This window comes from Streptomyces sp. NPDC127595 (assembly GCF_042671685.1).
GTDB lineage: Bacteria > Actinomycetota > Actinomycetes > Streptomycetales > Streptomycetaceae > Streptomyces.
Genome location: NZ_JBHXWK010000008.1, coordinates 35,828 through 92,595, shown reverse-complemented (window position 1 = coordinate 92,595; position 56,768 = coordinate 35,828). Strand labels below are relative to the sequence as shown.

Annotated in this window: 47 protein-coding genes, 1 tRNA gene and 1 pseudogene (1 of these 49 cut by a window edge); 27 read left to right on the top strand and 22 right to left on the bottom strand. The window is 70.4% G+C overall.

The features are described from left to right. Both ACFVKT_RS25320 and ACFVKT_RS25315 read left to right on the top strand, forming a co-directional pair. A protein-coding gene (locus ACFVKT_RS25320; protein ID WP_385735695.1) for an MFS transporter crosses the window boundary here: on the top strand, window positions 1-1,474 show its 3' portion. Its footprint begins 176 nt before the window's first position; only the last 1,474 of its 1,650 coding nucleotides appear in the window; the start codon falls outside the window, past its left edge; the stop codon is at window positions 1,472-1,474. After that, entirely contained in the window at window positions 1,471-2,112 is a 642-nt protein-coding gene (locus ACFVKT_RS25315; protein ID WP_385735196.1) for an isochorismatase family protein, read from the top strand. Before ACFVKT_RS25320 ends, ACFVKT_RS25315 begins: the two co-directional genes overlap by 4 nt. Before the next feature lie 183 nt (window positions 2,113-2,295). Here ACFVKT_RS25315 and ACFVKT_RS25310 read toward each other — a convergent pair whose 3' ends face one another. Further along, a complete protein-coding gene (locus ACFVKT_RS25310) occupies window positions 2,296-2,943 on the bottom strand; it encodes a hypothetical protein (RefSeq protein ID WP_385735194.1) in 648 nt (215 codons plus the stop codon). A 1,006-nt stretch (window positions 2,944-3,949) separates the two neighbouring features. Here ACFVKT_RS25310 and ACFVKT_RS25305 point away from each other — a divergent pair. Further along, a complete protein-coding gene (locus ACFVKT_RS25305; RefSeq protein ID WP_385735192.1) occupies window positions 3,950-4,723 on the top strand; it encodes a carbonic anhydrase in 774 nt (257 codons plus the stop codon). A 473-nt stretch (window positions 4,724-5,196) separates the two neighbouring features. After that, window positions 5,197-6,357 carry a ribosome small subunit-dependent GTPase A gene (gene rsgA / locus ACFVKT_RS25300; protein WP_385735190.1) on the top strand — a complete coding sequence of 387 codons (1,161 nt, stop codon included), beginning with the start codon at window positions 5,197-5,199 and terminating at the stop codon, window positions 6,355-6,357. A 413-nt stretch (window positions 6,358-6,770) separates the two neighbouring features. On the opposite strand, the gene ACFVKT_RS25295 is transcribed toward rsgA, so the two are convergent. After that, complete coding sequence (locus ACFVKT_RS25295) at window positions 6,771-7,139, bottom strand: PPOX class F420-dependent oxidoreductase (protein WP_385735188.1); 369 nt, start codon at window positions 7,137-7,139, stop codon at window positions 6,771-6,773. 151 nt (window positions 7,140-7,290) lie between these two features. Between ACFVKT_RS25295 and ACFVKT_RS25290 the strand changes: the two genes are divergently transcribed. Next, a complete protein-coding gene (locus ACFVKT_RS25290) occupies window positions 7,291-8,541 on the top strand; it encodes an SGNH/GDSL hydrolase family protein (protein WP_385735186.1) in 1,251 nt (416 codons plus the stop codon). Between the two features lie 22 nt (window positions 8,542-8,563). Here the strand turns inward: ACFVKT_RS25290 and ACFVKT_RS25285 are convergent, their stop codons facing one another. Together ACFVKT_RS25285 and ACFVKT_RS25280 are read right to left on the bottom strand one after the other, a co-directional pair. Beyond that, the gene (locus ACFVKT_RS25285) at window positions 8,564-9,046 is read right to left on the bottom strand and encodes a DUF456 domain-containing protein (protein WP_385735184.1); all 483 of its coding nucleotides are present in this window, start codon (window positions 9,044-9,046) and stop codon (window positions 8,564-8,566) included. A gap of 36 nt (window positions 9,047-9,082) precedes the next feature. Further along, window positions 9,083-10,063, bottom strand: coding sequence for a helix-turn-helix domain-containing protein (locus tag ACFVKT_RS25280; protein WP_385735183.1), 981 nt, complete (start codon window positions 10,061-10,063; stop codon window positions 9,083-9,085). Between the two features lie 509 nt (window positions 10,064-10,572). On the opposite strand from ACFVKT_RS25280, the gene ACFVKT_RS25275 reads away from it, so the two are divergent. The 3 genes from ACFVKT_RS25275 (at window position 10,573) to ACFVKT_RS25265 (ending at window position 15,089) form a co-directional block, all read left to right on the top strand. Further along, window positions 10,573-12,171, top strand: coding sequence for a PP2C family serine/threonine-protein phosphatase (locus ACFVKT_RS25275; protein ID WP_385735182.1), 1,599 nt, complete (start codon window positions 10,573-10,575; stop codon window positions 12,169-12,171). Between the two features lie 64 nt (window positions 12,172-12,235). After that, the gene (locus ACFVKT_RS25270; RefSeq protein WP_385735180.1) at window positions 12,236-13,978 is read left to right on the top strand and encodes a pyruvate dehydrogenase; all 1,743 of its coding nucleotides are present in this window, start codon (window positions 12,236-12,238) and stop codon (window positions 13,976-13,978) included. A gap of 658 nt (window positions 13,979-14,636) precedes the next feature. Further along, a complete protein-coding gene (locus ACFVKT_RS25265) occupies window positions 14,637-15,089 on the top strand; it encodes an ATP-binding protein (protein WP_385735178.1) in 453 nt (150 codons plus the stop codon). 109 nt (window positions 15,090-15,198) lie between these two features. Here ACFVKT_RS25265 and ACFVKT_RS25260 read toward each other — a convergent pair whose 3' ends face one another. Further along, the gene (locus ACFVKT_RS25260) at window positions 15,199-16,272 is read right to left on the bottom strand and encodes a DUF2637 domain-containing protein (protein WP_385735176.1); all 1,074 of its coding nucleotides are present in this window, start codon (window positions 16,270-16,272) and stop codon (window positions 15,199-15,201) included. 316 nt (window positions 16,273-16,588) lie between these two features. After that, a complete protein-coding gene (locus ACFVKT_RS25255) occupies window positions 16,589-17,467 on the bottom strand; it encodes a (2Fe-2S)-binding protein (RefSeq protein ID WP_385735174.1) in 879 nt (292 codons plus the stop codon). A gap of 156 nt (window positions 17,468-17,623) precedes the next feature. On the opposite strand from ACFVKT_RS25255, the gene ACFVKT_RS25250 reads away from it, so the two are divergent. Both ACFVKT_RS25250 and ACFVKT_RS25245 read left to right on the top strand, forming a co-directional pair. Next, window positions 17,624-18,535 carry a GntR family transcriptional regulator gene (locus tag ACFVKT_RS25250; RefSeq protein WP_385735172.1) on the top strand — a complete coding sequence of 304 codons (912 nt, stop codon included), beginning with the start codon at window positions 17,624-17,626 and terminating at the stop codon, window positions 18,533-18,535. A gap of 158 nt (window positions 18,536-18,693) precedes the next feature. After that, a complete protein-coding gene (locus ACFVKT_RS25245) occupies window positions 18,694-18,942 on the top strand; it encodes a hypothetical protein (protein WP_385735170.1) in 249 nt (82 codons plus the stop codon). Between the two features lie 162 nt (window positions 18,943-19,104). On the opposite strand, the gene ACFVKT_RS25240 is transcribed toward ACFVKT_RS25245, so the two are convergent. After that, window positions 19,105-19,878, bottom strand: coding sequence for a hypothetical protein (locus tag ACFVKT_RS25240; RefSeq protein ID WP_385735169.1), 774 nt, complete (start codon window positions 19,876-19,878; stop codon window positions 19,105-19,107). 135 nt (window positions 19,879-20,013) lie between these two features. Then, entirely contained in the window at window positions 20,014-21,687 is a 1,674-nt protein-coding gene (locus ACFVKT_RS25235; protein WP_385735167.1) for a PucR family transcriptional regulator, read from the bottom strand. Between the two features lie 363 nt (window positions 21,688-22,050). Here ACFVKT_RS25235 and ACFVKT_RS25230 point away from each other — a divergent pair, with 363 nt between their 5' ends. The 6 genes from ACFVKT_RS25230 (at window position 22,051) to ACFVKT_RS25205 (ending at window position 30,254) form a co-directional block, all read left to right on the top strand. Then, on the top strand, window positions 22,051-22,941 hold the full coding sequence (locus ACFVKT_RS25230; protein WP_385735165.1) for an FAD binding domain-containing protein: 891 nt from the start codon (window positions 22,051-22,053) through the stop codon (window positions 22,939-22,941). Beyond that, window positions 22,941-23,540 (top strand): (2Fe-2S)-binding protein, encoded by a 600-nt coding sequence (locus ACFVKT_RS25225; RefSeq protein ID WP_385735163.1) that lies wholly within the window; start codon window positions 22,941-22,943, stop codon window positions 23,538-23,540. Before ACFVKT_RS25230 ends, ACFVKT_RS25225 begins: the two co-directional genes overlap by 1 nt. A gap of 2 nt (window positions 23,541-23,542) precedes the next feature. After that, window positions 23,543-25,930, top strand: coding sequence for a xanthine dehydrogenase family protein molybdopterin-binding subunit (locus ACFVKT_RS25220; RefSeq protein WP_385735161.1), 2,388 nt, complete (start codon window positions 23,543-23,545; stop codon window positions 25,928-25,930). Window positions 25,931-26,175: 245 nt separating this feature from the next. After that, a complete protein-coding gene (locus ACFVKT_RS25215; RefSeq protein ID WP_385735160.1) occupies window positions 26,176-27,633 on the top strand; it encodes an NCS2 family permease in 1,458 nt (485 codons plus the stop codon). Between the two features lie 57 nt (window positions 27,634-27,690). Beyond that, entirely contained in the window at window positions 27,691-28,857 is a 1,167-nt protein-coding gene (locus ACFVKT_RS25210; protein WP_385735158.1) for an XdhC family protein, read from the top strand. Window positions 28,858-29,081: 224 nt separating this feature from the next. Further along, window positions 29,082-30,254 carry a glycoside hydrolase family 6 protein gene (locus ACFVKT_RS25205; protein WP_385735156.1) on the top strand — a complete coding sequence of 391 codons (1,173 nt, stop codon included), beginning with the start codon at window positions 29,082-29,084 and terminating at the stop codon, window positions 30,252-30,254. 3 nt (window positions 30,255-30,257) lie between these two features. Here ACFVKT_RS25205 and ACFVKT_RS25200 read toward each other — a convergent pair whose 3' ends face one another. Beyond that, window positions 30,258-30,794: a hypothetical protein gene (locus ACFVKT_RS25200; RefSeq protein WP_385735154.1), complete on the bottom strand. Its 537-nt coding sequence runs from the start codon at window positions 30,792-30,794 to the stop codon at window positions 30,258-30,260. 329 nt (window positions 30,795-31,123) lie between these two features. On the opposite strand from ACFVKT_RS25200, the gene ACFVKT_RS25195 reads away from it, so the two are divergent. Continuing rightward, window positions 31,124-31,198 (top strand) — tRNA-Leu (locus ACFVKT_RS25195). A 120-nt stretch (window positions 31,199-31,318) separates the two neighbouring features. Here ACFVKT_RS25195 and ACFVKT_RS25190 read toward each other — a convergent pair. Then, on the bottom strand, window positions 31,319-31,759 hold the full coding sequence (locus ACFVKT_RS25190) for an SRPBCC family protein (protein ID WP_385735152.1): 441 nt from the start codon (window positions 31,757-31,759) through the stop codon (window positions 31,319-31,321). A 146-nt stretch (window positions 31,760-31,905) separates the two neighbouring features. Here ACFVKT_RS25190 and ACFVKT_RS25185 point away from each other — a divergent pair, with 146 nt between their 5' ends. Next, entirely contained in the window at window positions 31,906-32,922 is a 1,017-nt protein-coding gene (locus ACFVKT_RS25185) for a DUF2278 family protein (RefSeq protein WP_385735150.1), read from the top strand. 69 nt (window positions 32,923-32,991) lie between these two features. After that, window positions 32,992-33,618 carry a GNAT family N-acetyltransferase gene (locus ACFVKT_RS25180; protein WP_385735148.1) on the top strand — a complete coding sequence of 209 codons (627 nt, stop codon included), beginning with the start codon at window positions 32,992-32,994 and terminating at the stop codon, window positions 33,616-33,618. Window positions 33,619-33,820: 202 nt separating this feature from the next. On the opposite strand, the gene ACFVKT_RS25175 is transcribed toward ACFVKT_RS25180, so the two are convergent. After that, window positions 33,821-34,465, bottom strand: a complete 645-nt coding sequence (locus ACFVKT_RS25175) for an HAD family hydrolase (RefSeq protein WP_385735146.1) — start codon at window positions 34,463-34,465, stop codon at window positions 33,821-33,823. Window positions 34,466-34,497: 32 nt separating this feature from the next. Next, on the bottom strand, window positions 34,498-35,763 hold the full coding sequence (locus ACFVKT_RS25170) for an MFS transporter (protein ID WP_385735145.1): 1,266 nt from the start codon (window positions 35,761-35,763) through the stop codon (window positions 34,498-34,500). Window positions 35,764-35,852: 89 nt separating this feature from the next. On the opposite strand from ACFVKT_RS25170, the gene ACFVKT_RS25165 reads away from it, so the two are divergent. After that, window positions 35,853-36,614 carry a DeoR/GlpR family DNA-binding transcription regulator gene (locus ACFVKT_RS25165; protein ID WP_385735143.1) on the top strand — a complete coding sequence of 254 codons (762 nt, stop codon included), beginning with the start codon at window positions 35,853-35,855 and terminating at the stop codon, window positions 36,612-36,614. Between the two features lie 438 nt (window positions 36,615-37,052). On the opposite strand, the gene ACFVKT_RS25160 is transcribed toward ACFVKT_RS25165, so the two are convergent. Genes ACFVKT_RS25160 through ACFVKT_RS25150 form a run of 3 tightly spaced genes read right to left on the bottom strand, consistent with a single transcriptional unit; the run spans window position 37,053 to window position 39,581 of the window. Next, complete coding sequence (locus tag ACFVKT_RS25160) at window positions 37,053-37,754, bottom strand: FAD:protein FMN transferase (protein WP_385735141.1); 702 nt, start codon at window positions 37,752-37,754, stop codon at window positions 37,053-37,055. 22 nt (window positions 37,755-37,776) lie between these two features. Continuing rightward, entirely contained in the window at window positions 37,777-38,232 is a 456-nt protein-coding gene (locus ACFVKT_RS25155; RefSeq protein ID WP_385735693.1) for an FMN-binding protein, read from the bottom strand. A gap of 11 nt (window positions 38,233-38,243) precedes the next feature. Continuing rightward, the gene (locus tag ACFVKT_RS25150) at window positions 38,244-39,581 is read right to left on the bottom strand and encodes a ferric reductase-like transmembrane domain-containing protein (protein ID WP_385735139.1); all 1,338 of its coding nucleotides are present in this window, start codon (window positions 39,579-39,581) and stop codon (window positions 38,244-38,246) included. A gap of 151 nt (window positions 39,582-39,732) precedes the next feature. On the opposite strand from ACFVKT_RS25150, the gene ACFVKT_RS25145 reads away from it, so the two are divergent. The 3 genes from ACFVKT_RS25145 (at window position 39,733) to ACFVKT_RS25135 (ending at window position 43,708) form a co-directional block, all read left to right on the top strand. Next, window positions 39,733-40,431 (top strand): response regulator transcription factor, encoded by a 699-nt coding sequence (locus tag ACFVKT_RS25145; RefSeq protein WP_385735137.1) that lies wholly within the window; start codon window positions 39,733-39,735, stop codon window positions 40,429-40,431. Between the two features lie 29 nt (window positions 40,432-40,460). Then, the gene (locus ACFVKT_RS25140; protein ID WP_385735136.1) at window positions 40,461-41,852 is read left to right on the top strand and encodes an ATP-binding protein; all 1,392 of its coding nucleotides are present in this window, start codon (window positions 40,461-40,463) and stop codon (window positions 41,850-41,852) included. Between the two features lie 245 nt (window positions 41,853-42,097). Continuing rightward, window positions 42,098-43,708, top strand: coding sequence for a purple acid phosphatase family protein (locus tag ACFVKT_RS25135; RefSeq protein WP_385735134.1), 1,611 nt, complete (start codon window positions 42,098-42,100; stop codon window positions 43,706-43,708). Window positions 43,709-43,718: 10 nt separating this feature from the next. On the opposite strand, the gene ACFVKT_RS25130 is transcribed toward ACFVKT_RS25135, so the two are convergent. Further along, on the bottom strand, window positions 43,719-44,894 hold the full coding sequence (locus ACFVKT_RS25130) for a PucR family transcriptional regulator (RefSeq protein WP_385735132.1): 1,176 nt from the start codon (window positions 44,892-44,894) through the stop codon (window positions 43,719-43,721). Window positions 44,895-45,078: 184 nt separating this feature from the next. On the opposite strand from ACFVKT_RS25130, the gene ACFVKT_RS25125 reads away from it, so the two are divergent. Beyond that, complete coding sequence (locus ACFVKT_RS25125) at window positions 45,079-46,866, top strand: FAD-binding dehydrogenase (RefSeq protein ID WP_385735130.1); 1,788 nt, start codon at window positions 45,079-45,081, stop codon at window positions 46,864-46,866. Between the two features lie 110 nt (window positions 46,867-46,976). On the opposite strand, the gene ACFVKT_RS25120 is transcribed toward ACFVKT_RS25125, so the two are convergent. The 3 genes and pseudogenes from ACFVKT_RS25120 to ACFVKT_RS25110 all read right to left on the bottom strand — a co-directional run. Further along, entirely contained in the window at window positions 46,977-47,465 is a 489-nt protein-coding gene (locus ACFVKT_RS25120) for a flavin reductase family protein (RefSeq protein WP_385735128.1), read from the bottom strand. A 193-nt stretch (window positions 47,466-47,658) separates the two neighbouring features. Beyond that, on the bottom strand, window positions 47,659-49,647 hold the full coding sequence (locus ACFVKT_RS25115) for a hypothetical protein (RefSeq protein ID WP_385735126.1): 1,989 nt from the start codon (window positions 49,645-49,647) through the stop codon (window positions 47,659-47,661). A gap of 207 nt (window positions 49,648-49,854) precedes the next feature. Then, window positions 49,855-50,955: pseudogene (locus ACFVKT_RS25110) on the bottom strand (CTP synthase); the annotation flags it as partial. Between ACFVKT_RS25110 and ACFVKT_RS25105 the strand changes: the two are divergent. After that, complete coding sequence (locus ACFVKT_RS25105) at window positions 50,891-51,358, top strand: hypothetical protein (protein ID WP_385735721.1); 468 nt, start codon at window positions 50,891-50,893, stop codon at window positions 51,356-51,358. The pseudogene ACFVKT_RS25110 and the gene ACFVKT_RS25105 sit on opposite strands and share 65 nt — an antisense overlap. Here ACFVKT_RS25105 and ACFVKT_RS25100 read toward each other — a convergent pair. After that, the gene (locus ACFVKT_RS25100; RefSeq protein ID WP_385735124.1) at window positions 51,297-51,638 is read right to left on the bottom strand and encodes a winged helix-turn-helix transcriptional regulator; all 342 of its coding nucleotides are present in this window, start codon (window positions 51,636-51,638) and stop codon (window positions 51,297-51,299) included. The genes ACFVKT_RS25105 and ACFVKT_RS25100 overlap by 62 nt on opposite strands. A 104-nt stretch (window positions 51,639-51,742) precedes the next feature. Between ACFVKT_RS25100 and ACFVKT_RS25095 the strand changes: the two genes are divergently transcribed. Next, window positions 51,743-53,275, top strand: a complete 1,533-nt coding sequence (locus ACFVKT_RS25095; protein WP_385735122.1) for an MFS transporter — start codon at window positions 51,743-51,745, stop codon at window positions 53,273-53,275. Window positions 53,276-53,358: 83 nt separating this feature from the next. Here the strand turns inward: ACFVKT_RS25095 and ACFVKT_RS25090 are convergent, their stop codons facing one another. After that, window positions 53,359-54,519: a magnesium and cobalt transport protein CorA gene (locus tag ACFVKT_RS25090; RefSeq protein ID WP_385735120.1), complete on the bottom strand. Its 1,161-nt coding sequence runs from the start codon at window positions 54,517-54,519 to the stop codon at window positions 53,359-53,361. A gap of 202 nt (window positions 54,520-54,721) precedes the next feature. Here ACFVKT_RS25090 and ACFVKT_RS25085 point away from each other — a divergent pair, with 202 nt between their 5' ends. Beyond that, on the top strand, window positions 54,722-55,828 hold the full coding sequence (locus tag ACFVKT_RS25085) for a winged helix DNA-binding domain-containing protein (protein ID WP_385735118.1): 1,107 nt from the start codon (window positions 54,722-54,724) through the stop codon (window positions 55,826-55,828). 55 nt (window positions 55,829-55,883) lie between these two features. Here the strand turns inward: ACFVKT_RS25085 and ACFVKT_RS25080 are convergent, their stop codons facing one another. Then, window positions 55,884-56,528, bottom strand: coding sequence for a LysE family translocator (locus tag ACFVKT_RS25080; protein ID WP_385735117.1), 645 nt, complete (start codon window positions 56,526-56,528; stop codon window positions 55,884-55,886). Window positions 56,529-56,768 lie beyond the last annotated feature (240 nt).

Sequence of the window (56,768 nt, the reverse complement as noted above, 5' to 3'; positions counted from 1 at the left end):
GGTCACCACCGCGCTGATCCTCGTCTTCGGCCGGATCGCCGACATCGTCGGCCGCCGCAGGCTGTATCTGGCCGGGCTCGTCGTCTTCACCGTGGCGACCGGGCTCGCGGCGGTGTCCCCGTCGGCTGAGTTCCTGATCGCGGCACGGGTCGTGCAGGCGGTCGGCGCCGCCGCCGTGATCACCAACAACACCGCCCTGCTCGCCGACGTGTTTCCCGCGCGGACCCTGGGCCGGGCACTGGGCTGGAACGTGGCGGTGGCCTCGGTGGCCCAGGTCGCCGGGCCGCTCGTGGGCGGCGCCGCCACCGAACTGCTCGGATGGCGTGGGCTGTTCGTCGTCTGCGTGCCGATCGGACTGATCGCGATTGCCGCCTCGGCGCTGGCCGTCCCGCCGAGCGGTGCCGGTGGCACCCGGCGGTCCGGTGGTGTCCGGCGGCTCGGTGAGGTCCGGTGGTCCGGTGGTGCTTGGCGGTCCGTTGGTGTCCGGCGGTTCGGTGAGGTCCGGCGGTCCGGTGGTGCTTGGCGGTCCGGCGCGGGCCGTGAACCGTTCGACCTACGGGGCGCGTTGCTGTCCATGGCGATGCTGACCGCTCTGGTCCTCGCCCTCACCCCCAGCGCCACGGCCACTGTCGCCGGATGGCTGCCGTGGATCTGCGGCGGCGCTGCCGTCGCCCTGTTCACGGTGTTCGTCGTCGTCCAGACACGGCGGAAGCACCCCCTGGTCGACGTTGCGTTGCTGCGTACCCGCGCGATCTCCCTGGTGTTCGCCGCGGTGCTCGCCCACGCGGTCAGCACGTACGCCGTCGTACTTCTGGCGTCGCTGTACGAGCAGGCGGCCGGCGGAGCCAGTCCCCTGAAGGCGGGGGTGCTCGTGACACCGGTCGCGGTCGGCACGCTGATCACCTCGGCGGTCGCCGGATCGCTGACCGGCCGTTTCACGCCACGGGCGCTGACGACCGCCGGCCTGACGATGACGGCGTGCGGGCTGCTGGGCTTCTCACTGAGCCTGTCGACGACGGCTGTGCCGTTCCGGGCGGTGGCACCGTTCCTCTTCCTCATCGGGGCCGGCACCGGGCTGTTCATGACGCCCAGTACCAGCGCGCTGATGCTCGGCGTCCCGGCGGACCGGCGCGGGATAGCCAACGGCCTGCGCTCCACCACCCAGAGCGTGGGCTATCTGCTCAGTACGGCGATCGCGCTCGCGTTCACCACGACCGGACTGAGCGAACCGGCCCGGCAGGCCGCGTACGAGGGCACGCTCAACGTGCTCGCATCGGGCGAACTGAGCCGGTTCGTGGCCAACATCCGCGTCACCGGGCTCGTCCTCACGGGCATCGCCGTGGCGGGGGCGGCGATCTGCCTGGCGTTTCCCAAGTCGCTGCGGACACCCCGTACCGCTGATGCCGCCGACGCGGCCGAGCGCACCACGGACGCCGGCCCGCAACCCGCCACCCCACGAAGGACGATGCCATGACCGGTTCCCAGCAGGAGGACTACGAGCGCGCCGGGTTCGGCGGCCGGCTCACCCCCGGCACTTCCCCGGCCCTGCTCCTGGTGGACCCGGCCCGCGCCTACGTCGACCCGGACTGTCCGCTCTACGCCAGTGTCGAACCGGCGGTCGAGGCGATGCAGGTCCTGCTGGCCGACGCACGCCGGGCCGGGATTCCGGTGGTCGTCACCCGGATGCGGCTGCGCGCGGACGGCAGTGACGGTGGCCTCTTCTTCCGCAAGGTCCCGACACTCCGCGTGTTCGTCGAGGGCAGCCCGTACGGCGACTTCATCGACGGACTGGCCCCGAGGGCCACCGAACTGACGGTCACGAAGCAGTACCCGAGCGCCTTCTTCGGCACCGCGCTGGCCGCCTACCTGACCTCGACCGGCATCGACACCCTGCTCATCGCCGGCCTGTCGACGAGCGGCTGCGTCCGTGCCACCGCGCTCGACGCCATGCAGCACGGATTCATCCCGGTCGTGGTCGAGGAGGCCGTGGGCGACCGTGATCCGGACGTCCACGCGGCGAACCTCTTCGACATCAAGCACAAGATCGGCGAGGTGTGGCCGCTGGGGCGCGTTCAGGACCACCTCGCGGAGAGGGTCCCGAAGGCGCCGTAATTCGATGGCGTCCCGGGCCCGCGCACCTCTCCGTACGACGCCGGGACCGCGCGCCTCTCCGTACGACGCCGGGCCCGCGCACCTCTCCGTACGACGCCGGGCCTGCGCGCCGTGTCCGCGGGCACCGGGGCCGCCCCGACGCCACCGTCTGCCGGGACGCGCGGAACCGGGTCACCCGGCGATCTACGCCGGGACAAGGACGGTGAGCCACTCCGCCTCACGTGGCCGGAACCCGTAGCGGTCCCACAGCCCCGACACGATCGCCGGGACGTGGCCGGCTCCGTAGACGACGGCCACCCGGATCGGCTCGTCGCCGCGCTCCGTGTGGATCTCGCCGAGCGCGTCGAGCAACCGTTGATCGCGCCGACCGGTCAGCGCACGCTCCACAGAATCGTCGGCCATCTCCGCCCGCAGGGTGGACGGCAGATCCTCGACCACCAGGTCTTCATCGAGGAAGGCGCGCGGACCACGCAGCGCGAACACCAGACCCATCACCGGGGCCGCGACCATGAGCAGCATGTACGTCCACCGAGGCAGTGTCTTCAGGTCCGCGATCGCCTCCGCGGCGGTCACATCCGGATTGATGACCGGCACGTCTTCGGGAAGCAGCAGTTCATCGCGCTGCTCCTGCAGACCGTTGCGCCGCCGGCGTGGGGCGAACCGGTAAGCAAGGGTGAGGGCACTCACTCCGGCCGACTTCCCGCGGATCCCCTCGATGACTATGACGTCGCATTCCCTGAGTCTGATGCGGACCTGGGAGTAGAACGTCGGCGAAGCCACATGCAGCATCGGGAAGATCACGAATTCGAAGGGCGTCCCTGTCCGCCTCATGGTTATCACAGCAGATCGAACGGCATACCCGGTCACCTCGATGATCTGCATGATTCCCCCCGCCGGTCTCGCTGGTTTCCCCTCGCACCCGTACCAGGACACGAGCCCGCCCAGGGCCGCGGTTCCCAGGCTGTCCCAGGCCATGCGGTTCCCGCCTCCACCGGTTGGGGCGCGGCCAGGAAGTCCAGGGGATGGTTCAACAGGGCCCAGGCGTGGCCGACGAGGGGCAGTGCTGAGGGCGCGGTGCCGGTCGGGAACGTTGGGGGCATGGTGACTTGGCCTCCGGCAGAGGGTTCGGCAGAGGGTAAACGCCACCTCTGTCAAAGCCGTCCGTACCTCTGCGGTGATATCCATGTCCTGGAGTATCGCGATGGCGCGCTTCCGGCATTCGTCGGCCATCGCCTCTTTGGCCTCCTTGGCACCGGTTTCCTGGATGACGGTGCGCAGTTCGGCGGCTCCGTTCTCGTCGATCTGCAGGTCTCCGTGGTAGCGCTCGAAGACCTGGAGCTGGACCGGGGCTGCTGTGAGGCAGGGCGACAATGCATTCCAATTCGGTCACCATTATCTCCCATGGATGCGCATAAAAAATGCCTCGTTCAATGTGCATTGAACGCGCGCTTTCACGTCTCGGTTCCGCGGTTGCCAACCTTTTACTGGTCTTTACGCCGCGCTTGACGATCCGGTCGCGTTCGGCATATCGGGTGTACAGGGACTCGAACCCGCAAACTGTTGTGCCCGTGACGGCGAGATATTTGACTGGACACAAGGAACAGACAGAAATGACACAGTGGACGTACGGGGGAATTTCATGTGCGGCGAACTCGTCACACGATCATGATTCGGGCTTGCTGGGGCGTCGCCTTGGCGGATGAGACTGTATGCCAGAGATGCGAATCGGTAGGGATAGTGGCTGCCGCTCCGTCCGCTGATTCAAGACCGTGCAAAGAGGTGTTATGGATCTCGCAACGCACCAACTGTGCACAGGTCGCAGTTCTATGGTCCGAGCGTGACAGCCAACGCCGAACCCCCCAGAACGTCCGGCCGCATGCCGGCCGCACGCACAAGCAGCGCAACTCACCCGCGGCGCAAGGTTCTTCGAGCCGCACTGGCCGGGACAGCCGCAGTCGGCGCAGGGATGACGCTCGGCGCCTCCGCCGCCGCGGCCAGCCCCCTGAGCACAACGGACGCCACGCGGCCCACCACCGCTCAAGGCGCCCTGCGTGAACTGGCCGCCGGCAACGAACGCTGGCGCACCTTGCACGAGGAGCACCCCGACGAGACGTACACCGTCCGGCAGGAACTGATTGCCGGGCAGCATCCCTTCGCCATCATCCTCGGGTGCATCGACTCCCGGGTGTCGCCGGAACTGGTCTTCGACCAGGGACTCGGCGACCTGCTCACCGTGCGCTCAGCGGGCGAGGTCCTGGACGAGGCGGTCCTCGGCAGCATCGCCTACGGTGTCCTCGAACTTGGCATCCCCCTGGTCATGGTGCTCGGTCACCAGTCATGCGGCGCAGTCTCCGCGGCCGTCCAGGCGGACATCAGCGGCGCGCAGCTCCCGGACCACATTGAGTACCTGGCGGAGCAGATACGCCCCGCGATAGACCACTCGGTCGAGGGCGACGCACGTATCGACGCGACCATCACCGCCAACGTCCGCCTCGTCCGCTCCCGGCTCGCGGCCGAACCCGACCTCGCCGCCAGGGTTTCAGCGGGGCAACTGGCCATCGTGGGCGCCAGGTACGAACTCACCACCCAGCGCGTCCACCGCATCAGCTGACCCTGCCGTCCACGACCTGACCCACGAATGTCGCGAGTGAGCCCGCTCGCAACCAGGGCGGGCCGGCCGATCGCTGCCGTCCTCCGCAGGGCCGGCCCCAGGCACTCCTCGCCTGGGGCCGGCCGGTCCGTACCCAAGTCCGGATCTTCCTGCGGCAGGCATGCCTCACCTCGTAAGGAGGGAAGGGCAGCGTCTGCCTCGCGGCTTGAGGCGTTGCCGGGCTCCTTGCCGGAAAACGGGTGGCGTTCCGTGGGAGTCGGAGGTTAGTTTTCTGTTCGTACCCTTGGTGGCCGGTCGGCCGCCCGTGTCGGCCGAGTGAGTTTGGGAGGTGTGACCGATGGCTGTCGTTGAGATGGGCGCTGCCCGCATCCGGAAGTTCATCAAGTCCACCTCCGTGGCCTCCGGCTGACCTCTCCAACTTCTTCCGCGCCTGTGAGCGCGGTGCCGGGGCCACCCTTGTGAAGGGTCACCCCTTGTCTTTCTCTTCTCTCCCGGATTTGTCCTCGTTTCCCTCGCATCCCCTCGTGCCGTACGGCTGGGATGCGGACTGGGAGGCCGAGTTCGCTCCGTATGCCGAGCAGGGTCTGCTGCCCGGCCGTGTCGTGCGGGTCGACCGTGGCCTGTGTGACGTCGTCACCCCGGTCGGCACCGTGCGTGCCGACACCGAGTTCGTCGTCCCTCGTGACCCGATGAAGGTCGTGTGCACCGGGGACTGGGTCGCCGTCGACCCCGTTGGCAGCGATCCGCGATATGTGCGGACGCTGCTGCCGCGCCGTACCGCCTTCGTGCGCTCGACGTCGTCGAAGCGTTCCGAGGGTCAGGTGCTGGCCACCAACATCGATTACGTCGTCATCTGCGTGTCGCTCGCGGTCGAACTGGAGCTTGGGCGGATAGAGCGGTTCCTGGCGTTGGCCATGTCCAGTTCGAGCGGTGAGGCACTGCTGCATACGTCGGCATCCCCCTGGGAGAGCGGCGCGCAGCCGGTGGTCGTCCTTACCAAGGCCGACCTCGTGCCGGACCCGGCGACGGTCGGACACCTGGTGGAGGACGCCGAGACGACGGCTCCGGGGGTGCCGGTGCTGCCCGTGAGCGCAAGCACCGGGCAGGGTCTGGACGTACTGGAGGCCGTCCTCTCCGGCGGTACGACCGTGCTCCTCGGACAGTCCGGCGCGGGCAAGTCGACCCTCGCCAACGCCCTGCTCGGCGAGAACGTCATGGAGGTACAGGCCACGCGCGACGTCGACGGCAAGGGCCGGCACACCACGACGACCCGCAACCTGCTCGTCCTCCCCGGCGGCGGCGTCCTCATCGACACACCCGGCCTGCGCGGCGTGGGCCTCTGGGACGCCGAGACCGGCGTCGGCCAGGTCTTCTCCGAGATCGAACAACTCGCCACCCACTGCCGCTTCCACGACTGCGCCCACACAGCCGAACCCGGCTGCGCCGTCCTCGCCGCCGTCGACTCCGGCACCCTCCCCGAACGCCGCCTCGACAGCTACCGCAAACTCCTCCGCGAAAACCAGCGCATCGTCGCCAAAACCGACGCCAGACTCCGAGCAGAAATCCGCAAGGACTGGAAACGAAAGGGCGCGGAGGGCCGCGCGGCGATGGAGGCGAAGAGGGGGCGCTGGTAGGCCTTGCTGCCGGTCGGGTGCTTGAGGGCGGGCGGTGCAGTCCCGATCCCCCCGGGACCCGTGGGGGCGGCGCTCGTCAGCCCCGGGCCGGGGAGATCTTGCCGCTGGTCCGGCGGTTGAGAGCGAGGCGCTGCCGTCCCGATCGCCCCACCCGCGGGGGCGGTGCTGCTCAGTTCCGGCCGGGGGAGATGTTTCAGCGGTCCGGTGTTTGAGGGCGAGGTGGTGCCGTCCCGATCCCCCGCCCACCCGTGGGGGCGGGACTCTTCAGCTCCGGGTAGGGCCTTTCAGCCCGTCCGGCGTTTGAGGACGAGCGCGTTCAGCGCGACGGCGGGGGTCTGGGGGCGGCAGCCCCCAGGAGCAAGGGACGGGCAGGGGCGGAGGGGGCGAAAAAGCCCCTCCACCCCAACCCCGCCTCAGTCCTCCAACCCCCAACTATGAATCCGCCGAGGATGCACGCGGATCAGTTCCTCGCTGAAGTGGGGGCCCAAGTCGTGCGGACCGGTGAGGAGTTCGGCCTCGCCTCGGATGTCGATGCCTCTGACCTTCCACGGGTGGAGGCTGACGACGTCGTCGACGACGAGGGCGACCTTCGGGTTCTTCTGGAGGTTGCGCCACTTCTTGGTGGAGCCCATCGAGTAGCCGCCGACCAGGATCGTCCCGTCGTCCTGGGGGAAGTAGCCGACGGGGTTCGCCTGTGGCTGCCCGTGGGCGTCGACGGTGGCCAACCGCCCCAGCCGCTGCGACTTGAGGTACACACGCTCGGCCTCGCTGAATTCGGTCATGGCAGCAGCCAAACACGCTTGTGCGCGGCGGCGCATCGGGTCCTGGGCGTAGGACCACGGTTGTAGTACGGGTGTACGGCCGTGCGCCCAATGGCGTGCAATGGGGCGAGAGTGCGTTGGTGGGACCGACCGCTCGGGAATCCTTGGGCGCATGACCCCCGCGATCAAGGTCCGGCATGTCCTCGCGGTCCTGGTGACGACCCTCGCCCTCGCCCCACCGTCCGCGAGAGCCGACGCGGGGCCCGCCCTCGGCCCGTTCGCCCTCGCCCCCACACCGACATGGACCGGAACGTGGGAAGGCGCCGCCTCCGGCACCGTCCCCGCGCTGCCAGGCGCCACCGTCCGCAACGTCGTGCACACCAGCGTCGGCGGCAGCGCGGCCCGTATCCGGATCTCCAACCGGCTCGGCACCCAGCCGCTCCAACTCGGCGCCGTCACCGTCGCCTTGCAGGAACCGGGCGCGCCAAGAAGCCCGAAGGCCGTCGCCGGTTCGATGCGCACCGCCACCTTCGGGGGCGCCGGGAAGGTGACGATCCCGGCGGGCAAGGACCTGGTGACCGACCCCGTCCACCTCCCGATCCCCGCCGACGCCAACCTCCTGGTCTCCGTGCACACCCCCGCCGACTCGGGCCCGGCGACCTATCACCGCTCCGCCATCCAGGCCAACTTCGTCGCACCCGAGGGCAATCGGGCCGCCGAGGAGACCGGCACCGCGTACACGGTCGACATCGGCAACTGGTACTACGTGACCGGCGTCGACGTACTCGGCACCTCCGCCGCCGGCAGCGTGGTCGCGCTCGGCGACTCCATCACCGACGGCACCGGATCCGGGTTCAGCGCCAACAACCGATGGCCCGACCGGCTCGCCGACCGTCTGAAGGCCCTCCCGCCGAACCGCCGGCTCGGTGTCCTCAACGCGGGGATCTCCGGAAACCGCCTCCTGCTCGAAGGCAACGGACCCAGCGCGCTGGCCCGCTTCGACGCCGACGTCCTCTCCCGTACCGGCGTCCGCGTGGTGATCGTGATGGAGGGCATCAACGACATCAAGGGAACCCCGGCGCAGAAGGACCCCGCCGTCATCGAGGACGCCTACCGCCGCCTGGTGAGCCGTGCGCACGCCCGCGGAATCCGTGTCATCGGGGCGACTCTCACGCCGTACGGCGGCCACAGCGCCCACACGCCGGCCCGCGAGGCCGTACGCCAGAAGGTCAACACCGTGATCCGCACCCGCGGTCTCTTCGACGCGGTCGTCGACTTCGACGCCGTGGTCCGCGACCCGGCCCTCCCGAGCCGCATCCTCCCCGCGTACGACCCAGGCGACCACCTGCACTTCAACGACACGGGCATGAAGGCGATGGCCGACTCGATCGACCTGGCCAAGCTGACGACCTCGGCCCCCTGACCGAAAGGGGGACCGAAGCGGCTCAGCCCCACACCACGGCCCCCAGCCACGCCCCCATGATCAGCAGGCACGCGAACAGCTCCGTCAGCACACTCCACCCACCCGCTCGCATTCCCGTCCGCACCGACGCCATCGCCTGTCCGTGCCCGCCCAGCCGCAGCCGTTCGCAGAGGTAGAGCCCGCAGAGGAAGCCGGGTATCGCGCCCGCCACCGGCACCAGAAAGAAGCCGAGGAACGCCCCGGCCCCGGCGTATACCGCCATTCGAGGGGTTGCCCCGCTCTCCCGCAGTCGTCGAGGCGGCAGCATCCACCGGACCGCCTGGGACAGCAGCAGGACCCCGGTCGCGCTCACGAGCACGACCCAGGCGAGCGCCCGGGTGTCGTCCAGTGCCCACCACAGGACCGCGGCCCATACGAGCCACGACCCCGGTACGCCGGGCACCAGTACTCCGGCCAGGCCGAGCAGTATCACCACGCCGACCAGCAGGAGTTCCCACGCTCCCATCTGCCCAGCGTGCCTGAGCCGACGGGAAACCGCAGGTCAGTCCCGTGCCACCCAGCTCTTCTCGTACGCGTGCCAGCCGAGCTGGAGCCGGGTCGTCACGCCCGTCAGCTCCATCAGCCGCTTCACCCGGCGCTGCACGGTCCGCAGCCCCAGATCGAGCTGCTTGGCGACGCTCGCGTCGGTCAGTCCGGCGAGGAGCAGGGAAAGGATCTCCAGATCGGTGCCGTCGGGTCCGTCCGCCTCCTGCTCCGCGACGCCCGCACCGCCGAGCCGCAGCGGCAGAGCGTCACGCCACACCGACTCGAACAGCCCGGAGAGCAGTTCGAGCAGCCCGCTCTCGTGGACGACCAGCGCGGCGGGCTCCGAGGTGCGCGAGGTGAGCGGCACCAACGCGAGCGCCCGGTCGGCGATCACCAGCTTGGTCGGCACCTGGTCCACGACCCGTACCTGCTCGTCCCGGCCGAGCGCCGCGGACAGCTCGGCGATCCCGTCCGGAAGATCGAGGACCGCCCGCTCGACGACCACGCGGTAGCGGACCCCCCGGCCCGCGGCCTGCTCCTCCGCCTCGTTCTCCACGCCGGAGACGACGACCGGGTTCCCGGTGACCAGCGCGCACACCTCCTCGGCCGCGCCGAGCTGGAGCTGCAGGAACCGCTGCGAAACCGCCGCGGCCCCGATCACCACCTCGACCAGGTCGTGCACGGCGGGCTCCGTGGCCTGCCCGCGGTACTCCTCGGCGAGCAGCGCGGCCGCCAGCTCCGCCTTCTCCAGCTCGTGCCGCTGCTGGGTGAGCAGCGCGCCAAGGGCCACCCCGGGCGGGGCGGCGACCCAGCGCCCCGGCCGCGCCGACGACTGTGCCGCGAGTCCGTGCCGCTCAAGGCGGCGCAGGGCACGCTCCGTGTCGTACTCGCCGAGCGTGAGCCGCCGGGCGAGATCGGGCACGTCGGCGGCGCCCACGGACACCAGCGCCCGGTAAGCCGTCTCGTGCGTCTCGTCCAGACCTATCGCTGCGAGCATGCGGCGATGTCCCTCCCCCGGAATCGTTTCAGCAGGTCGGTGGTGCCAATGGCGGAAAGCAGCCACGGCGCAAACCCGCCTCCGCACATCATCGCCACACCCCCCGCCTCTCTGACAAGCTCACGCCACCGCAGTGACAAACACCGCCCGTAGTGCCCTGCTTAGGAACACTATGGGTGAGTGGAGTGTGGCCGTGAATCACAGCGGAGCTTCAGGAAAGCAAGTCACACTCGGCCTAACAGACCGACAGCACAACAATTCGGTCACCAGACTGTGACCCGTGCCTACGGCGTGCGCGTGCGCCGGGCCCCGGTCACTCCGGCGCCGCCGGGCGGTTCTCCCGTGGGGGGTGGGACCGCCCGGCGGTATGTTTCCGGGCTCGTGGGCGCCGGTTTCCCTCGTATCGCCGTTCGACGGTTCATCCGACACGCCGTTCGAGGACCAGTCCCTTGGCCGGTTTTTCCGGATGCCCCGTTTTCATCCGGCTCCCGCGGTGGACAATTAGGGGCATGAGCCAGCAGGGGGAGAAGCCCACCGGTCATGAGGACGACTGGTGGGGGCAGTTGTACGACGACTCCACCGAGGACACGGGGCCCGCGGCCGTGGCCGATTCCCTCGACGACCGGTTCGCGTCGGCCGCGGGGACGGTGGGCCTGGAGCCCGGGCCCGCTCCACGACCGGGGCGGACGCCCGACTCCGATGTCCCGCCCCAGCCGGCGCGGCCCCCCGCCGTGCCCGAGCAGCGCCCCGGCCGCTGGGAGCGCGGCGACGCCCCCCAGCCGAGCCCCGGCCTCAGACGGAGCCCCGACCCGGGCCCCTGGCAGGCACTGCCTGACGCTCCGCCTGTCGCTCCACCCCCGGGTCCGCCTGCCGCTCCGCCCACCCGGCCGGCCGTCGACCCGTCCGTTCCCGCCATCTTCCCGCCGGGGCCGACCCCGCCGGGATTCCGCCCGCAGGAGCCCCCGAGCCGCACGTCCACGGAGTCGGCGGACACAGCCGTACCCACGTCGAACGCTCCCGTCTCGAACGCCCCCGAGCCCGAGGACGCCCCGCCGCCCTCCGCCCTCCGGGATGCCCTTCAGGACGGCCTCCGGGACCCCCTCCAGGACCACGAGTCCACCCTCTCCGTCCTCCAGCAGCCCCCCGCCGTCGACTACGTCGGCTCGGGCCCGCCCACCTACGACGCCGAGCCCACCACCCTCCCGCTCGCCGACCCCGACGAACTCGACGACCTGGTCGCCGACACGGTGCTGGACGGCGCGCGCTACGGCACCAGCACGCTGCGGGCGGCCTCCGTGCGCGGGGACTCCGCGCGCTACCGGGGCGAGCCGCGCCGGGACTCGCTGCTCACCGCCCGGTTCGGGACGGGGGAGCAGGCGCTGGTGCTCGTCGCGATGGCGACCGGGGCCCGGGCCACGCCCGGCGCGCACCTGGCCGCGGCCGAGGCCTGCCAGTGGATCGGGCGGGCAGTGGGGCGCAGTCACGCACGGCTCTCCGAGGACATCAGGGCGGCCCGGCGCGGTGACCTGAAGTCGGGGCTGCACCGGCTCACCGACCGCAGCCTCGGCAAACTGCGGGCGAGCGCCGCCGAGCAGGGCATCGAACCCGAGGAGTACACCGCGAGCCTGCGGTGCCTGCTGCTGCCCGCCGACCCCGAGTGCCGTACGCGCGTCTTCTTCGGCGTCGGGGTAGGCGGCCTGTTCCGGCTGCGGGACGGCGAGTGGCAGGACATCGAGCCGCGGGTCGCCGAGGCCACCGGCGAGGCCGTCGTCGGCTTCGGATCGCTGCCCCACGAGACCCCGGAGGGCGACCGGCTCACCATGGACCTGGGGATCACGACACCCCCGAGCCCGTACGAGGCGATCGCCGAGCCGCCGCGTGCCCCGTTCCGCTTCCGTGCCTCCGTCGCCCGCCCGGGTGACACGCTCCTGCTGTGCACCGGCGGCCTCGCGGAGCCCCTGCGCGGCGAACCCGAGCTCGCGGAGCATCTGACGGCGCGATGGTCGGCGCCGGAACCGCCCGGTCTTGCCGCGTTCCTCGCGGACACCCAAGTGCGGGTCAAGGGGTACGCCGACGATCGAACAGCCGCGGCCGTTTGGGAGGCGTAACGCTTGGCCTTGTGAATTCATGGAACCCAGAGGGATCTCCGGATACCGAAGGGCACGTGAAGTCATGGCCAAGCAGAACGTCGCCGAACAGTTCATCGACATCCTCGTCCGCGCGGGAGTGAAGCGTCTGTACGGGGTGGTCGGCGACAGCCTCAACCCGGTCGTGGACGCGATCCGGCGCAACTCCGCCATCGACTGGATCCATGTCCGGCACGAGGAGACCGCCGCCTTCGCCGCGGGCGCCGAGGCCCAGGTCACCGGCAAACTCGCCGCCTGCGCGGGCTCCTGCGGCCCCGGAAACCTGCACCTGATCAACGGCCTGTACGACGCCCACCGCTCGATGGCCCCGGTGCTCGCCCTCGCCTCGCACATCCCCTCCAGCGAGATCGGCCTCGGCTACTTCCAGGAGACGCACCCCGAGCGGCTGTTCAACGAGTGCAGTCACTACAACGAGATGATCTCCAACCCGAAGCAGATGCCGAGGCTGCTCCAGACCGCCATCCAGCACGCGGTGGGCCAGTCCGGCGTCAGCGTCGTCTCGCTCCCCGGCGACATCGCGTCCGAGCCCGCCCCCGACAAGACCCTGGAGACCGCCCTCGTCACCTCCCGGCCCAGCGTCCGCCCGGGTGACGCCGAGATCGACAAGCTCGTCGCGATGATCGACGAGGCGGACAAGGTCACCCTCTTCTGCGGCAGCGGCACCGCCGGCGCGCATGCCGAGGTCATGGAGTTCGCGGAGAAGATCAAGTCCCCGGTCGGGCACGCGCTGCGGGGCAAGGAGTGGATCCAGTACGACAACCCGTACGACGTCGGCATGAGCGGTCTGCTCGGCTACGGCGCCGCTTATGAGGCGACCCACGAGTGCGATCTCCTCATCCTGCTCGGCACCGACTTCCCGTACAACGCCTTCCTCCCCGACGACGTCAAGATCGCCCAGGTCGACGTCCGCCCCGAGCGCCTGGGCCGCCGCTCCAAGCTGGAACTGGCCGTGTGGGGCGATGTGAAGGAGACGCTGCGCTGTCTGACCCCGCGGGTGAAGCCCAAACAGAACCGGCGTTTCCTCGACAAGATGCTGAAGAAGCACGCCGACGCGCTCGAAGGAGTCATCAAGGCGTACACGAGGAAGGTGGAGAAGCACGTTCCGATCCACCCCGAGTACGTCGCCTCCCTGGTCGACGAACTCGCCGCCGAGGACGCGGTGTTCACCGTCGACACGGGGATGTGCAACGTGTGGGCGGCCCGCTACATCACGCCCAACGGCCGCCGCCGTGTGATCGGTTCGTTCTCGCACGGCTCGATGGCGAACGCGCTGCCGATGGCCATCGGCGCCCAGTTCACTGACCGGAAGCGGCAGGTCGTGTCGATGTCGGGGGACGGCGGGTTCTCCATGCTGATGGGTGACTTCCTCACCCTCGTCCAGTACGACCTGCCGGTGAAGATCGTCCTCTTCAACAACTCCTCTCTCGGCATGGTCGAGTTGGAGATGCTGGTCGCCGGGATGCCCTCGTACGGGACCACGAACAAGAACCCCGACTTCGCCGCCGTGGCCCGGGCGTGCGGTGCCTACGGCGTGCGCGTCGAGAAGCCCAAGGAACTCGCCGGCGCTCTCAAGGACGCCTTCAGGCACAAGGGCCCCGCCCTCGTCGACGTCGTCACCGACCCCAACGCCCTGTCCATTCCGCCGAAGATCAGCGCGGAGATGGTGACCGGCTTTGCGCTGTCGGCGTCGAAGGTCGTGCTGGACGGGGGCGTGGGGCGGATGGTGCAGATGGCGCGCTCCAACCTTCGGAACATGCCGCGTCCCTAGGGGAGTTGGCTCTCCCGTATCGGCCGGCCTTTTTCGCCCCCTCCGCCCCTACCCGTCCCGTACCTGGGGGCTGCCGCCCCCAGACCCCCGCTTCGGCCTGCGGCCTCGTCCTCAAACGCCGGACGGGCTGAAACGCCCCAACGGTCCCGTCGTCAAGCGCGGGACGGGCTGAAACGCCCCAACGGTCCCGTCCTCAAATGCCGGACGGGCTGAAACGCCCCAACGGTCCCGTCCTCAAATGCCGGACGGGCTGAAACGCCCCAACGGTCCCGTCGTCAAGAGCCGGACGGGCTGAAACGACCCGACGGTCCCGTCCCGAGTCGCCGGACGGAATGTATACGGCCGGATCGGCAGCGTCGCATGGGTAGTTGGGCCCATTGCCCCTGGTCGGCGTGTCCCGATGGAGGTCGGTCGGTAGGCGTGTGGGGCCACTTGGCCGAGCGCCGGCTCGAACGGCAGGCGCAACCGCCTCCACCAGAGTCTCCTTCCACCAGGGCCGTCCCCCCATGCACCGCCGCACGAACGGTTGTTGACCATTCGACATGACTGTCGCGTTGCTGACGGGGCATGGATCCCGTGAACGTGTTCGAGCGGGAGGGAAACCGACATCGGCGCGCAGGCGGGGGTCATGAAGAGGCAGGCACGAGGAGGTGGTCCGATGGCCATCGGGGCCTCCTCCGGGAAAGCGGTGGAGGAAACGGCCGACAGCGCGATGGACCAGCCGGGCGGAGCGCAGCTCAGGCGCAGGCTGGGCAGGGCGGACCTGCGGGCGGTGCCCGAAGTCCGCAAGGCGCTGCGCGAACTGTTACGGCACTGGGGGAGGCCGGGAAGGTCCGAAGTCGCCGAGCTGCTGACCAGCGAGCTCGTCACCAACGCACTCATCCACACCGACCACGACGCGGTCCTGACCGCCACCGTCGGTCCGCGTGGACTCCGGGTGGAAGTAAGGGACTTCGTAGGACGCAGACCCACGCTGCGGGTACCGAACGCCGACGACGGTACGCACGGCAGGGGCCTCATCCTCGTCCAGTCCCTCGCGGACGCGTGGGGGGTGCGGACGCACGGCGTGGGCAAGGCGGTGTGGTTCGAACTGGACGGCGGCGCGGTGTAGAGCTACCGCGCCGCCGTTCCGGTGTTCGCGGCCTTGGCCGAACGGCCGCGTTCTCTCCCGGCCCGGTCTCAGTCCTGATGCGGGCCTGATTCCGGGCTGGGTGTCAGTCCTAGCCGAACTGCTGCTCGAGATCCTTGAGCTTGCGCTCCAGGGAGTCGAGCCGCGGCAGGGCCATCGTGTCGTCCTCCGCGGTGAGATCGACGGTGAACGGCTCGGCGCTGCTCTTGCGGACGGGCTGAAGCGAGGGCCGCGAGCGGACGGGCAGCTGCTCCGGAGCCGATATGGCAGGCTCCGCGGAGGCCTGGGCGGAGGTCCGCTCCAGAGTCGCGGTCTCGAGCTCCCGTCCGCCGCCGCCGCCACCGCCACCACCTGGGCCGCGGCCGGGCAGGCCCTTGTGACCACGGCTGAGCGCCTTGAGGTGCGCTCGCTCGACGCGCTCCTCATTGCGGCGGCGCAGCCGGGTCTGCTCCTTCTGGCGCTTGTCCTCACGCACCTCGTCCACGGCTTCGTCAAGGGTGCGCACGTTCTCCAGGAGCATCAACGACCAGGCGCTGTACGTCTCGCGGGGCGCGCGCAGCCAGCGGACGATCCGGATCTGGGGCAGTGGACGCGGGACCAGGCCCTGCTCACGGAGCGCGGCACGGCGGGTCTGCTTCAGCGCGCGGTCGAACAGCACCGCGGCCGACAGGGACATGCCGGCGAAGAACTGCGGGGCGCCCTCGTGGGCGATGCCCCGGGGCGCGTGCATCCAGTTGAACCAGGCGGCGGCACCGGCGAACGTCCATACGAGTATCCGCGAGCCGAGTGCCGCGTCACCGTGGCTGGCCTCGCGCACCGCGAGCACGGAGCAGAACATGGCCGCGCCGTCCAGACCGAACGGGACCAGGTACTCCCAGCCGCCGGAGAGGCCGAGGTTCTCCTCGCCGAAGCCGACCAGTCCCTTGAAGGAGAGCGCGGCCGCGACCGCGGCGCAGATGAAGAGCAGCAGGTAGGAGGCGGTGCCGTACAGGGCTTCCTTGCGCCTGCGGCGCTCCTCGCTGCGCTCCCACGAGTCTTCCGTGCTCGCCGCCGCTTTCTCCCCGGACCGCTTGCCGCGCGCGAGCACCGCCACCGCCGCCAGCAGGCCCAGGAGCAGAACGGCGCCCGGAAGCAGCCAGTTCAGCGATATGTCGGTCAGTCTCATCTGGGGTCCCTTGCATTGGGATAGGGCGTAACGCCCGTCATAGTGGCCCAATCCCATCGGCCCTCAGGGGTTTTCGGGGCAAGAGGCCGCCAACGGAGTGCAAGGGGATGCGCAGGGCGACATTCTGCTCGAACTGCCGCGCGAGGGACGGGAGTTGAGTGCGATTAACACTACCCGTACGGGTGGTTCAACGGAAAGTGCCTGCGGCGTGTGAGGAAATTGTGAAACGCCCGTAATCCGCGGGGCGCTCCCATGGGGAGTCCCGCGAGAGTTGATCTTAAGGCATGCGAGGCGGTGGCTTGTTCTCGACGGAGCCTCAACTGGCCTCGGCGTCCATCAACTTGGCGACACGGGCGGGGTCGCAGGTGCGCGGACAGGTGGCGCAGGTGTCCTCGGGGCGCAGTGTGTAGAAGAGGCAGCAGCTCACCCGGTCGCGGGTGGGCAGCGGCTCCCCGTTCGGGCCGGTCAGTTCACGGAACGCGGCGGAACCGGCGTAGGGCCGGGTGGCCCCCGGCAGCAGCAGCTCCAGCTCGCTCATCGCGCGCTGCTCCTCGCCGAGGAGGCCGGCGACGTACCAGAGGCCCTCGACGATCTCGTCGGTCGCCATCCCCCACAGGGCACGGCCGCGCCGCCGCATGCGCGGTCCGAAGCCGCCGAGCACCGGCTCCAGGTGTTCGGCCACCGCGGCCCGCACCTCGGCCCGCAAGGCCTCTTCGTCCGGTACGACGCGGGCGCCGGGCAGGTGCGCCGCGGGGTCGTCGGGCAGGCAGGCGAACTCACGGGTCCGCACCGCCATGCGGCCGAGGGTGCGCTGGAATGTGACGTGCTCCACAGGGAAGCGGGGGACGCGGCGCTCCAGGAACCACGGCAGGGTGATCAGCAGGCAGGCCGGCCAGGCGTACCGGTGGAACCCGAAGCCGGCCACCACGTCGGGGCGCGCCCGCTGTCCGTAGTCCTGGATCACCTGCGCCTCGTCCCAGGCCAGGAACGCGTCGAGGTCGGCGCCGCCCTCCGCGAGCCCGGCGACCGCGACCCAGCCCGCTCCCCGGGGAGCCGCTTCTCCGGGCCCGAGTTCCGTGACACTCAGGTCGGGGAAGGCCTCGGACAGCCGGGCGTATGTGTCCGCGACGACCGAGCGGGCCGGATGTGCGCCGGCCAGGGCCGAGGCGCCTGCGGTCGGGGCGGGAGCGCGCATGCGGAGACCATCATTTCGCGATCGTCGACAGGTTAGCCTTACCTTACCCGCGACGGTCGAGGTTTGAACTGACGGCGACTGGGCCTATCGTGCTTGACGGACGAGTAACAACCACCGCATTGCCCCCAAGTGCCGACAAGCCCGGAGGAGGTTCCCGTGGAGCAGGCAGGCCCGCGCAGCGCGTACGGCTCCACCGGAGTGGGAATCCCGGACCTGCGTACCGGAGCCGTGCGGGTGCCCGCGCAGCCGGGGGCCGCGGACGTGGACCGGGAGCGGGGTGTCGCCACCCCCGCCCCTTCCGGGGCGCCCGTCACCCCAGAACCCGCCGAAGCCCCCGCGGCCGGTACCGAGGTCCGTGGCGAGCACACGCACAGCGAGGCGCCCATCCCGCGCCCCCGCGCCGAGAGTGCGCGCCCGGTCGTGCCACGTGCCGAGAGTGCGCGTCCCGTCGTACAGCGTGCCTCCGTACGCGGGCAGATCCTCGACGCCCTGCGCACCGCGCTCGTCGCGGGCGAACTCGCGCCCGGGGAGGTCTACTCGGCGCCCGTGCTCGGTGAGCGCTTCGGGGTGTCCGCGACACCCGTGCGTGAGGCGATGCAGCAGCTCGTGCTCGAAGGTGCCGTCGAGGTCGTGCCCAACCGCGGGTTCCGTGTCGTCGAACGCGGCACCCGCGAGCTGGCCGAGCTCGCCGAGATCCGCGCCCTGATCGAGGTCCCGGTGATGCTGCGCTTGGCCCGCACGGTGCCTTCCGCGCGCTGGGCCGAGCTGCGCCCGCTCGCCGACGCGACGGTCCGCGCCGCGACCCTGGGCTGCCGCGCGACCTACGCCGAGTCCGACCGCGTCTTCCACCGCGCGGTCCTCGCCCTCGCCGGCAACAGCCAGCTCGTGCGGATCGCCGACGACCTGCACCGCCGCGCCCAGTGGCCCCTGGTCGGCGGCCCCGCCACCCGCGGCCGCGCCGACCTCGTCGCCGACGCCGCCGAACACACCGCCCTCCTGGAGGCGCTCGTCGCCCAGGACCTGCCGGCCGTGCAGTCGCTCGTACGGGAGCACTTCGCGGGCGCGTGACCTCCGCGCGCGTCGCCGGTACGTCCCCTTCGAAGCGCCCGTGTCACGGACGTGTGGGTTCCGCGCAACAAGTCCCGTACAGGGGCAACCCGGTGGCCGGCCGGTGGCGTGCTCCCCCGCACAGGCACGACCACTCCTACCCTCGGGGGCGACCGGCGATGTATCCCGATCCAGGCTGGCAGGCGCAGCAGCGGTTCGACCAGTCACGGCGATTCCAGCGGATGAACGACGACATGGACGTCCAGCGCCGCCGCCGAGCCCGCGGCGGCTCCGGCTCCGGTCTCGGCGGGCTGCTGAAGCTGGCCCTCCTCGTGGGCGTCGTCGTCCTCCTCGTCCAGAACCCCGAACTGCGGGACGAGGCCTGGACGTTCGTCACGAACCTGTGGGCCGACGTCCAGAACAGCTAGTGCCCCAACAGGCAACGTTCGCCCCGTCGCGACGCCCGGCACGCACTCTCGCCGCACCGGGGCACAAACCCAAGTACGTCCAGTACGAGGACTTGCGCCCGGCACGCCGAGAGCACGCACCGGACGCCGCTCCTTGACGGGCAAACGTTGCCCGCCGGGGCACTAGGCAGTCGCCGCCGGCGGGTCCAACTGCTGGGCAAGCCAGGTCGGTACGCCGCCCAGGAGCCGGAACAGCCGTGCCGCCTCGGCCCGTAGCCGGGACGCCTCCGGCTCGGTCTCGGCGTCCGCGAGCGAGGCGAGGGCGGGGACCGTACCGACGAGGAAGCCCAACTCCTCGCGGATACGCAGGGATTCGGCGAAGCCGTGCCGGGCCTCCGCCAACTCGCCCTCCTGCAGCGCGAGTCCGGCGAGGTGGCGCCAGGTGAAGGAGAGCAGCAGCGAGTCGCCCTGCGCGGTGGCGCCCGCGTGGGCGCGGCGGTAGGCGGCGCGGGCGGACTCCGGTGAGTGCGCGAGGTTCTGGGCGAGCAGCCCGCGCCGGAAGTCCAGGAGGGCCCGCGCCGGCGCCCCGGGTGTGATCAGCGCGGCGGCCCGGCTCAGCGCGGCCCGCGCCTCGTCCGCCCGGTCCCGTACGCCGAGCAGGGTGGCCGCGTACGCGAGCTGCCCGCGCTCACAGGCCGCCGCGCCCCGCTCGTCGTCGCTCCGGGCCACCGCCTCCGCCGTCCGCAGCGCGTCCTCCGCCTCGGCCAAGCCCTGCTCGGTGTACAGGCATCCCTCGACGAGAAGCGAGGCTCTCTGGAGCGCCGGTTGCGCGGTGCCCGGATCGAGCAGCGCCGCCGCGTCGGCCCAGCAGGCGCGCGAGCGCAGCCGCCATACCGCGGTCTGGAGTGGATCGTCACCTGCGGTCGTTCCGGAACCAGACATGGCGGAATGCGCCACGTTGCCCTCCCCGAGCACACCATTGAGCTGTTGAGTGGTGGCATCTCAGCACGGATCACGGGGCTCGGCCAAGGGGGTGGGTGAAGGATTTCACAAAGTCATGGCTGTCACTCGGCGCATCCGAGGAGCCAGAAATCAGCTCATTCGCAGTGCCAGGAAGAAGTCCAGCTTGTCCTCCAGGCGTGAAAGATCACGACTCGTCAACTGCTCGATACGCCCCACGCGATAGCGCAGCGTGTTGACGTGCAGGTGGAGACGGGTGGCGCAGCGCGTCCAGGAGCCGTCGCAGTCGAGGAACGCCTCCAAGGTGGGAATCAGCTCGGCGCGATGGCGACGGTCGTACTCCCGCAGTGGATCGAGCAGCCGGGCCGTGAACGCCCGGCGCACGTCGTCCGGCACGAAGGGCAGCAGCAGCACGTGCGAGGCCAGCTCCTGATGCCCGGCCGCGCACACCCGCCCGGGGCGCGCCGCGGCCACCCGGCGCGCGTGCCGGGCCTCCTCCAGCGCCCCGCGCAGCCCCTCCGCCGAGTGCACGGCGGCGCTGACGCCGAGCGTGAGCCGCCCGTCGTCATTCAGTCCGGCGGTCAGCGGGTCCCGTACGGCCTGGAGAAGCGTCTCGGCGAGCAGCCCGGTCTCCGAGCCGTCGTGCTCCGAGGACACCGCGGGGAGCGCGAGCAGGGCGATGGCCTCCTCGCCGGTGTGGGCGACGGCGATGCGGTCGGAGTGCTCGGCGCCCGTCGACAACGGATTGACGAGGATCTCCTCAAGGAGCGACTGGGCGACCGGGCCGCCCTCGATGTCGCCGCCGTCCCACTCGACGCGGGCCACGACCACCTGCCAGTGCGGGGCCGCCCCGAGCCCGGGCAGCAGCACCGGAGCGGCCACTCGCAGCCGCGCCGCGATCTCGGCGGGCGCGGCGCCCGTCTGCACCAGCTCAAGGACCTCCTGCGCGAGCCGCCGCCGTACCGTACGGGCCGCGTCACGCCGTTCCCGCTCGACCGAGATCAGCTGGGTGACGCCCTGGAGCAGGTCGAGCCGCTCCTCGGGCCAGTCCCCGGCGTCCGCCTCGACCGCGAGCAGCCAGTCGGAGAGCACCGTCTCGCGCACATCCCGGGAAGCGCCCGTGGAGCGGCCCGAGGAGGGGACCGGGAAGAGCGAGTACGTCGTCGTGCCGACCGTGACCCGGTGCGGCCCCCGGCGCCCGGTGCGCGCCGCCGCCAGATGCTCGGCGGCCAGCCTGGCGCAGACATCCGGCGGCAGCGCGGCCCCCGCGAGCTTCGAGCCCGCGATGGGCCGGCCGGTGGGGGAGAGCACCCAGGCCCGCAGATCCAGGTCGGAGCCGAGCAGGTCCAGGACGACATCGGGGCCGCCGCCCGCGGGTCCTGACGTCATCATCCGTCTGTGCCGGTCCACCACGGCCGCCAGGTCCCCGGCCCGCTCGCCCGAGACCTGCCGTACGACATGCTCGGTGATCGTCGCGAAGGCCACCGACTCGTTCACCCCGAACAGCGGCAGCCGGTGCCGTGCGCAGGCCCGGATCAGATCGTCCGGGACATCGCCCAGCTCCGCCTCACCCGCGGCGAGGGCCGCGACCCCGGCGCCCGCGAGGATCCGGGCGAAGGGCTCGGAGTCGGCCGCGTCGTGCCGCCAGGCGAGACCGGTGAGGACCAGCTCACCGCCCGAGAGATAGCGGCTGGGGTCCTTGAGGTCCGTGGTCATCACACCGCGTACGGTGCGGTCCAGCTCGTCCTCGCCGCCGAGCAGCCGCAGGCCCAGCGCGTCGGTGTCCAGCAGTGCGCGCAGCCGCATTCTCGTCGCCGCCGATCTTTGTCTCGAAATCTACGATGGATCTGAATGGCTCGGCGCCACTCCCCGCGCTGGGGACCGTGTGAGCGGGTCCGCCCGCCTGAGCCTGTGTCCTGGGCTTTCGAGAGCTGTGCTCACTGTTTCCAGGGAAAAACAGAGAGGTTACTGACGACCTCCGTTCATACGAATCTACAAGATGCGCACCCTGGCCAGCCAACTCCTTCATGGTTTCAGTGACTGACCCTCATGGAGGACAGCGCTGTGTACTGGCCCCACTCCGCGTAAACAACTCATGAACGAGCCGGGCCCGCCGCACCCGATCTGGCTTGATCAGAACCACCACGATACGAATGAAGAGAGCCACTCATGGACTTCCTTCGCCCCGCCAGCTGGGAGGAGGCGCTCGCCGCCAAGGCTGAGCACCCCACCGCTGTGCCGATTGCGGGTGGCACCGATGTGATGGTCGAGATCAACTTCGACCACCGCAGGCCCGAGTACCTCCTCGATCTGAACCGCATCGGCGAGCTGAGCGACTGGGAGGTCGGCGAGGAGAGCGTGCGCCTGGGCGCCTCCGTGCCCTACACCAAGATCATGGAGCAGCTTCGCGGCGAACTGCCCGGCCTGGCCCTCGCCTCTCACACGGTGGCCTCCCCGCAGATCCGCAACCGCGGCGGCGTCGGCGGCAACCTCGGCACAGCCTCCCCGGCCGGCGACGCCCACCCCGCCCTCCTCGCGGCGGGCGCCGAGGTCGAGGCCGAGTCCGTCCGGGGCACCCGCCTGATCCCCATCGACGCCTTCTACACGGGCGTGAAGCGCAACGCGCTCGCTCCCGACGAGCTCATCAGGGCCGTACACATCAAGAAGGCCGACGGCCCGCAGCAGTACTCCAAGGTCGGCACCCGCAACGCCATGGTCATCGCGGTCTGCGCCTTCGGCCTTGCGCTGCACCCGTCCTCGCGCACGGTCCGCACCGGCATCGGCTCCGCCGCGCCCACACCCGTCCGCGCCAAGACCGCCGAGGAGTTCCTGAACGCGGCGCTCGAAGAGGGCGGCTTCTGGGACAACGGCAGGATCATCACCCCCTCGGTCGCCAAGCAGTTCGCGGACCTCTGCTCCGCCGCCTGCAACCCGATCGACGACGTCCGCGGCACCGCGAGCTACCGCCGCCACGCGGTCGGCATCATGGCCCGCCGCACGCTCACCTGGACCTGGGAGTCGTACCGCGGCGCCGCCGCCCACACGGAGGGAGTCGCGTAATGCGCGTCAATTTCACGGTCAACGGCCGTCAGCAGGAAGCCGACGACGTGTGGGAGGGCGAGTCCCTGCTGTACGTGTTGCGCGAGCGGATGGGACTGCCGGGCTCCAAGAACGCCTGCGAGCAGGGCGAATGCGGCTCCTGCACGGTCCGCCTCGACGGCGTACCGGTGTGTTCCTGTCTCGTCGCCGCCGGACAGGTCGAGGGGCGCGAGGTCGTCACGGTGGAGGGGCTCGCGGAGTACGCGAAGCAGCGCGAGTGTGGAACGGGCGCCTGCGGTACGTCACTTCAGGACGCCCAGCAGTGGAACGCGCAGGGGTCCAATAGTGGGCTCCGCCCACGGGCCCAGGACTCCCACACCGGCGAAGGCGGCGAACTCGCTCCCATCCAGCAGGCGTTCATCGACGCCGGCGCCGTCCAGTGCGGCTTCTGCACCCCCGGTCTGCTGGTCGCGGCCGACGAGATGCTGGAGCACAACCCGACCCCGACCGACGCGGACATCCGCGAGGCGCTCTCGGGCAATCTGTGCCGCTGCACCGGCTACGAGAAGATCATGGACGCGGTCCGCCTCGCGGCCGCCCGGCAGTCCGAGGCGGTCTGACCATGGGAACGACAGGCACACCCACCAACATCACCCAGGGCTCCAAGACCAAGGGCGGCATCGGCGAATCGACGCTGCGCCCGGACGGCACGCTCAAGGTCACCGGCGAGTTCGCGTACTCCTCCGACATGTGGCACGAGGACATGCTCTGGGGCCAGATCCTGCGCTCCACCGTCGCCCACGCCGAGATCGTGTCGATCGACACGGTCGAGGCGCTGACGACGCCGGGCGTCTATGCCGTCCTGACGTACGACGACCTGCCGACCGCCGTGAAGAACTACGGCCTGGAGATCCAGGACACCCCGGTCCTCGCGCACGGCAAGGTCCGCCACCACGGCGAGCCGGTCGCGATCGTCGCCGCCGACCACCCGGAGACCGCGCGCCGCGCCGCAGCCAAGATCAAGGTCGAGTACCGCGAACTGCCGGTCATCACGGACGAGGCGTCCGCGACCGCGCCGGACGCGATCCTCATCCACGAGGGCCGCGACGACCACCACATCGGTCATGTGCCGCACCCGAACATCGTGCACCGGCAGCCGATCATCCGCGGAGACGTGACATCCGCTCGGGAACGCGCCGACTTCATCGTCGAGGGCGAGTACACCTTCGGCATGCAGGACCAGGCCTTCCTCGGCCCCGAGTCCGGCCTCGCCGTGCCGTCCGAGGACGGCGGCGTCGAGCTCTACATCGCCACCCAGTGGCTGCACTCCGACCTCAAGCAGATCGCCCCTGTGCTCGGCCTGCCCGAGGACAAGGTCCGGATGACGCTCTCCGGCGTCGGCGGCGCGTTCGGCGGCCGCGAGGACCTGTCGATGCAGATCCACGCCTGCCTGCTGGCCCTGCGCACCGGCAAACCGGTCAAGATCGTCTACAACCGCTTCGAGTCCTTCTTCGGGCACGTCCACCGCCACCCCGCCAAGCTCCACTACGAGCACGGGGCGACCAAGGACGGCAAACTCACGCACCTGAAGGCCCGGATCGTCCTGGACGGCGGCGCGTACGCCTCCGCGTCCCCGGCCGTCGTCGGCAACGCCGCCTCGCTGGGCGCGGGCCCGTACGTCATCGAGGACGTCGACATCGAGGCCATCGCGCTCTACACCAACAACCCGCCCTGCGGCGCCATGCGCGGCTTCGGCGCGGTCCAGGCGTGCTTCGCCTACGAGGCCCAGATGGACAAGCTCGCCGACAAGGTGGGCATGGACCGGGTCGCGTTCCGCCAGCTCAACGCGATGGAGCAGGGGACGGTCATGCCGACCGGGCAGCCGGTCGACTCCCCGGCGCCGGTCGCCGAACTCCTGCGCCGCGTCAAGGCGATGCCGATGCCGCCGGAGCAGCAGTGGCTCGCGGCCGGCGAGGCCGCCGACGTACGCCAGCTCCCTGGCGGCCTCTCCAACACCACGCACGGCGAAGCCGTCGTACGCGGCGTCGGCTACGCGGTCGGCATCAAGAACGTCGGCTTCTCCGAGGGCTTCGACGACTACTCGACCGCCCGCGTGCGGATGGAGGTCGTCGGCGGGGAGCCGGTCGCCACCGTGCACACGGCCATGGCGGAGGTCGGCCAGGGCGGCGTCACCGTCCACGCGCAGATCGCCCGCACCGAACTGGGCGTCACCCAGGTGACCATCGCCCCGGCCGACACCCAGGTGGGCAGCGCCGGTTCGACCTCCGCCTCGCGCCAGACGTACGTCACCGGTGGCGCCGTCAAGAACTCCTGCGAGCTCGTCCGTGAGAAGGTCCTGGAGCTCGGCCGCCGCAAGTTCGGTACGTACCACCCGGCTTGGGCCACCGCCGAACTCCTGCTGGAGGGCGGCAAGGTCGTCACCGACGGCGGCGAGGTCCTCGCCGACCTGATCGACGTACTGGAGGACCAGGCCGTCGAGGTCGAGGCCGAGTGGCGGCACCGCCCGACCGTGGCCTTCGACCTGCGCACCGGGCAGGGCTTCGGCCATGTCCAGTACACCTTCGCCGCGCACCGCGCCGTCGTCGAGGTCGACACCGAACTCGGCCTGGTCAAGGTCATCGAACTGGCCTGCGCCCAGGACGTCGGCAAGGCGCTCAACCCGCTGTCCGTCATCGGCCAGATCCAGGGCGGCACCGTCCAGGGCCTGGGCGTGGCGGTCATGGAGGAGATCATCGTCGACCCGGTCACCGCGAAGGTGCGCAACCCCTCCTTCACGGACTACCTGATCCCCACCATCCTCGACACCCCGACCATCCCGGTCGACGTGCTCGAACTCGCCGACGAGCACGCCCCGTACGGGCTCCGTGGCATCGGCGAGGCACCGACCCTCTCGTCCACCCCGGCCGTCCTCGCGGCGATCAGGAACGCGACGGGCCTGGAGCTCAACCGGACGCCGGTAAGGCCCGAACACCTCACCGGCACCGCATAGAACTCTCCGGGCGGCGCAGGGAACGTCACACTTCGCCGTGCCGCCCGGAGTAGTCAAGTACCGCACCGCTCGCGGGACTTGACGCACCATCACATGTCAAACGTGTCAACGAAACGTTCGTCTCGGGCCGTCCCCCGGGTCGTGCGGCCGAAGCACCTTCCCAAATCCCGCAGCCACCCAAGTGGTTGAGCGGCCGTCAGGGCGGCTCGCGCGGGTGTCCCTTTGAACCTTGGGAGCAGGCCCACATGACCCAGCAGTCACTGGAGCCGAAGACCGTCGCGGAGGACGCGGGCGCGGGTAGCCGCGTCCCGGCCGGACGGTCCTGGCTCGACCGGTACTTCCACATATCCCAGCGGGGAAGCTCCGTCGCGCGTGAGGTGCGCGGCGGCACCACCACCTTCATGGCGATGGCGTACATCCTGCTGCTCAACCCGCTGATCCTGTCCGGCAAGGACGTTGCCGGGAACACGCTCGGCCAGCAGGCACTGATCACCGCGACCGCCTTCGCGGCCGCCTTCAGCACGCTCCTGATGGGCTTCTTCGGCAAGGTGCCGCTCGCCCTGGCCGCCGGACTCTCCGTCTCCGGGGTGCTCTCCTCGCAGGTCGCCCCGCAGATGACCTGGCCGCAGGCCATGGGCATGTGCGTGATGTACGGCGTCGTCATCATGCTTCTGGTCGTCACCGGCCTCCGCGAGATGATCATGAACGCCATCCCGCTGGCCCTGAAGCACGCGATCACCATGGGCATCGGCCTGTTCGTCGCGCTGATCGGCCTGGTGAAGGCGGGCTTCGTCCACCAGGGCGAGGCGACTCCGGTCTCCCTCGGCCCGGCCGGTGAACTCGCCGGCTGGCCCGTGCTGCTCTTCGCTGCGACGCTGCTCCTGATCTTCATGCTGCAGGCCCGCGCCATCCCCGGCGCGATCCTGATCGGCATCGTCGCGGGCACGGTTGTGGCGGTTGTGCTGAATTCTGTGGGGGTCATCGACCCCAAGCAGTGGGCGAGCGGCGCCCCCGAACTGCACGGCAGCGCCGTCTCGATGCCGGACTTCTCGCTCTTCGGCGACGTCGAGTTCGGTGGCTGGGGCCAGGTCGGCGCGATGACGGTCGGCATGATCGTCTTCACGCTTGTGCTCGCCGGCTTCTTCGACGCGATGGCCACGATCATCGGCGTCGGCACCGAGGCCAAGCTGGCCGACGCGCAGGGCCGGATGCCGGGTCTGTCCAAGGCGCTGTTCATCGACGGCGCGGGCGGAGCGGTCGGCGGAGTTGCCGGCGCCTCGGGCCAGACGGTGTTCGTCGAGTCGGCGACGGGCGTCGGGGAGGGCGCCCGTACGGGCCTGTCCTCCGTGATCACCGGTCTGTTCTTCGCGGCCTGCCTGTTCTTCACACCGCTCACCGCGATCGTCCCCGGTGAGGTCGCGGCCGCCGCGCTCGTCGTCATCGGCGCCATGATGATGATGAACGCCCGGCACGTCGACTGGGCCGACCGCGCCACCGCGATCCCGGTCTTCCTGACCGTCGTGATCATGCCGTTCACGTACTCCATCACCGCGGGCGTCGCGGCCGGAGTCATCAGCTACGTCGCCATCAAGATCGCCCAGGGCAAGGCCCGGGAGATCGGGGCGTTCATGTGGGGCCTGACGGTGATCTTCGTCGTCTTCTTCGCCCTCAACCCGATCGAAAGCTGGATGGGCGTGCACTGACACGCCCTGCCGGATCAACCGCTGTTCCGGATCAACCGCAGTTAAGGAGACCGAGACATGCTGGACATCGCCGAAGAGCTGCACCGGTGGGTCGAGCAGGGGCGCGACTTCGCCGTGGCCACCGTGGTGGCGGTCGGCGGCAGCGCACCCCGCCAGCCCGGAGCGGCGCTCGCCGTCGACTCCCACGGCGCGGCGATCGGCTCGGTCTCCGGCGGCTGCGTGGAGGGCGCGGTCTACGAACTGTGCCAACAGGCGTTGGAGGACGGGGAGTCGGTCCTCGAACGCTTCGGCTACAGCGACGACGACGCGTTCGCGGTGGGGCTGACGTGCGGCGGCGTCATCGACATCCTGGTGACGCCGGTCCGCTCCGGCGATCGGGCCCGGCCGGTGCTCGCCGCCGCGCTGGCCGCCGCGGCGGGCGGGGAGGCGGCCGCGGTCGCGCGGATCGTGAGCGGGCCTGCCGAGCTGCTCGGGCGCGCTGTTGTCGTGCGCCCCGACGGTTCGTACGAGGGGGGCTTCGGCGCCCATCCCGAGCTGGACCGCACCGTGGTGGGCGACGCGGTCGCCTTCCTGGACGCGGGCCGCACCGGCACGCTGGAGATCGGAGAGCATGGCTCTCGTTGTGGAGCGCCGCTCACGGTTCTGGTGGAGTCGTCGGTTCCGCCGCCCCGCATGATCGTCTTCGGCGCGATCGACTTCGCCTCGGCGCTGGTACGCATCGGCAGGTTCCTGGGCTACCGCGTGACGGTGTGCGACGCCCGCCCGGTCTTCGCGACAGCCGCCCGCTTCCCCGACGCCGACGAGATCGTCGTCGACTGGCCGCACAGGTACCTGGCGCGTACGGAGGTGGACTCCCGGACGGTGCTGTGCGTGCTCACCCACGACGCCAAGTTCGACGTCCCGCTCCTGCAGCTCGCGCTGCGGCTTCCGGTCGCGTACGTCGGGGCGATGGGGTCGCGACGGACCCACCTCGACCGGAACGAGCGCTTGCGGGAAGTCGGCGTGACCGAGCTGGAGTTGGCACGGCTCCGGTCGCCGATCGGGCTGGATCTGGGGGCCCGTACGCCCGAGGAGACGGCCCTGTCCATCGCGTCGGAGATCGTGGCCAACCGGCGCGGGGGGAGTGGGGTCGCGCTGACCGGGGCGCATACGCCGATTCATCATGACGGGGCTTCGGATTCGGCGTCGTCGGCGGCGGTGGGGCGGATCGGGTCGGTCGCCTAGTCAGTACGTACGGCTGGGGGCCCGCCGCGCCGCATGCCACGCGGCGGGCCCCAGCCGCATGCCACGCGGTGGGCCCCCAGGCATGCCACGCGGCGGGCCCCAGCCGTACCCGCCCACGCAATCTCCTGCGCCGCATATTGACGCGAGCATGCCCCTCGGCCACGCTGCTGTGGGAGCGCTCCCGCAAGTCCTTGGCGACCGTTGCGATTCAGGAGTGAACCCAGATGAGACGTGCCTCAACGTTCCTTGCCGCCGCCCTGTCACTCGGACTGGCGGCCTTCGCCCTCGCACCCTCCGAAGCGCAGGCCGCGGACTCCCTCGACCGCGGCCCCTCCCTCTACGTCCCCGACGCCAACCCGGCGGCGTACCGGCAGGCGTTGGACCTGGCCCGCGCGGGCCGGCTCCTCGACGCCGCGGGCATCGTGGCCATGGTGAACACCCCGCAGGCCGTCTGGTACGGCGACCAGACGCCGGCCCAGGTTGAACGGCTGATCCGGGGGGTCACGCGCGACGCGGAACGAGAGGGCGCGATCCCGGTGTTCGCGCTGTACAACGTCCCGGGTCGCGACTGCTCCAACTACTCAGGAGGCGGGGCCTCCAACACGGCGGAGTACAAGGCGTGGATCGACGCGGTGGCGCACGGGATAGGGAGCCGCGACGCCCTGGTCACCCTCGAGCCCGACTCCCTCGCCCTCCTCCCCGCCGACTGCGGCCAGGACGACGTGCAGGGCACGAAGACCGCGGCCCGTTACACGGAGGTCAACTACGCGGTGTCCGTGCTGGAGCCGCTGCCGGGAACGCGCGTGTACCTCGACACCGGTCACCCCGGCTGGCACACCGTCAACTCCATCGTGCCGCGCCTGATCAAGGGCGGAGTCGCGCACGCCTCCGGCTTCTACACCAACGCCTCGAACTACAACACCGACGACGCCAACTCCTGGTACGGCAAGCTGATTTCCTCGTGCCTTGCGTACGTCGACGGAGGCGGCGACGTCACCGAGTGCCCCCACCAGTGGTGGCCGCGTGCCGACGCGCGGGCCTGGCTCGACTCCCACGTGCACGTGCCCGCGTACCGGATGAAGCACTTCGTCACGGACTCCAGTCGCAACGGACAGGGCCCCTGGACCCCACCAGCCGGCAAGTACCCGGACCCCCAGGACTGGTGCAACCCACCGAACCGCGGCCTGGGCGCCCGCCCGACCCTGCGCACCGGCGACCCCTTGCAGGACGCCCGACTGTGGATCAAGACACCGGGCGAGTCGGACGGCCTGTGCCTGCGCGGCACGCCGGGCCCCGAGGACCCCGAGCGCGGGATGATCGACCCCGCCGCGGGGGACTGGTTCCCCGAACAGGCCCTGGAACTGGTGCGGTTCGCCAATCCGCCGATTCTGGGCTGAGGTTCAGCCGAGCAGGCTCGCCTGTTCGCTCTTCAGGCGGGTGAAGCGGGTGCGGGTGTACTCCATCAACTCCCTGCCGGGAAAAGGCAGGAGCGACAGGTGCTGTTCAAAGTCGCCCTCGGCCCAGCGCGCGGCCGTGATCTCGTAGCCATAGACGTGGGCGCAGAGCTCAAGCAGGGCCGGCGGCATCTCCTCCTCGATGAGGAGGTCCGCTCTGGTGACCACCACATCGCGCATCGCCCGGATGTTGGGGATGAAGACGGTGGTGGCCCAGGTGCGCCACTGGGCGAGCTCCTGCTCGCTGGGCGGTATGTCGTGGTCGAAGGGGTCGCGGCCGTCCGGGCGGGCGTATGCCGAGGCGAAGGCGTCGTAGATACGGCTGTTGGCCTCCAACAGTGCGAACAGGGGCCCGTAGAAGTCGCTCAACTGGGCGTTGACGCGGTCCAGTCGGGCTTGCCTCTGCGTAAGTCGCAGTCCGTTGAGGTAAGTCGCGAGATAGCCCACGAAAGCGAGCCCGACGGTCAAGATCACGGTGGCCATGAGAGGTGATGCTAGGCCCGAGGCGCGACGCCTGTGGCGCGTGGTCCGGGGACGGGAAGAGCCCGGCGACTAGCCAATTGCCCTGAAGCCGGGCGTCCGCCGGGACGACTTGCTGAGCCGAAGCATGGTAGGCCTCATGCCGGTCCCCGCGTTGGCGCCAGAGCACGAACGTGGATCTGGGTGCCACGACGGGGCGGCAAATCGGGGTGTTCGGCGACACGGGGCATCACCAGCGCCGGACTCGCCGCGCTCCGGTTGCTGATGGCACCCTCGGCCATCGTTATTCCCCTTTTCCATCAGTGGAGTTGGGGCATATGATCACCAGCAAGGCGGGGTCGTAGCACAGAGGTAGTGCGCCGCGACAGCATCTCGGAGGACGTCGGTTCGAATCCGACCGCCCCGCCCCTCTCTCTCAGGGCGACGCCTCGCGAACCCAGAATGCAGTTGGTGACGGGAAACGTGCCGACCCCATGGTGACCCCGCATGGCGGTTGGCCGCGGTGCGGTTCCTGCCGTGCGCCGTAGTCAGGGCCGCCGCAGCAGTCTCTCGACCGCCCGCCCGAACATCCGCCGCCCCGCCCACGCCAGCCCCCGGTCGAGGAACCCCGGCAGCCACCGCACCCTGATCTCCTCCCGCCACACCACCCGAGAACCCCCGCCCCTCTCCGGATGCACCTCGATCTCGGCCCACCCCGCGACGAACGAGCCGCGCTTGACCAGTCGGCACATGCCTGGATGGTCGTCGGTCGGGGGCTGCCAGGTGACGACCTCCATCGGGTCGTCGAAAGCCAGGGGGCTGACCCCCGACCTCGCCACGAAAACCGTGCCTTCGTGGGTTGGGGGAGGGGTGACCACGGTGACGCGGGTCAACGGGACCGCGTCGGCGTGTCGGGGCCAGTCGGTGAGGCGTTGCCAGGTCTGGTCGACGGGGTGCGGGGATACGCGCTCCAGCAGGAAAAGGGCCACGCGGTGATCGTAGGCAGCGGGACGCGCATCGCGGGCGACCGAACGCAACATGAATTCTCACCCAACCACCTGAAATCGGGCGGCATCCTCCTACCATTTCCCCATGGGCAGGGCAAAGTGCCCGCCCCCGGGGGGAGTTGATCGCCATGCCACTGAAGACCTACGGCGTACTCATCGCACGGGCGGTCGACACCCGCCGGGAGGGTTCGTCCGACACCCCGCACTACCAGATCCACCTGACGGACGATCAGGGCGTGCACTACCGGGCCTCGGTCAACGTGAAGTCGCAGGAGCGGCCGTCGGAGCTGCTCTATCTGGTGAGCGACGACTTCCGGCACCCGGTCACGGCGCACCTGGAGGGCCTGGGATCCGGCTGGAACACACTCCCGCACGGGCCCGGCGGCGCCAACCTCGACTTCGTACGGGGCAACCTCTTCGACCCGGCGCAGCTCCGCTCCCTGCCCCCGGAGGCGGAGGGCCCGGACAACGACCTCGCCGACCTGCTCGACCACTACGTCCGGCGTGCGGTGGCCGATCCCGCCGCCCGTCTGTACGTCTTCGGTGAACGCTGGGGGCCCGAACCGGCCGTCCGCGACAAGATCTTCGGGTTCCTGCCCGGAGACGGCGTCCACGACATCCATATGAACCAGGGCAACAGCCCCCGCTTCAAGGGCGACGACGGGGTCTGGCAGGACGGCGGGCTGCTGATCCACTTCCCCGCCCAGTCGCGCTGGGTCGGCGTCTTCCTCGCCTTTCAGAGCCAGTCCTGGCACACGGACGACATCACCGGCCACGCCCTGGTCCCGGCTCCGGAGGACGGCCTCCGCCCCGAGCCCGGCGGTCAGCCGGTCCGTATCGTCGCGGCCCTCGTCAATCCCCCGGGCCCGGCGCGCGAGCCGGAGACCGTGACCCTGATCAACGCCTCACCCGACCCCGTCGACCTCACCGGCTGGCGCCTCACCGGCCGTCTCGACCACCGCTGTCCCGTCCCCGCCGGTCAACTCGCCGCCGGGGCAAGCCTGTTGGTCCCCCTCACGGGCGAGGTCCAACTGGGCAACCGTGGCGGCCAGATCACCCTGCTGGGCGCCGACGGCCTGAAGGTGCACGGAGTCTCGTACACCGCCGAGGAGGCGGGACGCGAGGGCTGGACCGTGGTGTTCTAACCTGGCCCGGCGGCCGGGGCCTGTCGGCGGCATCCCTCCGACACACCCCCAGCTGCGAGGAGTCCGACGATGACATCCGACACCTCCCCGGCCATCGCGCCCGACCAGCTCACCATCGTCCCCGCCAACCAGGCGACCTGGGACGACCTGCATGCGATCTTCGGGACCGCCGACTACCCCGCCAGGTGCCACTGCCAGCACTACAAGGTGCGTGACTCGGAGTGGGCCGCGGTCTCCGAAGCCGAGCGCGCCGAGCGGCTGCGTGAGCAGACTGCCTGCGGAAAGCCGGAAGCCCGCTCGACCAGTGGGCTCGTCGCCTACCTGGGCGACGAGCCGGTCGGCTGGTGTGCCGTCGAGCCGCGTACCGCGTACCCGCGTCTGCTGCGTACCCGGACCCCGTGGACCGGACGGGACGAGGACAAGAGCGACGACAGCGTCTGGGCCGTCACCTGCCTTGTCACACGCAAGGGATACCGCAGGCGCGGCATCACCTACGCGCTCGCCCGTGCCACCGTCGGTTTCGCCCGTGACCGTGGGGCTCGTGCGCTGGAGGCGTACACGATGATCACCCAGCCCGGCAAGGAGATCACCTGGGGCGAACTGCACGTCGGCAGCCGTGATGTGTTCGCCGACGCCGGCTTCGCCGAGGTGAGCCACCCGAGCCCACGGCGCGTCGTCATGCGCGTCGACTTCTGAGGTGCGGTAACCGGACAGGTCATATCCGCGTGGGGCGTCGAGTCGGCAACCAGGTCCGGAGCCAGGTGGTGACGGGCGGGTCATTTCTGTGTGGGGCGTCGAGTCGGCAGCCAGGTCCGGAGTCAGGTGGTGACGGGCGGGTCATTTCCGTGTGGGGCGTCGAGTCGGCAACCAGGTCGGGAGCCAGGTGGTGTCGGACGGGTCATTTCCGTGTGGGGCGTCGAGTCGGCAACCAGGCGTCGATGACGGCTGCCAGCTTCTCGCGATCGGTGAAGACGTGTCCGTTCATACCCATGGCCTGCGCGGCGCGTACGTTCTCCGCGCGGTCGTCGACGAAGAGGAAGTCGCTCGGGGCCGCCCGCAGGGCGTCGACACAGTGCTGGAAGGCAGCCGGGTCCGGCTTCGCCGCTTTGATCTTCCCGGAGAAGGCCACGTGGTCCAGATTGCGCAGCCAGGGCTGCGCGGCGAGGAAGGCGTCCGCGTGGTCCGACGGGATGTTGGACAGCAGGGCGACCTCGGCGACCTCGCGGAGGGACTGGGCGTAGGCGACCATCCGCTCGTCGACGCGTGACCAGCTGTCGATGTCGTTGAGGCGCAGTTCCTCGACGGTGTCGGTGTCGGTGTCTGTCTCGGCGTACAGGGACAGCCGTCGCAGTACGGCGGTCCAGTACTGGGACGCGGACTGCTGACCGGCGTCGTAGGGCGGACGGCAGGCCCAGTAGGCCGTGGTGAAGGCGTCGGTGGGTGCGTGACAGCGGACGGCCATCTTTCCCAGGGCGCCCGGGCGTTGGTGGCGGGCGATGACCCCGAAGAGGTCGAACAGCACGATGCTGCGGTCGGTGGACATGGTCGTGGGTTCCTCCGGATCCCGGGAGACGTTCAGTTGCTGCTTGCTGCCATCTCGCCGCTCGTGCGGCCGGACCCGGTGCGCAGGACCCCGGCGGCCACGGCGGTGATCGCACACAGCAGGGTCAGCAGTACGAAGGCGTGGTTCAGGGCGACGAAGTGGGTCAGCCAGCCGATGACGGCGGGGCCGGCGAGCATGCCGACGTAGCCGAGCCCGGCGACGCGGGAGACATTGGCCCCCGCCGCGGCGGGGTCGGCGTGCCCGGCCGCGCTGAACAACTGCGGGACACAGCCCGACAGCCCCAGACCGAACAGCGCCCACCCTGCGAACGCGGCCCAGATCCACGGGGAGACGGCCACGATCGTGATGCCGACGGCAGCCGTCGCCGCGCCGTACCGCAGGATCGGCACGGACCCGAACCGGGCGACGAAGCGGTCGGCGAGCAGCCGGCCGATGGTCATGGTCGCCGCGAAGGTGCCGTACGCGAAGGCGGCGGTGCTCGCGGGCGCGCCGAGGATGTCCTTCAGTTGCAGCGCGCTCCAGTCGTTGGCGGCTCCCTCGCACAGCATGACCATCAGGGCCAGGGCGGCGAGGATCCAGATGCGCCCGCTGGTGCCGCGGCGCTCGGCGGCCGGCGCCGGCTCGGTCTCAGCCGCAGCGCCGGTCTCCCCCGCGGAACCGGTCTCCCCCGCAGAGCCGGTGCCGGAAGCGGCGGGTACGGGTACGGGTACAGGCGCGGGTGCGGTCGGCAGCAGGGCGCGTGCCCACACCAGGGCGATCACGATGCCCAGGGCTCCCATGGCGGCCATGCTCACGGCCGGGCTCAGGCCGGCGCTCGCCGCAGCCGCTCCGACGAGCGCGGCGAGGACACCGCCGACCGAGAACGTGGCGTGGAAGGCCGACATGACGGGCCGGCCGTACGCCTTCTCCACGTGCACGGCGTGGGCGTTCATGCTCACGTCCAGGCAGCCGTTGAAGAATCCGAAGGCCAGCAGGGCGGCCCCCAGCGTCCACGGGTCGCGGGGGAGGCCGGGCAGCACCAGGGCCGCGCTGCACAGCACGCCGGTGGCGGGGACGACGATCCGCGACCCGAGCCTGTCGGTGAGACGCCCGGCCACCTGCATACCGATGAAGGCCCCGAGCCCCAGCAGCACCAGCAGTCCCCCGAGCGTCGCGTGACTGATGCCCACGCGCTCCTCGATGGCGGGGATGTTCACCACCCAGGTGCCCATCACGGTGCCGCAGAGGATGAAGTAGGCAAAGGTTGCCACGCGGGCGGCTCGAAGCGCATCGTTCATGAAGACCACCGTAACGAACATGATCTGCGATTGAATACTGTCGTTTCGCACACATTGAATGTTCGTTTCGGGTGGTGTTCAATCGCGGTATGAGCACCGCAGACCGGCACGGGATGATCGCGCAGGCCGTCAGGGAGTCGGGAAGGATCACGGTCCAGGAACTCACCGGACTGACCGGCGCCTCCGAGATGACCATCCGGCGCGACCTCGACGCGCTGGCCGCGCAAGGCGTCCTTGAGCGCGTCCGTGGTGGGGCGCGCACCCTGCTGCTCAGGGGCGAGGAGCCGCCTTTCGCGCTGCGTGCCCACGAGGCCGTCGATGCCAAGCGCCGCATCGCGGCCGAGGTCTCCTCGCTCATCGCCGACGGCGAGACCGTCCTCCTCGACAGCGGCACCACCTGCCTGGAGATCGCCCACCTGCTGCGCCGACGGCCGGTCACCGTGATGCCCCTGTCATTGCAGGCCATCCATGTACTCGGCGAGGGCCCGGGCCCGGTCACGCTGATGGTGCCCGGCGGGCAGCCCCGCGCCGCAGAGGGAGCCCTCGCCGGCCCCCTCACCCTCGCGTCCCTGGCGGCACTGCGATTCGACACGGCCGTCATGGGCTGCTGCGGTCTCAGTGCGGCCCAGGGCCTCACCGCGTACGACCTCGACGACGCGGCCGTGAAGAAGGCGGCCATCGCCTCCGCGCGCCGCATCATCGTCGCCGCCGACGGCAGCAAGCTCGGCCACACCGCCTACGCCCACGTCGGCCCAGCCGCCCTCCTGCACACCCTCGTCACCGACACCACGGCACCGGCCGACGAGGTCGCCGCGCTCGAAGGTACGGGAACCGTCGTCAAGGCCGTCTGACGAGACCGTCGGTCATCGGTGCTTCCGACTTGCTTCGACCCCGGTTCGACACGCGGTGTCTTCGGGTGTTCGCCTGACGGCGGCACGGACGGCGGCAGCACCACGGGCGGTGGCGGTACCACGGGCAGCGTCACCGGCGGAACCTCCGGCACGAGCACGCCCGGCGGCAGGCTCGCCGCCACCGGCGCACCGTCCTGGGCGCGGCGGCACTGGCTGTGCTCCTCACGGTGGGCGGCTGGTTCGTCCGCCGCCGCGCACAGGTGAAGCGGTAGCCGTACGACAATGAGGGCTCCCCGCGCCCAGGTGAAGCGGTAGCCGCACGTCAACGAGGGCTCCCCGCGCACAGGTGAAGCGGTAGCCGTACGTCAACGAGGGCTCCCCGCACACCGGGGGAGCCCTCGTTGTCGTACCGAAGGTCAGGCGGCGTTGTACCGAAGGTCAGGCGGCGACAGGCAGTCCCGGCGTGCGGAAGACCCGGTGCTCGGCATCGACCGCGAACACCTCGCAGCCCTCCCGTGCGGCGGCCCACTCGATACCCTCCGCGCCCATAGCGAACGCGGCGGTTGCCGTGGCGTCCGCCTCGGTCAGCGACGCGGCCACGACGGTCATGCTGAGCAGTCCGGTCGCCGGACGGCCGGTGCGCCCGTCGACGATGTGGTCGCCGCGTTCGTACCGCGCGGAGGTCGCCACCGCGCCGCCGGCGATCTCCAGCACCGTGCACAGCCGGTCGGCCTGCTCGGGGTGCCGTACGCCCACCCGCCACGGGCCGCCCATCGAGGCCACGTCGCCACCGGCGTTCAGGCAGAACCTCGTCGCCCCGCGTGCCGCCAGCAGCTCCGCGGCCCGCTGCACCGACCAGCCCTTCACCATCGCGCAGGGATCGAGACCGCGGCCCGGCAGCCGCACCTGGAAGGCACCGAGGGTCGCGACCCGGTAGTCCTCGCACAGGTCGAGGACCTCGGCCAGATGGGGGCTGAGCTCATGGGGCTCCAGCTCGCCCCGGTCCAGCCGGGACACCTCGCTGTCGGGCTTGAACGGGCTGAACCGCGCGTCGACCTCGCGCAGCCACGCGAACACCGCGTCCGCGGTCTCGTCGGAGGCGTCCCCGTCGTCGATCCGCAGCGACACCGGGAACCCCATCACGTGCTCAACTCGCCGCACTTCAGGCGCCCTTCGCGTCGATGGCGGCCTGGAGGGACTCCTTGTAGCCGTCGCTGGTGATCGTGGCGCCGGAGACGGTGTCGATGTCCGCGCTCTGCGCCTGAAGGGTCTCCTGGATCAGCACCGGCACGGCGGCTGTGGTCTGCGGGTGGTTCGGCTGCACCAGCATCCGTACGGAGGTGATCGTGTCGCCCTCGAAGGTCACCTCGACCTGCACGTCGCCCTTCTCGGTGGCGACGGTGCTGCCCTGGACGACCTGAGTTGCGGCGGCCGACGCGGACGGCGAGGAGCCGGAGGACGACGAGGATGACGAGGACGAAGGGGTCGACGACGAGGGCGCGGGGGCGGCCGGCTCGGCGACCGTGGTGCTGGACGTCATATCAGCGCCCGGCTGGTAACGCCACACCGTGATCAGGCCCAGGGCGGACAGGGCGACGACAGGCAGTACTCGCTTCACTGTGTTCCCCCTCATCCAGCCAGGCTGAAGCGCTCGGAATGGATCTGCGGTTTGGGCACGCCCAGCTCACGCAGGGTGCGCAGGACGGCGCCGGTCATGCCGGGCGGGCCGCACACATAGACGTCCCGGTCGGCGATGTCGGGCACGAGCTTGACCAGCTCCGGCGGCGCCAGCCGGTCAGGCACGGGCGGTCCGGTGATCAGGTGCAGCACCGCGCCCTTCGCGTGGGCGAGGTCGCGCAGCTCCTCGTAGAGGACGGCGTCCTGGTCCCTGGCGACCCGGTAGATGAGCACCACATGGCCTTCCAGTTCCTCCAGGAGCGCCCGCATCGGGGTGATGCCCACGCCGCCGGCGATCAGCAGGGCGTCCGGCCGCGTGCGGTGCATCGTGGTGAAGGCGCCGTACGGGCCCTCGGCGAAGACGCGGGTGCCTACCTTCACGTGACGCAGGGCGGCGGTGCCGGCGCCGGCCGTCTTCGCGGTCAGGCGCAGTGTCCGGCCGTCAGGGGCGGCCGACAACGAGAACGGGTTGGCCTGCCACCAGCGGTCCCTGGTCAGGAACCGCCACAGGAAGAACTGGCCTGCCTGCGCGGGCAGTTGGTCCAGGTCACGCCCCGTCATGTAGATCGACACGACGTTGTCGGACTCGGGGACGACCGCGGAGACCCGCAACTGGTGGCGCAGGTTCCGCCAGAGCGGGAGCACCACCCGGCCCAGGAACACCGCACCGAGCGCTGTGCCCCACATGCCCCACCAGTACGCCGTGGCCGCCGACGAGGTGGTGAACGTCGTACCGACCCCGACCTGGTGCGTGAACGCCAGCACCACGGCCACGTAGGTGTAGAGGTGGATGAAGTGCCAGGTCTCGTACGCCAGTCTGCGCCGGGCGTACTGCGCCGACACCGCGCCTATCACCATGATCAGCACCAGCGCCACGATCGCCCGCAGCACGCCCTCGACGGTCTCGGCCAGGTTCACCAGCTGGTCCACCGGGCCCATCGACGAGGACTCGGCGTAGCCGAAGGTGATGAAGACGGCGTGCCCGAGCAGCGTCCACAGCAGGCCGAAGCCGACCCAGCGGTGCCAGGACGTCAGCCGGTCCATGCCGATCCGCCGGTCCAGCCACGGCAGCCGGGCGACCAGCAGCAGCTGGAAGCCCATCAGAAGAGCGCCGTACAGCCCGCACAGCCGCCCCACCAGGATCAGGGCGTTCGTGTCGAGCGGGGACTGGAGGAAGAAGAAGGCGACCACGCCCACGTTCACCGCCAGCAGGGCGTACAGGCCCGCGCGGGCCACCACCTTCGGGCGTACCGCCGTGGGGGGCGGCTGGAGACGTTCGACAGTCGTCACGGACGGGAGCTCCTCGTTCGGGTCCGGGGACACCGAGCCTGCCGGGTGGGAGCTGTCGTTTACCTGTCGGGTGACTTTCAAGTTCTTACCGATACGCGTCCGGCGAGCCCGCGGGTATGGCGTCCGCAGGCAGGTGAAGCACTATGGGCACGTGGAAAAAGTACGACTTCTCGTTGTGGACGACGATCCTCCCATCGCCGACCTGGTCGCGACGGTCGCCCGTTACGAGGGGTGGGAGGCCGTCACCGCCAACACGGGCGAAGAGGCGCTGAGCCGCGCCGCCGAGTTCCATCCGGACATCGTGGTGCTCGACCTGATGCTGCCCGGCCTCGACGGCTTCGGCGTCCTGGACCGGCTGCGCAGGACCGGCACGATGGTGCCCGTGGTGTTCCTGACCGCGCGGGACGGCGTCGCCGACCGGGTCGCGGGCCTCACCCGGGGCGGCGACGACTACCTCGTGAAGCCCTTCGCCGTGGAGGAGCTCATGGCCCGGCTGCGGACCGTGCTGCGCCGCGCCGCCGGGCCCGGGTTCCAGCGGTCCGTGCTCAGGGTGGCCGACCTGACGATGGACGAGGACACCCGCGAGGTACGGCGCGACGAGAAGCTCCTCACGCTCACCCCCACCGAGTACGAGGTGCTCCGCTACCTGATGCGCAAGTCACCCACCGTGCTCACCAAGGCCCAGATCCTCGACCACGTCTGGGAGTACGGCTTCGGCGGCCGCTCCAACGTCGTCGAGCTGGTCGTCAGCCGCCTGCGCCGCAAGCTCGACGGCGTCGACGAGGCGGGCGAACCGCTGCTCCACACCGTGCGGGGCGTCGGATACGTGGTGCGGCAGGTCGCCGAGTGATCCGCCGGTTCCGGGGGGCCTACCGCGGGATGCGCCTGGGCACCCGGCTGGCCCTGGGCCTGGGCGTGCTGTCGCTGGTGGCGTTCGCCGTCGTCGGCACGGCGCTGTCCATGTCCATGCGGAACTACCTGGAACGCCAGCTGACCGACCAGATGAAGCTCGTCCAGCTCACCCAGACCGAGGAGGTCAAGGCGAACGACCACATGCACGGGGAGCCGTACTGGGGCTGGTACACGGCCTCGTACCAGGTCTCGGGCGGTACGGTCGAGATCCGCCGGCCCGCCGACGCGCCGGCCGACGATGCCGCACTCGCCGCCACCGCCCAGGCGCTTGCCGACTCGGGTTCCGAGGACCTCGTCCGTACCGCCGACATCAAGGGCGAGGGCAAGTACCAGCTGCGCGCCTGCGCCGTCGAACCCGGGGTGGTCCTGGTCACCGCGGCGCCCATGAAGGACATCGACAACACCATGCAACGGCTCGTGACGGTCCAGGTCGTCGCGTTCGTGCTCGCGCTGCTCGCCCTCGTCGTGATCGGCCGGGCGGCGCTGCGCCGCGGCCTCAAACCGCTCAGCGACATGGCACACACAGCACGCGGCATCACCTCGCACGACTTCACCGAGTCGGCCCGGCTGCCGGTCCGCGCCGACCGCGGCAACGGCGGCCCCGAGGTCGAGGAACTGCGCACCGCGTTCAACACCATGCTGGAACACATCGACGACTCCCTCGCCGTCCGCACCGAGGCCGAACAGCGCCTGCGCCGCTTCGTCGCCGACGCCTCGCACGAGCTGCGCACCCCTCTGATGTCGGTACGCGGCTACGCGGACCTCTTCCAGTACGCCGCCGCCAACGAGCCCGCGGAACGCGACAGACACCTGGCCCGCCTGCGCGCCGAGGCCGCCAGGATGGGCCTGCTCCTCGACGACCTGCTGCTGCTCGCCCGCCTGGACGCAGGCGAGGTCGAGGCCCCGCTCCGCCTGGTGGACGCGGACCTGGCGGAACTGGCCCGCGAGGCGGCCGACGCCTTCCGCGCCGGCCACCCCGACCACGAGCTGACCCTGACAACCGGCCCCGACCCGGTCCTGCTGCGCCTCGACCCCCTGCGCATCCGCCAGGTACTCGACAACCTCCTCACCAACGCCGCCGTACACACCCCGGTCGGCACGAAGGTGTCCCTGGACGTCTCCGTCACCTCGAGCGCGGCGGTGGTGCGGGTCGCCGACGCGGGCCCCGGCATCCCCGCCGACGACCAGGAGCGCGTCTTCGACCGCTTCTACCGCGTCGACAAGGCCCGCACCCGCGACCGGGGCGGCAGCGGCCTCGGCCTGGCGGTCGCACTGTCCCTGGTGCGGGCACACGGCGGCACGGTGGAGCTGACCAGCCGCCCGGGCGCGACGGCGTTCACCATCAGGCTTCCTGTCTGACGTTGTGCGCGGGGTGGTCGGCTCAACGGCTGGGCGGGGCAGGCATGGAGGCAGCGCGGCCGGGTCAACGGCGGGGCGGCCGCTGGTAAAGGCAGGGACGGCACTGGCAAAGGCGGGGACAAGAATCGCCTCCGGGGCCCGCCACGCGCGGCGCAACGACCCTCTGGCAACGCGGCGTTCACTCGGATGCCGCCGGGGCTCGCCAGGGTGCGGTCGTTATCAGCCAACTCCTCAGAGAGGGCGCCATGACCACACAGGCAGAGAAAACGGACGGGGCGACGCAGCCTTTCGAGGGGGTCAGCCGTCGGCACGCGCTGGGCCTCCTCGGTACGGCGGGGGCCGGCGCGGCCGTCACCCCGTTGCTGGTAGCCGGTACGGCGCAGGCCGCTCCGCTCGCCGCCCCGGCCTTCCAGCTCACCGCGGACTCGTCCGGCGCGCCCCCGGTGCAAGGCCTGCACCTGACCTTCGGGGCGGATCCGCGCACCCAGATGACGGTGTCGTGGATCACCGACAGACCGGTGACCAAGCCCGTGGTGCGCTACGGCACGCTGGAGCACGGCTTCGGCTCGAGCGCCAAGGCCCGGACCGTCACCTACGTGGACGGCACCTCCAGCCGTACCGTCTACGTCCACCACGCGGCGCTGGACCGGCTCACCCCGGACACCGACTACCTCTACCTCGCCACGCACGAGGGGGCGACGCCCGACAGCGGTACGTTCCGCACCGCTCCGCGCGGCCGGAAGCCGATCACCTTCACCAGCTTCGGCGACCAGTCCGCCCCGCAGGTGACCTGGGCGGCCAACGGCACGGTGGCGCTGGACGCGAACTCCACCCCCGCGACGAAGGACATCGTCACCGGTATCGAGCAGGTCGCCCCGCTCTTCCATCTGCTCAACGGCGACCTCTGCTATGCCAACCTGGACGTCGACCGGGTGCGGACCTGGAACAACTTCTTCACCAACAACACCCGTTCCGCCCGCTTCCGCCCCTGGATGCCGGCGGCAGGCAATCACGAGATCGAGAAGGCCAACGGCCCGATCGGACTCGGCGCCTACCAGACCTACTTCGACCTCCCCTCCACCGAGACCGACGCCGAACTCGCGGGCCTGTACTACGCGTTCACGGCCGGTTCCGTCCGGGTGATCGTGCTGCAGAACGACGACAACTGTCTCCAGGACGGCGGTGATGTCTACATCAGCGGCTACTCCGGCGGACGCCAACTCGCGTTCCTGGAGAACGAGCTGAAGGCGGCCCGGGCCTCGCGCGACACCGACTGGATCGTCGTCGCCATGCACCAGGTCATGGTCAGCTCGACGGACGCGAACGGCGCCGACCTCGGCCTGCGGCAGAAGTACGGCCCCCTGTTCGACCGCTACGGCGTGGACCTGGTGCTGTGTGGACACGAGCACAACTACGAGCGCTCGCTGGCCGTCCGTGGAGTCGTCAGCGGCACCGAGACGCTGACCCCCAACCCGGTCTCCACGGCCACCGACTCCATCGACACCGGGCTCGGCACCGTACACATGATCCTCGGCGGCGGAGGCGTCTCGGGGACCACGAACCAGAGCTTCTTCAAGGACGGCACAGGCAAGGTGATCACCTCCGTGTCGGCGACCGCCGGCTCCAACGGCAAGCGCACCTCCATCTACACCAAGGAGGAAGCGCTCTGGATCGGCGTCCGGGACACCGAAAACCCCTACGGCTTCGCCGCGTTCACGGTCGACCCCGGCCGGCATGCCGGTGACACCACCCGTATGCACGTGACCTACTACAACGTGAACAAGCCGAACGGCGAACTGTCGGTGTTCGAGAACTTCACACTCCACCGCCGGCGATCCGACGGTCCCACCAGGTGAGTTCGGCTGCTCACCGATCCGGGGAATCCCCGCCGGGCCGCAGCCAGGTGGTCAGGGCCCACCACCAGTGCAGCGTGCTCAGCGGCCCGGAGCGACTCTCCGCCGGGGCGTCGGTCAGTGATTCGCCGGTGATCTGCTGGAGTCGGCCGAGCCGGTAGCGGACGGTGTTGGGGTGGGTGAACAGGGCGGTCGCGGTCTGGTCGAGACGGCGGCCGTTGTCGAGGAAAGTCAGTGCGGTGAGGGCGAGTTGGCGGTGGAAGGCGTCCGACTGATCGAGCCCGTTCAGGAATCGCGCGCTCAGTACGGAGCCCAGTAGCGGCTGGTCCGCCAGGGCGATCTCGGCGGCGAAGTCGGTGAGGTCGTACAGTCCGTGCCGGCCCTGCCGGCGGCCGATGTCCACCGCGCGTACGCACAGCCGGTAGAGCGGGCGGAGCTCGTTCAGGGGAGCGGCCGGAGAGACGACGACAAGGGCGGTCGCCTCGATCTCCTCGCGTGCGGGCGTGCGGGGACACAGGCCGACAAGCCTCCCTTCGACCAGCCCGAAGGTCCCGCGCGGCGCGGCGTGCCGGCTCATCGGCGGACGCGTCCGCGCGGGATCACCCATGTCCCGGACCAGGCAGTGGTGTTGACCGTCGGGGCGGATGCCGGCCCGCACCAGTTCCTCGGCGGACGGGGTGACTCCGCCGACCAGTAACTGCCGCAGAATCCGGGTGACGGCACCGAGCGGCTCGTGCGGCGTGCCCCGCTCCGCGGCACGGTATCCGTTGATCACATGACGCTCGACCGCGTCCCCGTACTCCTTCAGGCGCATGACCATCGTGAGCAGCGCGCCGTCGGACACCCCGTCGGACCGGCAGCGGTCGACCATGATCTCTGTGGTGCGGGTGAACGCCGCCTGGAGGCCCTGCAGTACGGCGGTCATCGGGATGCCCTGGCCCGCGCGGTCGGCGCCGAGCAGCAGGGCGGCGGTGAAGTCCTGCTCCTCGACCCGCTCGAAGGTGTCGAACCAGGCATCGGCCGCGCGGATCATGGCGCTGACGTGCGAGCGGGTCTCCGCCTCGGCGAGCCTGGCGAGCTCGGGGGACCGGTCTCTCGCCGCGTCGACGAGCGCACCGCACACGTCCACATCCACGACCATGCTCCGCAGGATCCCGGCCACCGAGTCGTGCTCGTCGGCGACGTTCACGATCCCCCTCTCCGTCCAGGACTGTCACCGGACCACAACAAAGCGGTGGAGCGTTGGAGCCGGGCTCCTACCACACCGCTGTCATCGACTGATTTCCTGAGGGCTACCGAAGGTAACAGGACAGCTGTCGCAGTAACACCCTCCGCGTCGCCATGCCCCGCGCATCTCTTCTGGAAGGCAGCCCATGGAGAACTCAGCGACGCCGTCGGGCGTCAGCCGTCGGCACGCCCTGACCGTGGCGGGAGGCGTACTCGCCGGTGCCGCCCTCACGGCGAACGCGTCGTCGGCCTTCGCGGCCGGGTCCTCGGACGCGGACGCGATCGTCGTCGGCGGCGGCCTCGCCGGTCTCGTCGCGACGGCGGAACTGGCCGCAGCGGGGCGCAGGGTACTGCTCCTCGACCAGGAGCCCGAAAGCAACCTGGGCGGACAGGCGTTCTGGTCCTTCGGCGGTCTCTTCCTGATCGACTCCGACGAGCAGCGGCTGATGGGCGTCAAGGACTCCCGCGAACTGGCCTGGCAGGACTGGCTCGGCACGGCCGGCTTCGACCGCGGCGTCACCGATCCCGGCGGTCAGGACTACTGGGCGCACAAGTGGGCCGAGGCGTATGTGGACTTCGCCGCGGGGGAGAAGCGGTCCTGGCTGTACGAGCTGGGCGTGCGCTGGTTCCCGATCGTCGGCTGGGCCGAGCGGGGCGGCGGCCTCGCGGACGGCCACGGCAACTCGGTGCCCCGCTTCCATGTCACCTGGGGGACCGGTCCGGCCGTGGTCGAGCCGTTCGAGAAGAAGGTACGGGCGGCGGTCGCGGCCGGGAAGGTGACGTTCAAGTTCCGGCACCGCGTCGACGAGGTAGTCACGACAGGCGGCGTCGTGACCGGCGTACGCGGGGCGGTACTTGAGCCGAGTTCCGCCGCGCGCGGCAAGGCCAGTTCCCGCACGGTCGTCGGGGACTTCGAGCTCAGCGCCCCGGTCGTGATCGTCACCTCCGGAGGCATCGGCGCCAACCACGATCTCGTACGGCAGAACTGGCCGGCCCGGCTCGGCACCCCGCCCAAGTCCATGATCACCGGTGTGCCCGCATACGTGGACGGCCGGATGCTCGCGATCACCGAGAAGGCGGGCGGGCGGATCGTGAACCCCGACCGGATGTGGCACTACACCGAGGGCCTGCGGAACTACGACCCGATCTGGGCCAACCACGGCATCCGCATCCTGCCGGGACCGTCGTCGATGTGGTTCGACGCCACCGGCAAACGCTTCTCGGCGCCCGACCTCCCCGGCTACGACACCCTCCACACCCTCAAGTCGATCACCGCCACCGGCTACGACTACTCGTGGTTCGTCACCACCCAGAAGATCATCGCGAAGGAGTTCGCGCTGTCCGGTTCCGAGCAGAACCCGGACCTCACGAACAAGGACATCCTGATGCTGCTCTCGCGCATCTGGCAGACCCCGGAGCCGATCGAGAGGTTCAAGAAGAACGGCGTCGACTTCGTCGTCGCCACGACACTCTCCGAACTCGTCCGCGGGATGAACAAACTGACCGGCGACGGCCTCGTCGACCTGGCCGATCTCCAACGGCAGATCGAGGCGCGGGACCGGGAGATCGACAACCCGTACACCAAGGACGTCCAGGTCATGGGCATCCGCAACGCCCTCTCCTACCCCGGGGACTCACTCAGCCGCACCGCGGCGGCCCACAAGATCCTGGACCCCAGCGCGGGCCCGCTGATCGCCGTACGCCTCAACATCCTCACCCGCAAGACCCTGGGCGGCCTGCAGACCGACCTCTCCGGCCGGGTCCTGGACGCGGGCGGCGCCCCCGTTCCCGGTCTGTACGCGGCCGGTGAGGTCGCCGGATTCGGCGGCGGCGGAGTCCACGGATACCGCTCCCTGGAGGGCACCTTCCTGGGCGGCTGCCTCTTCTCCGGCCGCCAGGCGGGCCGAGCGGCGGCGGCCGCCACCGCCTCCTGAGGCACCTTGAGCCCGCGAGGCTTCCAGAAGCCTTGCGGGCTCAACGGCGGCGACGCCTTCCGGCGTGATTGAGGCTGTCTGACGGTCAGTCCGCGATGGCGCTGACGTGCTCAGTTCGCCGGGTGGCCCGCGGTGATGTCGAGGGCGTCCTTGAGCGTCAGCAGGGAGGTGTGGTTGCCCGCGAGGTTTTCCGCCGCCTCCGGAGCGAGAAGGAAACCGACGTGGTCGCCGCCGTCGATCCGGTTCTCCACGCGGCCGACGAACCAGGCGGGGGCCTCGTCGAGAATCAGTGATCCGCCCGGTCCCGGATGCCACGAGGCGTTGGCGAACTTGTCGGTGCGGTCGCCGGTCTCGCCGCCGAAAAGGCGGGCCAACCGGTCCTGGTCACGGCGGAGAAGATGGACCGCGAGCCGTTCGGCGTGCTCGGCGACCCGGTACGTCCGGTTCTCTTTGGACAGCCAGACCATGAACCGTGCGGGCCGAATCGAGCACTGCGAGGCGAATCCCACCAGGCAGCCGGCTCTTTCCCCGTCGGCCTCCGCGGTCACGACGTACATCGGATAGTCGAGCAAATCGGTGAAGGGATCGAGATCGATCACGGAACTGCGCTCCCGCCTCGAGAGATCGGATGCCGAGCAGGCAGTCAACAGTTTGCTGCACCGAGTGCTGCGACGGACTCCTCGATCAACCTCGACCACGAGTCGCCCGGGACGGACTTTGCAGGGGGGACCACGGAAGGGTGAACGGGAAGGCACCCGGTGCACTGACCGGATGCCCCCCGTCCTACGGCCCTCAGCGCACGATGACCGCGGCGGTCCTCGCCGCACCGTCCGTCCAGCCGTACTGCCTGGCCGTGACCTTCGCGGTGATCCTGTGCCCCTTGTCGGCCTTCACCAGCAGGTACGTGGACTTGGTGGCTCCGCTTATGGTCTTGCCGTCGCGCATCCAGACGTACGTGTACGAGGCGGCCGTCGGCGACCAGGTGCCGTGGGCGGCGGTGAGCCTGTGGCCGACCTCGGCGGTGCCGGTGATCGCGGGCGCCTTGGTGGCTTTCAGGGCGGAGCCGGCCGCGACCGTGACGGTGGCCGAGGTGGAGACCGTCGACCCCGCGCCGTTGGCGACCGTGGCCCGGCAGGACAGTTTGTGCTTGTAGTCGGAGGCGGTCAGGGTGCGGGTCTTGCCGGTGGCACCCGAGATGACCGAGCCGTCGCGCAGCCAGGACCAGGCGACCGTGGCGCCGGTGCCGGTCCAGGCGGCGTTGCAGGTCACCTTGGAACCCGTACGGACGGTCCCGCTCAGCGCGGCCCTCGAGGTGATCGCCGGCTTGGTCAGCAGGGTCTGCCACTGGGCCGAGACCTGGCTCGTGTAGTCGCCGCTGCCCACGGCTTTGCGCGACAGGACGGTGGCCCGGCCGTCGGGGCCTGCGGCGACCTCGCCGTACAGCGCCTCCGTGCTGGAGACGTCCGGGACGGGCGTGCTGTTGAGGGCGGTCGCCTTGCTCCAGATGCCGTCGGCGCGGACCGCCCACTGGAGGTAGTGGTCGTTGCCGTTGTCGATGCTCGGCACCTGCGGCCAGACGACCTGGACGGTGCCGTCGGCGCCGATGGAGGCGTCCACGTCCCAGGTGACGTAACCGGTGGACAGCGTCTTCGGCGCGGACCAGGTGCCGGTGCTCGCGGAGCGGGTGACCGCACGTACGACCGTCTCGCCGTCGGCGCTGCTCCAGCCCACCCACACATAGGTGAGGTCGCCGTTGGGGCCGGTGAGCGGGTCGCTGCCGTCGCTGTAGTTGAAGGTTGACGCGACCACGGTCTGTACCTCGCCCCAGCTCGCGGAGGGGGAGGTCCGGGTGACCGAGCTCAGGTCGAAGCCGTTCCCGGCGGCGTTCGCGCCGTGCCACAGGACCGTGGTGGCGCCCTTGGCGTCCGACGCCACCTGGACGACACCGTCCGTGTAGCCCACACCGGGCAGCACGTCCGCCTCGCTCCAACTCCCGCCCGCCGTAGTACGGGTGGCGGTGAGGACGGTGTGCTGGTTGCCGTCGGCGGTCTGGTCGTAGACGTCCCACACCGCCGTGGCCGAGCCGTCGGGAGCGACGGCGAGCGCGAGGTCGTAGACGGAACCGGTGGTGACCGAGGCGAGCGGCTGGGCCGCGGACCAGGTGGTGGCGCCCGGGGCGCGGGTGGCCGTCATGACCTGGTAGTCGTTGAACTCGCCCTGCTGCCATAGGGCGGTGAGGGTGCCGTCGGCCGCCGAGGCGAGCCGGGGCAGGCCGAGCAAGGTGCGGCCCGAGTACGAGGCGATCGGTACCGGATCCGACCAACCGCCCTCCGCCGGGGTCCAGGTGGCGGCGACGGCGGCCAGGTCGCCGTCCACGCCCCTGCCGTCCACCCAGGTCACGACGGCCTGCCCGGTGGGCGTCACGGTCAGGACCGCCGGGGAGGTGCTCTCGCGGCCGGTGGCCAGGGTGTGGGAGGCGCCCCACGTGCTGCTTCCGGCGGCCTTGACGGCGACGTCGAAGTTCCAGTTGACGCCGTCGGCCGCCCGATCGCGCCACAGTGCGAACGTGGTGCCGCTGCCGGCGGTCTCGACGTCGATCAGGGTCTGCTGCCCGTCGGCGCCGGTCAGCGCGGTGGCGGCGCTCCAGGGACCGGCCGCCGTCGTGTATCCGGCGGCGGCCGCGGGGATCGCGGGGACCAGAGCGGTGACGGCGGTCACCGCGGCGGCGAGCGCCACGGTGGCGGCTCTCGGTCGGCGTATTCGAGATGTGCTCGGTGCCACGACGGCTCCTGTGTGAGGTGGGGTGTTGACGGCGGAACTCGACGTGGGGGGAAGTCCGGGGTGACAGTACTTGGCCTGGTGTAACGCCTGGTTGTTGGGGCGGTCTAGAAACGATCAAGGTTTCATCAGGAACGCGTGGCTTGGCTTCGCTCGGCAGGAACTCCGGCGGTATCGCGTGAGCGCGGTCCGGCTGCACCTGACCCCACGTCACATGCCGCCGGCCGTCACCCGCTCCACCATCGCCCTCACCAGCCCCGCGAACAGCGGGTGCGGGCGGGTCGGGCGGGAGCGCAGTTCGGGGTGGGCCTGGGTCGCGACCAGGTAGGGGTGGATGTCGCGCGGGTACTCGACGTACTCGACGAGCTTGCCGTCCGGGGAGGTCCCCGAGAACAGCAGGCCCGCCTTCTTCTCCAGCTCGGCACGGTAGGCGTTGTTGACCTCGTAGCGGTGCCGGTGCCGCTCCTCGACGTGCTGCCTGCCGTCGTACACCTCACGCACGAGCGAACCGTCCGTCAGGACGGCCGGGTACAGGCCGAGCCGCATCGTGCCACCCAGGTCGCCGTCGCCCGCGACGACACGGAGCTGCTCGGCCAGGGTCGAGACCACCGGGTACGGGGTCGCCGGGGCGAACTCGGTGGAGTTCGCGTCGGGGATGCCGAGGAGGTTGCGGGCCACCTCGATCACCACGCACTGCAGGCCCAGGCACAGACCCAGCAGCGGGACCTTGTTCTCGCGGGCGGACCGGATCGCCTCCACCTTCCCCGGCACGCCCCGGTCGCCGAACCCGCCGGGGACACAGACGCCGTCCACGTCCGCCAGCTGTTCCTTCGCCCCATCCGGGGTGGTGCAGTCGTCCGAGGTCACCCACTTGATCCGCACGCGCGCCCGATGGGCGAAGCCGCCCGCCCGCAGCGCCTCCGTCACCGACAGATAGGCGTCCGGGAGGTCGATGTACTTGCCGACCAGCGCGACCGTGACCTCGTGGTCGGGGCGGTGGACGCGGTCCAGGAGGTCGTCCCAGGTCGTCCAGTCCACGTCACGGAACGGCAGGTCCAGCTTGCGGACCACATACGCGTCCAGGCCCTCGCCGTGGACCGTCTTCGGGATGTCGTAGATCGAGCGGGCGTCGGGGCAGGCGACCACGGCCGCCTCCTCCACGTCGCACATCAGCGAGATCTTCCGTTTGATCGCCACCGGCACCTCACGGTCGCAGCGCAGCACGATCGCGTCCGGCTGGATGCCGATGTTCCGCAGGGCGGCCACCGAGTGCTGGGTGGGTTTCGTCTTCAGCTCGCCCGAGGGGCCGATGGCCGTCGACGACGAATTCCACCGCAGACTTCCGGAGCAGTTTCCGCAATTCCCCGGAGCGATGGAACTGTTCACGCGCGACCCCGCCCTGAGGGAACGCTCGGCACTGCTGAACGGCGCCCTGCAAGCCGCCTATTTCCTCATCGGCGCCAGAGCGGCGGGCCTCGCCGCCGGACCGATGAGCGGATTCGACGAGGACGGCGTCAACCGCGAATTCTTCCCCGACGGCCGGCTTTCCGCACTGTTCGTCGTGAACCTCGGCCGACCCGAGCCGGGTCCCCGCACCCGCGGTCCACGACTGGCGTACGACGAGATCCGTACGACGCTATGGGCGAACGACGCTATGACGGGCGCCGGACCGTCTCCCGGTACCAGCGGCCCCACTTGTCCAGGTCCTCGGTGATGGAGTCCAGGCTGTGGCCGACATCCGTCAGCGTGTACTCGACACGTGGCGGTACCTCCCGGTGGACGGTCCGGGTCACCAGACCGTCCGTCTCCAGCTCCCTCAGCTGCCTGGTCAGCATGCGCTGGGTGATCGGCACCAGCGCCCGCCGGAGTTCCCCGAAACGGAGAGTGCCCGGAACCAGCTGTTTCAGGATGGCCAGTTTCCACCGGCCCCCGAGAATCTCCATGGCGAACTCGACCGAGCAGTGATCCGGCGATTCCTCGATATCAGAACGCACCGCTGACCTCCATTGGTATACCGAGTGGCACTAGGGGACATTAATGACCGTACTTGCGCCCCGCGTTGATGCATACGGAAACTGAGGATATGTTGAAAAGGGACGTGTCCGCACCGGTGCGGACACCCAGGGAGACCGCCGCACCGAACAGGCGCTGGCTGGTGCTGGCCGTGGTCTCGGGCAGCCTGCTGCTGTGCGGGATCGACCTGACCGTGCTGCATGTCGCCGTGCCGAGCATGAGCCGCGATCTGCACCCCAGTGCCGCGCAGTTGCTGTGGATCGTCGACGTGTACTCCCTGGCACTCGCCGCCCTCCTCGTGACGTGCGGGACGCTCGGGGACCGCGTCGGGCGGCGCAAGATGGTGCTGAGCGGCTTCCTCGCCTTCGGTCTCGCCTCGACCGCCTGCGCCTTCGCGACGTCGACCGGGCAGCTCATCGCCGCCCGCGCCGCGCTCGGTGTGGCCGCCGCGATGATCATGGCCTCGACGGTGGCGATCATCCGCGTCGTCTTCACCGACGACCGGGAGCGGGCCCTCGCGATCGGCGTGTGGACCTCCGCGCACAGCGTCGGGGCCACCATCGGACCGCTGGTCGGCGGGATCGTCGCCGAACGATGGGGCTGGGGTGCGGTGTTCCTCGTCAACGTCCCCGTCATCGTCGTCATCCTGGCCGTCGGAGCCCGTGTCATCCCCGAGTCGAAGAACCCCGTGCCACGCCGCTGGGACGTGGCCAGCGTGGTGCTGTCCGTCACCGGCTTGGCGGGCGTGGTGTACGCGCTGAAGCAGGCCGGCGAGCACGCCGGGGTGGACCCCGTGATCGCCGTCACCGCACTCGGCGGGGCCGCCCTGCTCTACGTCTTCGTGCGCCGCCAACGACGGCTCGCGGAGCCCCTGTTGGACTTCTCCCTCTTCGGCGAGCGCCGCTTCACCACCGCCACCCTGTGCGTCATCGGCTGCTTCGGCAGCTATGTCGCCCTCCTCTTCTTCCTCACCCAGTGGCTCCAGCAGGTCGGCGGCTACTCGCCGTTGCGCGCCGGGCTCGCCCTGATGCCGCTGGCCGCCGCCAACGCGGTCGGTGCGGTCACGGCGCCCTGGGCGTCGGCCCGTTGGGGCAACCGCTGGTCGCTCACGGGGGCGCTGGTCCTCTTCGCCGCCGCCTACGCCGCGATCGCGGTCGTGGGGGACACCGCGCACTACGGGATGCTCCTGCTGCCGCTGCTGTGCGCCGGGTACGGCGCGGGGATCGTGATGACCCTGGGCGCCGACTCGATCATGAGCGCCGCGCAGCCCGAGCGGTCCGGGGAGGCCGCCGCCATCCAGGAGACGTCCTTCGAACTCGGCGCGGGCCTCGGCGTCGCCGTCCTCGGTACCGCGCTGACCGTCGTCTACCGCACTGGCTGGCCCGAGCTGGCGGGCGTGAGCGCCGGGGACCGGGCCCACGCCGAGGAGTCGTTCTCCGCCGCCGAGGACGTCGTCGAGCGCCTGCCGTCGTCCACCGCCGACGCCGTCCTCGACGCGGCCCGGCAGGCGTACGACCACGGCTTCACCGTCGTCGCGGTGATCGCGACGGTGGTGCTGGTCGGTACGGCGGTGATGGCGGCCGTGATGCTGCGGCCCAGGGAGTCGCAGGGCACCTGACCACAAGTCGACTTATCCGCCTCGCCCGGCCGTCGACAGCAGGCCCGTAGCCCCCTTCCCGACCGCCTCCACAAGGCGGTTGCTCAGAGCCAGTCCCGCCGCTTGAAGATCACGTACAGACTGGTACAGACGACCGCCATCAGGACGATGGCGAAGGGATATCCGAGCACCCAGTGCAACTCGGGGATGTGCGTGAAGTTCATGCCGTAGATCGTCCCGACCAGGGTCGGAGCGAAGAGAATGGCGGCCCACGAAGAGATCTTCTTGATCTCCTCGTTCTGTTCGAAGCCCGCCTCCGCCAACGCGCGCATTTCGGCGTTCTGTTGCTGGGTGACGAGGGTTGCGTTGACGGTGAGGATGTCGGTGAGGGCCTGGCGGAAGCCGTCGACCTGTTCGCTGGTGTGGGTGACGTGGTCGGCGACGTCGCGGAGGTAGCGCTGGAGTTCCTCGTCCGTGCGGTACTTGGAGAAGCCGGCCATCAGGGCGTGCAGCATGCCGACCAGGGGGCGGGTGGCGCGCTGGAACTCGACCATTTCCCGGGAGAGTTCGTAGATACGGCGGGACACCTTCGGGTCGCCGCGGAAGACCTCGGTCTCGATCTCGTCGATGTCGTTCTGGACGCCGAAGACGACCGGGACGTAGCCGTCGACCACCGAGTCGAGGATCGCGTAGAGGACCGCCTCCGGGCCGAGCTTCAGCAGCTCCGGGGTGTCCTCCATACGGCGGCGCACCGCCGAGAGGTCCGGTGCCGCGCCGTGCCGGACCGTGATCACGAAGTCGGGGCCCACGAACACGTGCAGTTCGCCGAAGTCGACCTCCTCCAGCGCGTCCACATAGCGCGCTGCACTCAGGACGACGAACAGCGTCTCGCCGTACCGCTCCAGCTTCGGACGCTGGTGCGCCTCCATCGCGTCCTCGACGGCAAGCGGGTGCAGGTCGAACTCGGCTGCCAGGGAGTGGAGTTCGGACTCCGTCGGGCGCGCAAGGCCGATCCACGCCATGCCGTCCGGCTGCTCGCGCAGCTCGCGGAAGGTGTCGGCCAGGGTCTCCGGGGTCGCGACGCGCACACCGTCACGGTAGAGCGCCGCCTGTACGACGCTGTCGGCGTCGGCGGGTTCCGGCGCCGCCGGGTCGGGGCGAGGCGCCGGCGGCTGGGCGGGCGGCGCGGCCGGTGGGGTGAGGGCGCGTCGCCACACGGATTTCCTGGCGCCCTTCGAGGCCGGGCGTGCGCGTCGCTCGGACATCGCGGCTGCCTCCCCTGTCGTCTGTCGTCGAGTGAAGCGTCAAAGAGTGGAGCGTCTTTGTCGTCGAACGTGCGTCCCTGTGATCACGGAGCAGGATATACGGGTCAAATGTCCGTGGCTTGGGGGCGGGTCACCCCCGAGGTGCGGATTACCCAAGAAATGAGGACAGAACCTGTCCGCAAGTCCCGCTAACGTGCGGAGCATGACGAAGAAGACCTCCGCGGCCCCCGTGCTCGGCCCCCGCGCCCTCAACCGCGCGACCCTCGCCCGGCAGCTTCTCCTGCACCGGTCCTCCCTCGGTGCCAAGGACGCCGTCGAGCACCTCCTCGGCCTCCAGGCGCAGAACGTCAAGCCGCCTTACTACGCGCTGGCCGCCCGGCTGGAGGGCTTCGCCCCGGAGGCGTTGTCGCAGCTCATGGCCGACCGCGAGGTCGTCCGCCTCGTCACCATGCGCTCCACCATCCACACCCACAGCGCCGACGACGCCCTCACGCTGCGCCCGCTCGTGCAGGCCGCCCGCGACCGGGAACTCCACCAGTTCCGCAAGGGGCTCGAAGGCGTCGACCTCGACCGGCTCGCCTCCATCAGCCGGGAGCTGGTGGAGGCCGAGCCGCGCACCATGAAGCAGCTCCGTGAGGCACTGCTCGCAGAGTGGCCGGACGCCGACCCGTTCGCGCTCTCGGTCGCCGCCCGCTGCCGGCTGCCACTCGTCCAGGTCACCCCGCGCGGCCTGTGGGGCCGCAGCGGCCAGGTCACGCTCACCACCGTCGATCACTGGCTCGACCGCCCGTCCGAGCCGGCGCCCGCCCCCGACGCGACCGTCCTGCGCTACCTCGCCGCCTTCGGGCCCGCCTCCGTCAAGGACATGCAGACCTGGGCCGGCCTGACCCGGCTGCGCGAGGCCTTCGAACGGCTCCGCCCCGAGCTGGTCACCTTCCGCGACGGATACGGCGTCGAGCTCTTCGACCTCCCCGACGCGCCCCGCCCGGACGCCGACACCCCGGCCCCGCCGCGATTCCTCCCCGAGTTCGACAACCTGTTCCTCTCGCATGCCGACCGCTCCCGGCTGACATCCGCCGCACTCAAGGGCCGGACGTGGAAGGGCAACCAGGCGTACTGCGTGCTGCTCGTCGACGGTTTCCTGGCGGGCGTATGGCGGCAGGAGGCGGAGGTCCTCACGATCGAACTCTTCGGCACGCTCACGAAGTCGCAGCGGAAGGAGGTCCTGGAGGAGGCCGAGCGGCTGATGGAGGTGATGGGCGGCTCGTCGTCCACCTCGGACATCCGCTTCGGGACGGTCGTCAGGTGAGGCCCGGTGACGACCGGTCACCGACGAGCCAGTCCCAGCCCGTCGCCGACGAGGCTCAGTCCCGCCCCGTCACCGCGACCGTCACTCCCAGGCCGATCATCGTGCAGCCGCCCGCCCCGCTGATCAGCGACAGACGCCGGTCCGAGCGGGCGAACCAGGTACGCGCGGCCGACGCGGTCAGGCCCCACAAGGTGTCCGTGACGAGGCCGATGGAGATCGGGATCAGACCCAACAGGAGCATCTGCAGGGGTAGTTCGCCCGCCGAGGGGTCCACGAACTGGGGGAGCACCGCGGCGAAGAAGACGATGCCCTTGGGGTTGGTGACGCCGACCAGGGCACCGTCCACGACCGTGCGCAGATCGCCGCGGGCCGGGGTGGTGTCCCGCGTCGTGATCGCCGAGGCGTTCAGCTCCTTGCGGTGCCGGAAGGCCTGCACGCCGAGGAACACGAGGTACGCGGCGCCGGACAGCTTGACCGCCAGATAGACCGTCATCGAGCGTTCGACCAGCGATCCGATACCGAAGGCCACCGCGACGACCAGCAGGTACGAGCCGACGACATTGCCGAGGGCCGTCGCCACCGCGGTGCGCCGGCCGTGCGCGAGCGCTCGCCCGATGACGAACAGCACGCTCGGTCCCGGGATCACGATCACCAGGAGCGACATCGCGGCGAAGGCGAGGAAACGGTCCGTGGACACCATGGAGGCCATTCAAGCAGGCCGCCTCCGGCGAGGGTCAGCCGAATCCCGCCGCGGTTCCCGACAGGCGTATGCCCGTCGGCGGTTCCGGCTGTGGGGGAGGCCGGCCGCCGACGGGCAGGTAGTGGATGGGGGGCGTTGCGGGCCGCTCGTGGAGGCCCGCCACCCCCCCCCGCGTTTACCAGAGGGGGGGTGAGGCGGGCGTTTGGGACGGCGAAATTTAGTACATGCGAGCGAGGAGTT

Bases quoted from the DNA above. Each gene is read 5' to 3' on its own strand.
- ACFVKT_RS25255 (WP_385735174.1), bottom strand. From the start codon at position 17,467: ATGCGCGCTCCCGCCCCGACCGCAGGCGCCTCGGCCCTGGCCGGCGCA.
- ACFVKT_RS25235 (WP_385735167.1), bottom strand. From the start codon at position 21,687: ATGCGGCTGCGCGCACTGCTGGACACCGACGCGCTGGGCCTGCGGCTG.
- ACFVKT_RS25245 (WP_385735170.1), top strand. From the start codon at position 18,694: ATGTATCCCGATCCAGGCTGGCAGGCGCAGCAGCGGTTCGACCAGTCA.
- ACFVKT_RS25165 (WP_385735143.1), top strand. From the start codon at position 35,853: ATGAGCACCGCAGACCGGCACGGGATGATCGCGCAGGCCGTCAGGGAG.
- ACFVKT_RS25105 (WP_385735721.1), top strand. From the start codon at position 50,891: ATGTTCCGCAGGGCGGCCACCGAGTGCTGGGTGGGTTTCGTCTTCAGC.
- ACFVKT_RS25280 (WP_385735183.1), bottom strand. From the start codon at position 10,063: ATGCTCGCAGCGATAGGTCTGGACGAGACGCACGAGACGGCTTACCGG.
- ACFVKT_RS25125 (WP_385735130.1), top strand. From the start codon at position 45,079: ATGGAGAACTCAGCGACGCCGTCGGGCGTCAGCCGTCGGCACGCCCTG.
- ACFVKT_RS25180 (WP_385735148.1), top strand. From the start codon at position 32,992: ATGACATCCGACACCTCCCCGGCCATCGCGCCCGACCAGCTCACCATC.
- ACFVKT_RS25085 (WP_385735118.1), top strand. From the start codon at position 54,722: ATGACGAAGAAGACCTCCGCGGCCCCCGTGCTCGGCCCCCGCGCCCTC.
- ACFVKT_RS25135 (WP_385735134.1), top strand. From the start codon at position 42,098: ATGACCACACAGGCAGAGAAAACGGACGGGGCGACGCAGCCTTTCGAG.
- ACFVKT_RS25200 (WP_385735154.1), bottom strand. From the start codon at position 30,794: ATGGCCACCGTGATCTTGACCGTCGGGCTCGCTTTCGTGGGCTATCTC.
- ACFVKT_RS25215 (WP_385735160.1), top strand. From the start codon at position 26,176: ATGACCCAGCAGTCACTGGAGCCGAAGACCGTCGCGGAGGACGCGGGC.
- ACFVKT_RS25225 (WP_385735163.1), top strand. From the start codon at position 22,941: ATGCGCGTCAATTTCACGGTCAACGGCCGTCAGCAGGAAGCCGACGAC.
- ACFVKT_RS25160 (WP_385735141.1), bottom strand. From the start codon at position 37,754: ATGGGGTTCCCGGTGTCGCTGCGGATCGACGACGGGGACGCCTCCGAC.
- ACFVKT_RS25210 (WP_385735158.1), top strand. From the start codon at position 27,691: ATGCTGGACATCGCCGAAGAGCTGCACCGGTGGGTCGAGCAGGGGCGC.
- ACFVKT_RS25260 (WP_385735176.1), bottom strand. From the start codon at position 16,272: ATGAGACTGACCGACATATCGCTGAACTGGCTGCTTCCGGGCGCCGTT.
- ACFVKT_RS25310 (WP_385735194.1), bottom strand. From the start codon at position 2,943: ATGAGGCGGACAGGGACGCCCTTCGAATTCGTGATCTTCCCGATGCTG.
- ACFVKT_RS25090 (WP_385735120.1), bottom strand. From the start codon at position 54,519: ATGTCCGAGCGACGCGCACGCCCGGCCTCGAAGGGCGCCAGGAAATCC.
- ACFVKT_RS25265 (WP_385735178.1), top strand. From the start codon at position 14,637: ATGGCCATCGGGGCCTCCTCCGGGAAAGCGGTGGAGGAAACGGCCGAC.
- ACFVKT_RS25275 (WP_385735182.1), top strand. From the start codon at position 10,573: ATGAGCCAGCAGGGGGAGAAGCCCACCGGTCATGAGGACGACTGGTGG.
- ACFVKT_RS25080 (WP_385735117.1), bottom strand. From the start codon at position 56,528: ATGGTGTCCACGGACCGTTTCCTCGCCTTCGCCGCGATGTCGCTCCTG.
- ACFVKT_RS25205 (WP_385735156.1), top strand. From the start codon at position 29,082: ATGAGACGTGCCTCAACGTTCCTTGCCGCCGCCCTGTCACTCGGACTG.
- ACFVKT_RS25230 (WP_385735165.1), top strand. From the start codon at position 22,051: ATGGACTTCCTTCGCCCCGCCAGCTGGGAGGAGGCGCTCGCCGCCAAG.
- ACFVKT_RS25140 (WP_385735136.1), top strand. From the start codon at position 40,461: ATGCGCCTGGGCACCCGGCTGGCCCTGGGCCTGGGCGTGCTGTCGCTG.
- ACFVKT_RS25285 (WP_385735184.1), bottom strand. From the start codon at position 9,046: ATGGGAGCGTGGGAACTCCTGCTGGTCGGCGTGGTGATACTGCTCGGC.
- ACFVKT_RS25220 (WP_385735161.1), top strand. From the start codon at position 23,543: ATGGGAACGACAGGCACACCCACCAACATCACCCAGGGCTCCAAGACC.
- ACFVKT_RS25185 (WP_385735150.1), top strand. From the start codon at position 31,906: ATGCCACTGAAGACCTACGGCGTACTCATCGCACGGGCGGTCGACACC.
- ACFVKT_RS25170 (WP_385735145.1), bottom strand. From the start codon at position 35,763: ATGAACGATGCGCTTCGAGCCGCCCGCGTGGCAACCTTTGCCTACTTC.
- ACFVKT_RS25315 (WP_385735196.1), top strand. From the start codon at position 1,471: ATGACCGGTTCCCAGCAGGAGGACTACGAGCGCGCCGGGTTCGGCGGC.
- ACFVKT_RS25175 (WP_385735146.1), bottom strand. From the start codon at position 34,465: ATGTCCACCGACCGCAGCATCGTGCTGTTCGACCTCTTCGGGGTCATC.
- ACFVKT_RS25270 (WP_385735180.1), top strand. From the start codon at position 12,236: ATGGCCAAGCAGAACGTCGCCGAACAGTTCATCGACATCCTCGTCCGC.
- ACFVKT_RS25295 (WP_385735188.1), bottom strand. From the start codon at position 7,139: ATGACCGAATTCAGCGAGGCCGAGCGTGTGTACCTCAAGTCGCAGCGG.
- ACFVKT_RS25290 (WP_385735186.1), top strand. From the start codon at position 7,291: ATGACCCCCGCGATCAAGGTCCGGCATGTCCTCGCGGTCCTGGTGACG.